At 65.1% G+C, this 56,994-nt stretch carries 52 protein-coding genes (2 of these 52 cut by a window edge); 42 read left to right on the top strand and 10 right to left on the bottom strand.

The window, feature by feature from the left end; all coding sequences use genetic code 11:
- On the bottom strand, positions 1 to 950 hold the 5' portion of the coding sequence (locus tag GGD66_RS27165; RefSeq protein WP_183259518.1) for an adenosine kinase. 52 nt of this gene lie to the left of the window's left edge; only the first 950 of its 1,002 coding nucleotides appear in the window; its start codon is at positions 948 to 950; its stop codon lies off the left edge, out of view.
- A gap of 125 nt (positions 951 to 1,075) precedes the next feature.
- Between GGD66_RS27165 and murJ the strand changes: the two genes are divergently transcribed.
- The 16 genes from murJ (at position 1,076) to trmB (ending at position 16,367) form a co-directional block, all read left to right on the top strand.
- Entirely contained in the window at positions 1,076 to 2,608 is a 1,533-nt protein-coding gene (murJ, locus tag GGD66_RS27160) for a murein biosynthesis integral membrane protein MurJ (protein ID WP_183259517.1), read from the top strand.
- An 82-nt stretch (positions 2,609 to 2,690) separates the two neighbouring features.
- Positions 2,691 to 3,743, top strand: coding sequence for a tryptophan--tRNA ligase (gene trpS / locus GGD66_RS27155; protein WP_018319435.1), 1,053 nt, complete (start codon positions 2,691 to 2,693; stop codon positions 3,741 to 3,743).
- 92 nt (positions 3,744 to 3,835) lie between these two features.
- Positions 3,836 to 4,330 carry a universal stress protein gene (locus GGD66_RS27150; RefSeq protein ID WP_026202179.1) on the top strand — a complete coding sequence of 165 codons (495 nt, stop codon included), beginning with the start codon at positions 3,836 to 3,838 and terminating at the stop codon, positions 4,328 to 4,330.
- A gap of 303 nt (positions 4,331 to 4,633) precedes the next feature.
- Positions 4,634 to 5,203 (top strand): NifU family protein, encoded by a 570-nt coding sequence (locus GGD66_RS27145; protein ID WP_183259516.1) that lies wholly within the window; start codon positions 4,634 to 4,636, stop codon positions 5,201 to 5,203.
- Positions 5,204 to 5,415: 212 nt separating this feature from the next.
- Positions 5,416 to 6,111 carry a tRNA (adenosine(37)-N6)-threonylcarbamoyltransferase complex dimerization subunit type 1 TsaB gene (gene tsaB, locus GGD66_RS27140; RefSeq protein WP_183259621.1) on the top strand — a complete coding sequence of 232 codons (696 nt, stop codon included), beginning with the start codon at positions 5,416 to 5,418 and terminating at the stop codon, positions 6,109 to 6,111.
- The gene (rimI, locus tag GGD66_RS27135) at positions 6,108 to 6,593 is read left to right on the top strand and encodes a ribosomal protein S18-alanine N-acetyltransferase (protein ID WP_018319431.1); all 486 of its coding nucleotides are present in this window, start codon (positions 6,108 to 6,110) and stop codon (positions 6,591 to 6,593) included. Before tsaB ends, rimI begins: the two co-directional genes overlap by 4 nt.
- Positions 6,594 to 6,632: 39 nt before the next feature.
- Complete coding sequence (locus tag GGD66_RS27130; protein ID WP_018319430.1) at positions 6,633 to 7,088, top strand: Fur family transcriptional regulator; 456 nt, start codon at positions 6,633 to 6,635, stop codon at positions 7,086 to 7,088.
- Between the two features lie 79 nt (positions 7,089 to 7,167).
- Positions 7,168 to 7,848: an HAD family hydrolase gene (locus GGD66_RS27125; protein ID WP_092251493.1), complete on the top strand. Its 681-nt coding sequence runs from the start codon at positions 7,168 to 7,170 to the stop codon at positions 7,846 to 7,848.
- A 189-nt stretch (positions 7,849 to 8,037) separates the two neighbouring features.
- Positions 8,038 to 9,432 carry a tRNA (N6-isopentenyl adenosine(37)-C2)-methylthiotransferase MiaB gene (miaB, locus tag GGD66_RS27120; protein WP_183232241.1) on the top strand — a complete coding sequence of 465 codons (1,395 nt, stop codon included), beginning with the start codon at positions 8,038 to 8,040 and terminating at the stop codon, positions 9,430 to 9,432.
- 64 nt (positions 9,433 to 9,496) lie between these two features.
- Positions 9,497 to 10,495: a PhoH family protein gene (locus tag GGD66_RS27115; protein WP_018319427.1), complete on the top strand. Its 999-nt coding sequence runs from the start codon at positions 9,497 to 9,499 to the stop codon at positions 10,493 to 10,495.
- An 83-nt stretch (positions 10,496 to 10,578) separates the two neighbouring features.
- On the top strand, positions 10,579 to 11,067 hold the full coding sequence (gene ybeY / locus GGD66_RS27110) for an rRNA maturation RNase YbeY (RefSeq protein WP_246786149.1): 489 nt from the start codon (positions 10,579 to 10,581) through the stop codon (positions 11,065 to 11,067).
- Between the two features lies 1 nt (position 11,068).
- Positions 11,069 to 12,187, top strand: a complete 1,119-nt coding sequence (locus tag GGD66_RS27105) for a hemolysin family protein (protein WP_246786148.1) — start codon at positions 11,069 to 11,071, stop codon at positions 12,185 to 12,187.
- Positions 12,184 to 13,782, top strand: coding sequence for an apolipoprotein N-acyltransferase (gene lnt / locus GGD66_RS27100; protein ID WP_183259515.1), 1,599 nt, complete (start codon positions 12,184 to 12,186; stop codon positions 13,780 to 13,782). Before GGD66_RS27105 ends, lnt begins: the two co-directional genes overlap by 4 nt.
- 221 nt (positions 13,783 to 14,003) lie before the next feature.
- Positions 14,004 to 14,417, top strand: a complete 414-nt coding sequence (locus GGD66_RS27095) for a helix-turn-helix domain-containing protein (protein WP_018319423.1) — start codon at positions 14,004 to 14,006, stop codon at positions 14,415 to 14,417.
- An 85-nt stretch (positions 14,418 to 14,502) separates the two neighbouring features.
- Complete coding sequence (locus GGD66_RS27090) at positions 14,503 to 15,660, top strand: M20 family metallopeptidase (RefSeq protein WP_183259514.1); 1,158 nt, start codon at positions 14,503 to 14,505, stop codon at positions 15,658 to 15,660.
- Entirely contained in the window at positions 15,657 to 16,367 is a 711-nt protein-coding gene (trmB, locus tag GGD66_RS27085) for a tRNA (guanosine(46)-N7)-methyltransferase TrmB (RefSeq protein WP_183259513.1), read from the top strand. Before GGD66_RS27090 ends, trmB begins: the two co-directional genes overlap by 4 nt.
- Here trmB and GGD66_RS27080 read toward each other — a convergent pair.
- Positions 16,364 to 17,446 (bottom strand): DUF2336 domain-containing protein, encoded by a 1,083-nt coding sequence (locus GGD66_RS27080; RefSeq protein ID WP_092251480.1) that lies wholly within the window; start codon positions 17,444 to 17,446, stop codon positions 16,364 to 16,366. The two genes, trmB and GGD66_RS27080, sit on opposite strands and share 4 nt — an antisense overlap.
- A gap of 362 nt (positions 17,447 to 17,808) precedes the next feature.
- On the opposite strand from GGD66_RS27080, the gene rimP reads away from it, so the two are divergent.
- The 8 genes from rimP to pnp all read left to right on the top strand — a co-directional run bounded on the left by rimP (position 17,809) and on the right by pnp (position 28,208).
- Entirely contained in the window at positions 17,809 to 18,564 is a 756-nt protein-coding gene (gene rimP / locus GGD66_RS27075) for a ribosome maturation factor RimP (protein WP_018319419.1), read from the top strand.
- Between the two features lie 2 nt (positions 18,565 to 18,566).
- Positions 18,567 to 20,177, top strand: coding sequence for a transcription termination factor NusA (nusA, locus tag GGD66_RS27070; RefSeq protein ID WP_018319418.1), 1,611 nt, complete (start codon positions 18,567 to 18,569; stop codon positions 20,175 to 20,177).
- 23 nt (positions 20,178 to 20,200) lie between these two features.
- On the top strand, positions 20,201 to 20,884 hold the full coding sequence (locus GGD66_RS27065; protein ID WP_018319417.1) for an RNA-binding protein: 684 nt from the start codon (positions 20,201 to 20,203) through the stop codon (positions 20,882 to 20,884).
- 69 nt (positions 20,885 to 20,953) lie between these two features.
- Positions 20,954 to 23,662: a translation initiation factor IF-2 gene (infB, locus tag GGD66_RS27060; RefSeq protein ID WP_183259512.1), complete on the top strand. Its 2,709-nt coding sequence runs from the start codon at positions 20,954 to 20,956 to the stop codon at positions 23,660 to 23,662.
- Positions 23,663 to 23,817: 155 nt separating this feature from the next.
- Entirely contained in the window at positions 23,818 to 24,264 is a 447-nt protein-coding gene (gene rbfA / locus GGD66_RS27055; protein ID WP_018319415.1) for a 30S ribosome-binding factor RbfA, read from the top strand.
- Positions 24,261 to 25,397, top strand: coding sequence for a tRNA pseudouridine(55) synthase TruB (truB, locus tag GGD66_RS27050; protein ID WP_183259511.1), 1,137 nt, complete (start codon positions 24,261 to 24,263; stop codon positions 25,395 to 25,397). Before rbfA ends, truB begins: the two co-directional genes overlap by 4 nt.
- Positions 25,398 to 25,399: 2 nt before the next feature.
- On the top strand, positions 25,400 to 25,669 hold the full coding sequence (rpsO, locus tag GGD66_RS27045; RefSeq protein ID WP_008131787.1) for a 30S ribosomal protein S15: 270 nt from the start codon (positions 25,400 to 25,402) through the stop codon (positions 25,667 to 25,669).
- A 376-nt stretch (positions 25,670 to 26,045) separates the two neighbouring features.
- Positions 26,046 to 28,208 carry a polyribonucleotide nucleotidyltransferase gene (pnp, locus tag GGD66_RS27040; RefSeq protein WP_018319413.1) on the top strand — a complete coding sequence of 721 codons (2,163 nt, stop codon included), beginning with the start codon at positions 26,046 to 26,048 and terminating at the stop codon, positions 28,206 to 28,208.
- 226 nt (positions 28,209 to 28,434) lie between these two features.
- On the opposite strand, the gene katG is transcribed toward pnp, so the two are convergent.
- The gene (gene katG, locus GGD66_RS27035; RefSeq protein ID WP_183259510.1) at positions 28,435 to 30,600 is read right to left on the bottom strand and encodes a catalase/peroxidase HPI; all 2,166 of its coding nucleotides are present in this window, start codon (positions 30,598 to 30,600) and stop codon (positions 28,435 to 28,437) included.
- A gap of 114 nt (positions 30,601 to 30,714) precedes the next feature.
- Here katG and GGD66_RS27030 point away from each other — a divergent pair, with 114 nt between their 5' ends.
- From GGD66_RS27030 to GGD66_RS27015, 4 genes are all read left to right on the top strand, one after another.
- Complete coding sequence (locus GGD66_RS27030) at positions 30,715 to 31,641, top strand: hydrogen peroxide-inducible genes activator (RefSeq protein ID WP_179732622.1); 927 nt, start codon at positions 30,715 to 30,717, stop codon at positions 31,639 to 31,641.
- Between the two features lie 7 nt (positions 31,642 to 31,648).
- Positions 31,649 to 32,104: a GNAT family N-acetyltransferase gene (locus GGD66_RS27025; RefSeq protein WP_183259509.1), complete on the top strand. Its 456-nt coding sequence runs from the start codon at positions 31,649 to 31,651 to the stop codon at positions 32,102 to 32,104.
- Positions 32,105 to 32,175: 71 nt separating this feature from the next.
- A complete protein-coding gene (locus GGD66_RS27020; RefSeq protein ID WP_246788986.1) occupies positions 32,176 to 33,015 on the top strand; it encodes a hypothetical protein in 840 nt (279 codons plus the stop codon).
- A 134-nt stretch (positions 33,016 to 33,149) separates the two neighbouring features.
- Complete coding sequence (locus tag GGD66_RS27015; RefSeq protein WP_183259508.1) at positions 33,150 to 33,746, top strand: glutathione S-transferase family protein; 597 nt, start codon at positions 33,150 to 33,152, stop codon at positions 33,744 to 33,746.
- Between the two features lie 117 nt (positions 33,747 to 33,863).
- On the opposite strand, the gene fabI is transcribed toward GGD66_RS27015, so the two are convergent.
- The 3 genes from fabI to fabA all read right to left on the bottom strand — a co-directional run bounded on the left by fabI (position 33,864) and on the right by fabA (position 36,578).
- Positions 33,864 to 34,661 (bottom strand): enoyl-ACP reductase FabI, encoded by a 798-nt coding sequence (gene fabI / locus GGD66_RS27010; protein ID WP_183259507.1) that lies wholly within the window; start codon positions 34,659 to 34,661, stop codon positions 33,864 to 33,866.
- Positions 34,662 to 34,793: 132 nt separating this feature from the next.
- A complete protein-coding gene (gene fabB / locus GGD66_RS27005) occupies positions 34,794 to 36,017 on the bottom strand; it encodes a beta-ketoacyl-ACP synthase I (RefSeq protein ID WP_018323401.1) in 1,224 nt (407 codons plus the stop codon).
- A gap of 39 nt (positions 36,018 to 36,056) precedes the next feature.
- Complete coding sequence (gene fabA, locus GGD66_RS27000) at positions 36,057 to 36,578, bottom strand: bifunctional 3-hydroxydecanoyl-ACP dehydratase/trans-2-decenoyl-ACP isomerase (RefSeq protein WP_018323402.1); 522 nt, start codon at positions 36,576 to 36,578, stop codon at positions 36,057 to 36,059.
- Positions 36,579 to 36,929: 351 nt separating this feature from the next.
- Here fabA and irrA point away from each other — a divergent pair, with 351 nt between their 5' ends.
- Positions 36,930 to 37,421 carry an iron response transcriptional regulator IrrA gene (irrA, locus tag GGD66_RS26995; protein ID WP_014490952.1) on the top strand — a complete coding sequence of 164 codons (492 nt, stop codon included), beginning with the start codon at positions 36,930 to 36,932 and terminating at the stop codon, positions 37,419 to 37,421.
- 170 nt (positions 37,422 to 37,591) lie between these two features.
- On the opposite strand, the gene GGD66_RS26990 is transcribed toward irrA, so the two are convergent.
- Positions 37,592 to 38,122, bottom strand: a complete 531-nt coding sequence (locus tag GGD66_RS26990) for an SH3 domain-containing protein (protein ID WP_018323403.1) — start codon at positions 38,120 to 38,122, stop codon at positions 37,592 to 37,594.
- Between the two features lie 341 nt (positions 38,123 to 38,463).
- On the opposite strand from GGD66_RS26990, the gene GGD66_RS26985 reads away from it, so the two are divergent.
- A complete protein-coding gene (locus GGD66_RS26985) occupies positions 38,464 to 39,465 on the top strand; it encodes a D-glycerate dehydrogenase (protein ID WP_018323404.1) in 1,002 nt (333 codons plus the stop codon).
- 3 nt (positions 39,466 to 39,468) lie between these two features.
- Here GGD66_RS26985 and GGD66_RS26980 read toward each other — a convergent pair whose 3' ends face one another.
- A complete protein-coding gene (locus tag GGD66_RS26980) occupies positions 39,469 to 40,380 on the bottom strand; it encodes a LysR family transcriptional regulator (protein WP_183259506.1) in 912 nt (303 codons plus the stop codon).
- Between the two features lie 118 nt (positions 40,381 to 40,498).
- Between GGD66_RS26980 and GGD66_RS26975 the strand changes: the two genes are divergently transcribed.
- Positions 40,499 to 41,506 carry an aldo/keto reductase gene (locus tag GGD66_RS26975; protein WP_183259505.1) on the top strand — a complete coding sequence of 336 codons (1,008 nt, stop codon included), beginning with the start codon at positions 40,499 to 40,501 and terminating at the stop codon, positions 41,504 to 41,506.
- 9 nt (positions 41,507 to 41,515) lie between these two features.
- On the opposite strand, the gene GGD66_RS26970 is transcribed toward GGD66_RS26975, so the two are convergent.
- On the bottom strand, positions 41,516 to 42,319 hold the full coding sequence (locus tag GGD66_RS26970; RefSeq protein ID WP_183259504.1) for a molybdopterin-synthase adenylyltransferase MoeB: 804 nt from the start codon (positions 42,317 to 42,319) through the stop codon (positions 41,516 to 41,518).
- Between the two features lie 248 nt (positions 42,320 to 42,567).
- Between GGD66_RS26970 and GGD66_RS26965 the strand changes: the two genes are divergently transcribed.
- Together GGD66_RS26965 and GGD66_RS26960 are read left to right on the top strand one after the other, a co-directional pair.
- Positions 42,568 to 43,926 carry a peptidoglycan-binding protein gene (locus tag GGD66_RS26965; RefSeq protein ID WP_183259503.1) on the top strand — a complete coding sequence of 453 codons (1,359 nt, stop codon included), beginning with the start codon at positions 42,568 to 42,570 and terminating at the stop codon, positions 43,924 to 43,926.
- 280 nt (positions 43,927 to 44,206) lie between these two features.
- Complete coding sequence (locus tag GGD66_RS26960; RefSeq protein WP_183259502.1) at positions 44,207 to 44,950, top strand: ParA family protein; 744 nt, start codon at positions 44,207 to 44,209, stop codon at positions 44,948 to 44,950.
- A gap of 222 nt (positions 44,951 to 45,172) precedes the next feature.
- Here GGD66_RS26960 and mutM read toward each other — a convergent pair whose 3' ends face one another.
- Positions 45,173 to 46,072: a bifunctional DNA-formamidopyrimidine glycosylase/DNA-(apurinic or apyrimidinic site) lyase gene (gene mutM / locus GGD66_RS26955; RefSeq protein WP_092251459.1), complete on the bottom strand. Its 900-nt coding sequence runs from the start codon at positions 46,070 to 46,072 to the stop codon at positions 45,173 to 45,175.
- A gap of 81 nt (positions 46,073 to 46,153) precedes the next feature.
- Here mutM and ubiE point away from each other — a divergent pair, with 81 nt between their 5' ends.
- The 9 genes from ubiE to addB all read left to right on the top strand — a co-directional run.
- On the top strand, positions 46,154 to 46,915 hold the full coding sequence (gene ubiE / locus GGD66_RS26950; RefSeq protein WP_092251457.1) for a bifunctional demethylmenaquinone methyltransferase/2-methoxy-6-polyprenyl-1,4-benzoquinol methylase UbiE: 762 nt from the start codon (positions 46,154 to 46,156) through the stop codon (positions 46,913 to 46,915).
- Positions 46,912 to 48,486, top strand: a complete 1,575-nt coding sequence (ubiB, locus tag GGD66_RS26945; RefSeq protein WP_183259501.1) for a 2-polyprenylphenol 6-hydroxylase — start codon at positions 46,912 to 46,914, stop codon at positions 48,484 to 48,486. The genes ubiE and ubiB overlap by 4 nt, the downstream gene beginning before the upstream one ends.
- A gap of 72 nt (positions 48,487 to 48,558) precedes the next feature.
- Complete coding sequence (coaBC, locus tag GGD66_RS26940) at positions 48,559 to 50,010, top strand: bifunctional phosphopantothenoylcysteine decarboxylase/phosphopantothenate--cysteine ligase CoaBC (RefSeq protein ID WP_183259500.1); 1,452 nt, start codon at positions 48,559 to 48,561, stop codon at positions 50,008 to 50,010.
- Positions 50,007 to 50,465, top strand: a complete 459-nt coding sequence (dut, locus tag GGD66_RS26935; RefSeq protein ID WP_104465202.1) for a dUTP diphosphatase — start codon at positions 50,007 to 50,009, stop codon at positions 50,463 to 50,465. The genes coaBC and dut overlap by 4 nt, the downstream gene beginning before the upstream one ends.
- A gap of 435 nt (positions 50,466 to 50,900) precedes the next feature.
- Positions 50,901 to 53,405: a PAS domain-containing sensor histidine kinase gene (locus tag GGD66_RS26930; RefSeq protein WP_183259499.1), complete on the top strand. Its 2,505-nt coding sequence runs from the start codon at positions 50,901 to 50,903 to the stop codon at positions 53,403 to 53,405.
- Positions 53,402 to 54,934, top strand: a complete 1,533-nt coding sequence (gene tsaE, locus GGD66_RS26925; RefSeq protein ID WP_183259498.1) for a tRNA (adenosine(37)-N6)-threonylcarbamoyltransferase complex ATPase subunit type 1 TsaE — start codon at positions 53,402 to 53,404, stop codon at positions 54,932 to 54,934. The genes GGD66_RS26930 and tsaE overlap by 4 nt, the downstream gene beginning before the upstream one ends.
- An 86-nt stretch (positions 54,935 to 55,020) precedes the next feature.
- Complete coding sequence (locus GGD66_RS26920) at positions 55,021 to 55,338, top strand: PilZ domain-containing protein (protein WP_018323417.1); 318 nt, start codon at positions 55,021 to 55,023, stop codon at positions 55,336 to 55,338.
- A 118-nt stretch (positions 55,339 to 55,456) separates the two neighbouring features.
- Complete coding sequence (locus GGD66_RS26915) at positions 55,457 to 56,179, top strand: nucleotidyltransferase family protein (RefSeq protein ID WP_092251437.1); 723 nt, start codon at positions 55,457 to 55,459, stop codon at positions 56,177 to 56,179.
- A gap of 215 nt (positions 56,180 to 56,394) precedes the next feature.
- Positions 56,395 to 56,994, top strand: partial view of a double-strand break repair protein AddB gene (addB, locus tag GGD66_RS26910; RefSeq protein ID WP_183259497.1) — the 5' end (the start) only. Its footprint extends 2,547 nt past the window's final position; the window shows 600 of its 3,147 coding nt (coding positions 1-600); the start codon lies at positions 56,395 to 56,397; its stop codon lies beyond the right edge, outside the window.

Genomic DNA, 56,994 nt, shown 5'->3' with positions numbered 1-56,994 from the left:
CGCGCACCGATGTGCTGGATCACTTCGGCGGCCGCGAGCGCGCCGAGCTCGCCGCACTGCTTGTGCGCGAGGTTACGTGAAAGGCCGTAGAGGAAGCCCGCTGCGAAGAGATCGCCGGCGCCGGTCGTGTCCACCAGTTTCGTGACCGGCGAGGCCGGGGCTGCGACAGCGTCGGTCGGTGTCACCACGACGCAGCCCTTCTCGCTGCGGGTGACCACGCCGAGACTGACGTCGTTGCGCAGCTGCTTCAGGGCGGTGTCGAAATCCGAGGTCATGTAGAGCGAATGCAGCTCGGATTCGTTGGCAAAGACGATGTCGACGGTGCCGTTGCGCATCAGCGCGAGAAACTCGTCGCGATAGCGATCGACGCAGAAGGAATCCGACAGCGTCAGCGCCACCTTGCGCTTGGCATCATGGGCGATCTTGGCCGCCTTGACGAAGGCGTCCTTGGCGTTCTTGGGGTCCCAGAGATAACCCTCGAGATAGACGATGCCGGCAGCGGCGATCTCGGCCGGATCGATGTCGGCGGGCGAAAGGTCCTGCGCGGCGCCGAGATAGGTGTTCATGGTGCGCTCGCCGTCACCGGTGACCAGGATGTAGGAGCAGCCGGTGGCGGGGCCGTCCTGCGCGGCGGGCGTGTTGAAGGCGACGCCGGCAGCGCGGATGTCATGGACATAGAGCTTGCCGATCTGGTCATCCTTGACCTTGCCGACATAGGCGGCGCGTGCCCCCAGGCTGCCGATGCCGACGATGGTGTTGGCGGCAGATCCCCCCGAGACTTCCGTGGCCGGCCCCATGTCCTTGTAGATGGCGGCCGCCCGCGCCTCGTCGATCAGGGACATGCTGCCCTTGGTCATGCCATGCTTGCCCAAAAAGGCCTCGTCGGTCCTGACCAGCACGTCGAACAGCGCGTTGCCGATGCCGAGAACGTCATATTTTACGTCAGCCATTCACCTTGATCCTGTTTGGCGGATTGCGAACCCTGCGGAAATCCGCTTCCTGTCATCCCGAAATCTGGCTCGCGGCCTATCACGACCGAGCCTGCGCGAGCAAGCAACGGTATGATAACGAGCCGATGATCCGCTCCTTCCTGACCGTCTCGACGGGAACACTGGCCTCGCGGCTGCTGGGCTTTGCCCGCGATTCCCTGATCGCGGCGCTGCTTGGCACCGGCGCCGTGGCGGATGCATTCCTGGCCGCCTTCCAGCTGGTCAATGTGGTGCGCCGCCTGCTCAGCGAAGGCGCGCTGAACGCGGCGCTGGTCCCGGCCTGGCTGCGCATCCGTGACCGCGACGGCCCGGCGGCTGCGGCGGCGTTCGCCGGACGCGTGCTCGGCACGGTCAGTGCGGCGCTGATTGCGATCTCGCTCGGCATTGCCCTGCTGATGCCGCTGATCATGACGGTCATCGCGCCCGGCTTTCTCGGTACCGGCACGCTCGATCTCGCGGTCCAGAACGCGCGGCTGATGCTGCCTTATCTCGCCTTCGCCGGTCCCGTCACCGTGCTGATGGGCCTGCTGAATGCGCAAGGGCGATTTGCGCTCACCGCGTTCTCGCCGCTGCTGTTCAACATCGCGCTGATCGCCGCGATCGCTTTGCTCCTGGTCTGGCACGCCGACGCCGGCTTCGCCGCGTGGCTGCTGGCGGCCACCGTTGGCATCGCCGGCTTGCTGCAACTCCTGATGCTGCTGTCGCAGCGCAGTGCGCGCCTTGCCACGCCTCTGCGCGTCAGTTTCGACAAGGAGATGCGCAGCTTCTTCGCCAAGGCGATCCCCGGCATGATCGCAAGCTCGGGACCGCAATGGCTGATGGTCGCGGGCGCGATCATCGCATCGGCGACGCCGTCCGCGGTGTCCTGGCTCTATTTCGCCAACCGCCTGATCGAGCTGCCGCTCGGCATTGTCGGCGTCGCCATGGGCACCGTGCTGGTGCCGGAACTGACGCGCGCGGTGAGTGGCGGCGACCGTGATACGGTGGCGCATGCACAATCGCGCGCGCTGGAGCTTGCGACGGGGCTGGCACTCCCCGCCACGCTCGGCCTGATCGTGCTGGCCGAGCCGATCGTGCGGCTGTTGTTCGAGCATGGCGCTTTCGGCGCCGAGGACAGCATGGCGACCGCGCACGCGCTGATGTGGCTGGCACTGGGTCTGCCGGCCCATGTGCTGATCAAGGCGCTGTCGCCGGCCTTCTATGCCCGCAGCGACACGATGACGCCGCTCAGGGCCACCGCCATAGGCATTGTGGTCGCTGTCGTGCTTGCCGTGCTGCTCGGCCATTTCTTTGGCGCCAGCGGGATCGCGGCGAGCATCGCGGCCGGCGCCTGGAGCGGCGCGCTCTCGCTGCTTCGGAAGGGCACCAGGGAGTTCGGCTTCTCGGTCGACACTGCTGCCCGCAACCGGCTGCCGCGGATCGTGCTCGCCGCAGCCGCCATGGGCGCCCTGCTCTGGCTGACCACGGGCCTTGTGCCTTCAGACGCGCATGGCTTCATCCGCTTCGTCGTGCTGGGCCTGCAGATCGGGGCCGGCATCGCGGTCTATGGCCTGCTGCTGCAGATCCTGGGCGCGGCCTCGTGGCGCGAGGCGGCTGCCGCCTTGAAGCGGCCCGCCTGAACGGGCTGCGCTTGCGAATTGCCCTTGACGGGGCAGCGCCGCTGTTGGAAACGACGGCCGAATACCTATGGGAAGGCTTACCATGCCATTCGTTGAACGGGTCTTTTCGGGCGTCCAGCCGACGGGCAATCTGCATCTCGGCAATTACCTCGGCGCCATCGTCAACTTCGTGAAGATGCAGGAAACCCACAACTGCATCTATTGCGTCGTGGATATGCACGCGATCACGCAAGGGGTGGACGTCTGGGGCGGGCCGGCCGAGCTCGCGCGCAACACCCGCGAAGTGACTGCGGCGTTCATCGCGAGCGGCATCGATCCCAAGAAGCACATCGTGTTCAACCAGAGCCAGGTCTCCGGCCATGCCGAGCTCGCCTGGATCTTCAACTGCGTCGCGCGCATGGGCTGGCTCGGCCGCATGACCCAGTTCAAGGAAAAGGCCGGCAAGGACCGCGAGAATGCCTCCGTCGGCCTGTTCGACTATCCCGTGCTGATGGCGGCCGACATCCTGCTCTATCGCGCCACCCATGTGCCGGTCGGCGAGGACCAGAAGCAGCATCTCGAGCTCTCGCGCGACATCGCGCAGAAGTTCAACAACGACTTTGGCGACTCGATCCGCAACCTCGGGGCCAATGACGGGCTGTTCTTCCCGCTGCCGGAGCCCCTGATCACGGGCCCCGCGACGCGGGTGATGAGCCTGCGCGACGGCACCAAGAAGATGTCGAAGTCCGATGCGTCAGACAATTCGCGCATCAATCTGACCGACGACGCCGACACCATCGCGCAGAAGATCCGCAAGGCGAAGACCGATCCGGAGCCGTTGCCGTCAGAGGAGAAGGGCCTGGAAGCCCGTCCCGAGGCCGACAACCTCGTCGGCATCTTCGCCGCGCTCTCCGGCCGCCCCAAGGCGGACGTGCTGCGCGAATTCGGCGGCGGCCAGTTCTCCAGCTTCAAGAACGCGCTGGCGGAGCTGTGCGTCACCAAGCTGGCGCCGATCGCCGGCGAGATGAAGCGCCTCGTCGCCGACCCCGGCCATATCGATTCGATCCTGAATGAAGGTTCCGACCGGGCCCGCGCCATCGCCGACGAGACGATGAAGCTCTCCAAGGACATCGTCGGCTTCATCCGCCGACGATAGAGACGGTCGGCGCCAGCGCGCCGGCCGCATCTCCTCTCCCCAACCCTGCGGGAGTGTGGCAGCATGCCGGCCGTGCACATGCCGGGAGATGCATGACCAGCAAGCGCCTTTGCTTCGAGCCGGGTCACAAGCCCAAATGCCTCGTCGTCGTCGACGACACCGCCGAATGGGATCGCGCGGTCTACTATGCCAGCCGCTGGGCGATCCGCGCCGGCGGCGGCGTAGTGATGCTGCGCATCATCGAACCCGAACAGCAGAGCCAGGAATGGCTGGGGGTCGCCGACATCATGCGCGCCGAAGCGCAGGAAGCGGCGGAGGCCGCGCTCGACCGTGCCGCCGGCCGCGCCAACGGCATCGCCGCAATCACCCCGGAGCGGGTGATCCGCGAGGGTGTGCCGATGGAGCAACTGCTGGCAGTGATCGACGAGGACCCTGATATCGCCATGCTGGTGCTCGCCGCCAATCCGGGCGCGGAAGGGCCTGGCCCCCTGGTCGCGCTGCTGGCCCACGCGGTCGGAACCTTCCCGATTCCCGTGACCATCATTTCCGGCGCGCTCAGCGACCAGAGCGTGGATTCGCTATCGTAGGCTGCTGCTCTTCTTGCCCTCCCCTGGAGGGGGAAGGTCGCTACGCATGCAGCGAAGCGGAATGCATAGCGGGGTGGGGTGACGGTCTGTCCACCTCGCACACTGCCCGTGTTGAGAGATCACCCCACCCCGCTCGCGCTGCGCGCGATCGACCCTCCCCCTCCAGGGGAGGGTAAAGCGAAGCCAACTCTCTGAAATTCATAGACTAATATCTCACATCCCCTTGATCGTGCGTTCTCCGTCGCCATCTGCTAGTGGATAAAGCACGCGCCGGCCTTGAACCGGCGACGTCTGGAGAAAACCATGTTCATTCAAACCGAAGCCACCCCCAATCCCGCCACGCTGAAGTTCATTCCGGGCCGCGTCGTGGTCGACGGCAGCCCGATGGAATTTGCGAGTCGCGAAGCCGCCGCCCGCTCGCCGCTGGCCGAAAAGCTGTTCGAGGTGCCCGGCGTCACCGGCGTGTTCTACGGATCGGACTTCATCACCGTGACCAAGGCGAACGGTGAATGGCAGCAGCTCAAGCCCGCGATCCTCGGCGCCATCATGGAGCACTACATGTCCGGCGCGCCGCTGCTCGCCGGAGGCGAAGCGCACAGCGATGCCGATCTCGACGACGATGACGAGTTCTTCGACGAGGCCGATGCCGAAACGGTCGACATGATCAAGGACCTGATCGAGACCCGCGTGCGGCCGGCGGTGGCCAATGACGGCGGCGACATCACCTTCCGCGGCTTCAAGGACGGCATCGTCTATCTCAACATGAAGGGCGCCTGCTCCGGCTGCCCGTCATCGACCGCGACCCTCCAGCACGGCATCCAGAACCTGCTGAAGCACTTCGTGCCCGACGTGGTCGAAGTCCGGCCGATGTAAGCGCGGCATCGTAGGTGCCGTAGGGTGGGCAAAGCGAAGCGTGCCCACCTTTTCTGCCATAAGATACAGGTGGTCGGCACGGCGCAAGTGCGCCTTTGCCCACCCTACGAAGTAAGTCATATCGGAGGCCTGCAAATCGTGCGTGACGAATGGCGTATCGGCGACTGGTTCGCTAGACTGTTCGCCATTCACCACTCGCCATTCGCTTGTCCATGCTGATCCTCGCCATCGATACCGCGCTCGACGCCTGCTCCGTCGCCGTACTCCACACCGAAACGGCCGAGCTCGTTGCGCAGGAGCAGCTTCTGATGAAGCGCGGTCACGCTGAGGCGCTGATGCCGATGATCGCGCGCGTCATGCAATCGGCCAATCTCGCCTTCACCTCGCTCGACCGCATCGCGGTCACTATCGGCCCCGGAAGCTTCACCGGCCTGCGCGTCGGCATTTCGGCGGCGCGCGGCCTTGCGCTTGCGGCCGAGCGGCCGGCGATCGGCCTGACCACCTTGTCGGCCTATGCCGCCGCCATCGTCGGCCAGAGCAAATCGGCACCCGTGATCTCTGCAATCGACGCGCGGCACGACCATGTCTATTTCCAGATCGTCGCCGGCGACGGCAGCCAGCTGGTGCGGCCGAGCGTTGCTCCCATCGACGAGGCGATCGCGGCCTCGCAATTCGGCGCGCCGCATCTGGTCGGCAATGCAGCAAACATCCTCGCCGACCGCTGGCCGAAGGATGTCCCGCAGCCGGTCGCGGTCGACGCGCAGCCCGCGCCCGATATCGGCTGGGTCGCATGGCTCGGCGCTGCCGCCGATCCCGCGACGAATCCGGCGCGGCCGTTCTATCTGAAGGCGCCCGATGCCAAGCCGGCGGCACAGCCGCCATTTGCAGCACAAGCCGCGACCCCATGATGAGATGGCTGTCGGAATGGTGGCGCGGCGGCACCGCCGCCGTCGAGCCCGCATCCGTGCGTGACGCCGCTCAGCTGGCGCAGCTTCATGGCGCCTCCTTCGCGCGCGGCTGGGGCGAGGGCGAATTCGAGAGCATGCTCAGTGAGCGCAACACGCTGGTGCACCGGTTGCGCCTCGGCCGCAGGACCGTCGGATTCGCGGTGTCGCGGATCGGGGCGGATGAAGCGGAAATCCTCTCGATCGCGGTGGACGAGGCCTATCGCGGCCGCGGTCTCTCCCGCACGCTGCTGATGACCCATCTCGGCCACCTCGCGGGGCGCGGCGTGCGCACAATATTTCTCGAAGTTGAGGAAAATAACCAGCCGGCGCGGCGGCTCTACGAGAGGGCCGGATTCGTGGTGGTCGGGCGCCGCGAACGCTACTATAAGCAGCCGAACGGGGAACAATTGAACGCCCTTCTGATGCGACGTGACTTGTCGTAACATTGGTGGCAGAAAGCGCCCCCGCCAGGCAGACAAACTATGACCGCACTGAAACCTTCTTCCGCGTCCAAGGCGTCCGGCATCGAGGCGCGCTGTGCCGCCACCGGCATGCGCATGACCGAGCAGCGCCGTGTCATCGCCCGCGTGCTCGCGGAGGCGATCGATCATCCCGATGTTGAGGAACTGTACCGGCGCTGCGTTGCCGTCGACGACAAGATCTCGATCTCGACCGTGTATCGCACCGTCAAGCTGTTCGAGGATGCCGGCATCATCGAGCGCCATGATTTCCGCGAGGGCCGCGCGCGCTACGAGCAGATGCGCGACAGCCATCACGATCACCTCATCAATCTGCGCGACGGCAAGGTGATCGAGTTCACCTCCGAGGAGATCGAGAAGCTGCAGGCGGAAATCGCCCGCAAGCTCGGCTACCGGCTGGTCGATCACCGGCTCGAGCTCTATTGCGTCCCGCTCGACGACGACAAGCCGACGTCTTGAGTGGCATGATCTCCGCGCAAACGCGTTTCGCGTTTGTCGCGCGGGAAAACCGCTACACACTTTTCCGGATCATGCCTTAGTGCCGATAGACCTCATCATCTTCGATTGCGACGGTGTACTCGTGGACAGCGAGGTGATCTCCTGTCGCGCCCATGCCGACGTGCTGACGCGGCACGGCTATCCGATCACCTCGGAGCAGGTGTTCGAACGTTTCCTCGGCCGCTCAACGCGGCAGGCCAATCTGGAGATCGAGACCGAGCTTGGCCGCAAGCTGCCCGAGGCCTATCACGGCGATCTGCAGGACGAGCTGTTCCGCTCGTTCGAGGCCGACCTCGAGGCGATCCGCGGCATTCGCGATGTGCTTGATGTCGTCACGCAAGCCGTCTGCGTCGCCTCTAGCGGCTCGCACCAGCGCATGCGCGTCAGCCTGGGAAGCACCGGCCTCTACGAACGTCTCGCGCCAAATATCTTCTCGGCCTCGCAGGTGAAGAACGGCAAGCCGGCGCCGGACCTGTTCCTGTTCGCGGCGAACGAAATGGGCCTGCCGCCCGAACGGTGTGTCGTGATCGAGGACAGCCTGGCCGGAATTGCCGGCGCCCGGGCCGCCGGCATGACGGTGTTCGGCTTTTACGGGGGCAGCCACTGCGGGGAGGGCCATGCCGAGACCCTGCGTCAGGCCGGCGCTGACTTGACCTTTGCCGACATGCATCAATTGCCGGAGTTGGTCCGGCGGGTCGGCGCGGATGTCCTGGCGGGCTGAGGGGCTTCTTCCCGGTCATTCCGGAGCACGCGCGGAGGCGTGAACCCGGAATCTCGCCCAAAACCTCCCGGATTCCGGGTTCGCGACTGCGTCGCGCCCCGGAATGACGGCTCAAGAGGCTCCATTCGCTGGATTTTCGTCCCTCCAACCTATATTTGAAGGCCGTTCTCCACCGCCATTCCAGGTTCCATGACGCCGCCGCGCAAGCTGCACATCAAATCATATGGCTGCCAGATGAACGTCTACGATGCCCAGCGCATGGTGGACACGCTGGCTCCGGAAGGATTCGTGGAGACGGCCAGCGCTGAAGACGCCGACCTCGTCATCCTCAACACCTGCCACATCCGCGAGAAGGCGTCCGAAAAGGTCTATTCGGAGCTGGGCCGATTGCGTGTCGCCAAGGACGAGGCTGCGCGCGGCGGGCGAGCCATGCAGATCGCGGTCGCGGGCTGCGTCGCGCAGGCCGAGGGCGAGGAGATCGTGCGCCGCGCGCCTGTCGTGGATGTCGTGGTCGGACCGCAGAGCTATCATCACCTGCCGGAGCTGCTGAAGCGCGCCGGCAACGAAGGCCGCGCGATCGAGACCGAGTTTCCGGCCCAGGACAAGTTCGGCTTCCTGGCTCAACCCAAGCCCGACGCGATCCGGGCGCGCGGCATTTCCGCTTTCGTCACGGTGCAGGAAGGTTGCGACAAGTTCTGCACCTTCTGCGTCGTGCCCTACACGCGCGGCTCGGAAGTCTCGCGCCCTGTCGCCAAGATCGTCGACGATGTGAAGCGGCTCGCCGACAACGGCGTGCGCGAGCTGACGCTGATCGGGCAGAACGTCAACGCCTATCATGGCGAGGGACCAGACGGGAAAACCTGGCCGCTCGGCAGGCTGCTCGAGCATCTGGCGACAATTCCCGGCATCGCGCGGCTGCGCTATTCGACCAGCCACCCCCGCGACGTCGACGACAGCCTGATTGCCGCCCATCGCGATCTCGGTGCCCTGATGCCGTTCGTGCACCTGCCGGTGCAATCGGGTTCGGACCGCATTCTGGCGGCCATGAACCGGAAACATACCGCCGATGATTATCGGCGGGTCATCGACCGTTTCCGCGCCGCGCGCCAAGACATTGCTTTTTCATCAGATTTTATCGTGGGTTTCCCCGGCGAGGACGAGCAAGATTTTCTCGCCACCCTCGCGCTTGTCACGCAAATCGGCTACGCTGCGGCTTATTCGTTCAAATACTCCGCCCGGCCGGGAACGCCGGCCGCGGACATGCAGGAGACGGTGTCCCCCGCCGAGATGGACCAGCGATTGGAGCGGCTCCAGGAACTGATCGACAGCCAGCAATCGGCCTTCAACAAGGCCGCGATTGGCTCAACGGTCGACGTGCTGTTCGAGCGTCCGGCGCGCAAGGACGGCCAGATCGTCGGCCGCACCGCATTCCTGCAGCCCGCCCATGTGATGGCCTCGCCCGACATCATCGGACACATCCTGCCTGTCAGGATCGACAGCCTCGAACGCTACAGCTTTCTCGGTGAGCTCGTGACGCCGCGTGGGGCGCGCGAGCCCGCTTTATCGCCAGCCATCGGAGCCTGAACCCTTGCCAAAAAGCGCATCGGATTCGTCTTCTCTCGCTCCCAGCCGTAAATTTGACCGCGACATGCAAGTTCCGCCCGAGACCCAGGTCGTCATCGACTTCGACGACAACCGCGCCGCTTCCGCGCTGGTCGGCCCCTACGGCCAGCATCTGGCGCAGATCGAGCGGCGGCTCGGCGTCGTCGTCGATTCCAAGGGCAACCACATCACGATCGGCGGCACGCGCGACGGCTGCGACGCCGCACGCCGCGTGCTGGAGATGCTCTACGCGCAGGCCGTGAAGGGGCAGGATCTGGACCAGGGCGAGGTCGAGGGCGCGATCCGCGCGGTCATCGCCCAAGGCTCGCTGTTCGAGTTCGACGCCAAATCGGCCAAAGGGGCGACCTTCGACAGCATCAATCTGCGCAAGCGTCCGGTGCGCGCGCGCACCGCCGCCCAGGACTCCTATATCCGCGCGCTGAAGCGCCACGAGCTCGTGTTCGGCATCGGCCCGGCCGGCACCGGCAAGACCTGGCTCGCGGTCGCACATGCCGCGCAGCTGTTCGAGCGCAAGGAGGTCGACAAGATCATCCTGTCGCGGCCGGCGGTGGAAGCCGGCGAGCGGCTCGGCTTCCTGCCCGGTGATCTCCGCGAGAAGGTCGATCCTTATCTCCGCCCGATCTACGACGCGCTCTACGACCTCATGGATGCGCGCATCGTCGAGCGCGCACTCCAGACCGGCGAGATCGAGATCGCGCCGCTCGCCTTCATGCGCGGCCGCACCCTCACCAACGCCGCCATCATCCTGGACGAGGCGCAGAACACCACGTCGATGCAGATGAAGATGTTTTTGACGCGCCTCGGCGAGAACAGCCGCATGATCGTGACCGGCGATCCCTCGCAGATCGACCTGCCGAACGGCCAGACCTCGGGCCTGGCCGAAGCGACCCGCCTCCTGGGCGGCGTCGAGGGCATTGCCCAGGTTCATTTCAAAGCCGAGGACGTGATCCGCCACGAACTCGTGGCGCGAATCGTTGCCGCTTACGAAGGCTCGCCGCAGCGGCCGGCCGCCGGCAAATCCTGACGAGGCAACAGCCGGACCCAGAGGACGCGGATGAAGGCGCCTCATCGTTCCGAACAAAGACAATGTCACATCCGAACCTTCCCATGACCGAGGTCCTCGTCGTCGCCGATTGCTGGCAGCGCGAGCCCGATTCCGAAGCCGTGATCCAGCGCGCGGTTGCGGCCGCCGCCGAGAGTGTCGACGAAGACGTCGCCGACGCGGAAGTGGCGGTGATGCTGACCGATGATGCCGGCATCCGCACCCTCAACAGCAACTGGCGCGGCATCGACAAGCCGACCAACGTGCTGTCGTTTCCCGCACTCCAGCCGGAGGGCGAGTGGAAGCCGGGCGATGCGCCGCGCATGCTCGGCGATATCGCGATCGCCTACGAGACCATGCGGCGCGAGGCGGACGAGGAACACAAGCCGTTCGACCACCATTTGAGCCATCTCGCGGTGCACGGCTTCCTGCACCTGATCGGCTACGATCACGAGAACGACAGCGACGCCGCGGAGATGGAAGCCCTGGAGACGCAGATCCTGGCTCACCTTGGAATTCCCGATCCCTATGCAGACCGCGCAGGGACGCACTGAGATGCCGGACTCCGACCCGATTCAGGACAATCCACGCCACACGGCCAATCTGCCGGCCGTGGTGACCCAGGGCGAGGTGATGCGCCCGACCGCCGATGGCTGGCTCCTGCGCGCCATCCGCACGCTGTTCGGCTGGAAGGCGGGATCGGTGCGCGACGACCTCCAGGTCGTGCTCGATGCGACCACGCCCGACGACACCGGCTTCTCGGCGGTCGAGCGCACCATGCTGCGCAACATCCTCGGTCTGCACGAGCGCCGCATCGCCGACGTCATGGTCCATCGCGCCGACGTCGTCGCGGTGAAGCGCGACATCCCGCTCGGCGAGTTGATGGACCGCTTCGAGAGCGCCGGCCATTCGCGCCTCGTGGTCTACAACGAGACGCTGGACGATCCCGTCGGCATCGTCCACATCCGCGACTTGCTCGCCTTTATGACCGCGCGTGCGCGCGTGCCGGAAGCCACCAAGACCAAGCGCAAGAAGCCGCTGCCGGCCGGGCTCGACCTCCGCGCCGTCGATCTCGCGCTGCCACTCGAGGAAGCGCGCATCATCCGCAAGCTGCTCTACGTGCCGCCGTCGATGCGGGCGATCGACCTGCTCGCGCAGATGCAGGCCACGCGCATTCACCTCGCGCTGGTGGTCGACGAATATGGCGGCAGCGACGGGCTGGTTTCGCTCGAGGACATCGTCGAGCAGATCGTCGGCGAGATCGACGACGAGCACGACAGCGACGAGCCGCCCTCGATCGTGCGGCTGCCCGACAATGCCTTCATCGCCGACGCCCGCGCCAGCCTCGACGACGTCCGCTCGGTGATCGGCGAGGATTTCGTCACCGGCGAGGCCGGCGAGGAAGTGGAGACGCTGGGCGGCTATCTCGTCAGCTTCGTCGGGCGCCTGCCGGTGCGCGGCGAGGTAATCTCGGGTCCCGGCAATTACGAGATCGAGGTGCTCGATGCCGATCCGCGCCGCGTCAAGCGGCTGCGCATCTCGACGCGGAAGGAGCGTCCCGCGCCGCGCACCCAGCGCGAGAGCCGGCGCCGCGAGGCTGCGCCGGACAGCGGTCCATCGCCGGCCAATGACACGCCCAGCCCGCCGCCAAGCGACGGGACCGGCCAACAGTGAGCCCGTTCCAGCGACTTCGGCAGATTGCGCTTGCCATCATTCTCGCCTGGGGATGGAAACGCGCCGTCATCGCCATGGGGTGCGGAGCGCTGTCCGTGCTGGCGCTGGCGCCGTTCAACCTCTTCCCGGTGCTGTTCATCACCTTCCCGGTGCTGGTCTGGCTGATCGACGGCGCCGGCGCCGGACGCTATCGCGGCGTCCCCGCCGCGGCGCTGACCGGCTACTGGTTCGGACTCGGCTATTTCGTCCCCGGCCTCTACTGGATCGGCTACGCCTTCTTCGTCGAGGCCGACGTATTCGCCTGGCTGACGCCGTTCGCCGTGCTCGGCCTACCGGCCTATCTGTCCATCTTCACGGCGATCGGCTTTGCGCTGGCGCGCCTGCTCTGGACCAAGAACGCGACGCGCGTGCTTGCACTTGCGGCAAGCCTCACCGTCAGCGAATGGCTGCGCGGCCACCTGCTGACCGGCTTTCCCTGGAACGCGTTCGGCTATGCGCTGTCCGAGCCGCTGCCGCTAGCGCAGACGGCCTCGCTGGTCGGCCTGTGGGGCATGACGTTCCTGACGGTTGCGATCTTCGCGAGCCCCGCGACGCTGATCGACCGCACGCCCGATCGCCGCCTGGCGTGGCGGGCGCCGGCGGCTGCAATCGCGCTCCTGCTTGTCATGAGCATCTTCGGCGCGATCCGCCTGTCGCTGCATCCGACCACGATGGTCTCAGGCGCCAAGCTGCGCCTGATGCAGCCGAACCTGCAGCAGGACGCCAAATTCAATTACGCCGCCAAGTCGGAGGTGATGAAAAAATATTTGGCGCTGTCGGACCGCGCCTCCGGCCCGCAATCGACCGGCGTGCGCGATGCCACCATCCTGATCTGGCCGGAATCCGCATTTCCGTTCTTCCTGACCCGGGAAGCCGACGCGATGGCACAGATCGCCGATCTTCTGCCCAAGGGCACGGTGCTGATCACGGGGTCGGTCCGCGCGCCCGACCTGCCGCGCGGCACGCCGATCACGCGTGCCTATAATTCGATCTACGTCATCGATCACGACGGCAGCGTGCTCGCAGTGTACGACAAGTTGCATTTGGTGCCGTTCGGAGAATTTCTTCCCTACCAGGCACTGATGGAGAAGCTCGGTTTCGAGCAACTGACGCGTGTGCGCGGCGGCTTCATTCCCGGCACGGTGCGGCATGCGCTGCAGGTGCCCGGCGCGCCGCCCGCGCTACCGCTGATCTGTTACGAGGCAATCTTTCCCGGCGAGGTGGCTGGACGCTGGATCGTGAACCTCACCAATGACGGTTGGTTCGGCATCTCGACCGGCCCCTATCAGCATCTGGAGCAGTCGCGCATGCGCGCGATCGAGCTGGGATTGCCGCTGGTCCGCTCTGCCAATACCGGTATCTCTGCGGTGATCGATCCAATGGGCCGCACCGTCGCCAGCCTCGGTCTCGGCATCGAAGGCATTTTGGATGCAAGCCTGCCTGCCGCGATATCACCGACCGTCTATGCGCGGGTTGGCGATGTGCCGGCCGCCATGCTCGTCGCGCTGGCCGTGATTCTAGCGGTCCGCCGACGTGTCACCAAGCGGAAGGCCTGATCGCGCCGTCGCCGCGGAGGCGGCCGGAAACTTTTGACAACCGTAGTCCCACGGTTGACAGACTGCACATGGGCTCCCCATTCTGCACCGGCTGCAAAAGACAGTGGGCATTGCTAAATTTCTCCGCAATGTTTCCCAATAAGAGGGTCTGATTTGACGATGCTTGCACCTGAGGCACTCCAGTTGATTGCGCTGAAGGTGGTGTTTGGAGGGCTGAGGAAATGTCGAAAGCGCCCAACCCTGTTGACAAATATGTCGGCAGTCGCGTGCGTATGCGCCGCATCATGTTGGGCATGAGCCAGGAAAAGCTCGGTGAAGCTTTGGGCCTGACTTTCCAGCAGATCCAGAAATACGAGAAGGGCACGAACCGGGTCGGTGCGAGCCGCATCCAGCAGATCGCCGAAATTCTCCAGGTGCCGGTGTCGTTCCTGTTCGAGGGCGGCCCGAGCGGCGTGCCGGGTCCGGATGGCTTCAGCGAAGGCGCCTCGCCTTCCTATGTGTCGGACTTTCTCGCGACGTCCGAAGGACTTGCACTGACCAAGGCGTTCACGCGAATTACCGATTCGAAGATGCGCCGCTCGATCGTCGATCTCGTCGAGCAGATTGCGGCTCGCGAAGGTCCCGACAAGCGCTGATCGCCAGCTCAATGGCGATTTGAGACGGCGTCAAATCTGGCCTATGTCGTCATTTGTGGCCGCGCTTTGATGCGCGTCCGCTTCGATGATGCGATTCAAAGGCACAGATGCGTCCATGGCCAGCTCCAATTGGTTCGATTCCCAAACTATTCTCGATGGCATCCGCCGCTGGGTGGAGGTCGAGACGCCGACGGAAGCGCCCGAACAGGTCAACAGGCTGATCTCAATGGTCGCGGAGCAGTACCGCGATCTGCCTGTCACGCTCGAACGCGTCGCCGGCGTCGATGGTTGCGGCGATCATCTCATGGCGCGCTCGAATTGGGGGCAGGACCGGCCGGGCATCCTGGTGCTGAGCCACCTCGATACCGTCCATCCCATGGGATTCATCGAACGTCTGCCGTTCAAGGTCGAAGGCGACGTCGCGTACGGTCCCGGCATCTACGACATGAAGGGCGGCGCCTACATCGCCCATCACGCGTTTGCCGCGCTGTGTGCCACAGCCGATCGCTCGCCGCTCGGCATCACGCATTTGTTCACCTCCGACGAGGAGATCGGAAGTCCCACCTCGCGCGCACTCATCGAGACAGAAGGGCGCAGGGCCAAATACGTGCTGGTGACGGAGCCGGCGCGCGACGGCGGCAAGATCGTCACCGGGCGCAAGGGCGTCGGACGCTTCAAGGTTTTCATCAAGGGCATGCCCGCGCATGCCGGCTCGCGGCCGGAAGACGGCCGCAGCGCCGTGCGCGAGCTTGGCAATGTCATCCTCGCCCTGGAAGGGATGAACGACCTGACACGCGGCGTGAGCGTCAATGTCGGCGTGGTACGTGGCGGCACGCGCCCCAACGTCACGCCGGAAGCGGCCTATGCCGAGGTCGATCTGCGCGTGCTGAGCCTCAAGGACGCAGAGGAGTTCGTCGGCAAGATTCTTGGGCTGACGTCCAAGACCGACGGCGTCACCGTCACGGTCACCGGCGAGCTCAACCGTCCGCCCTACGAAAAGAGCAACGCAGGCGCCTCGCTGTACGAGCACGCGAAGACACTCGCCGGCGAGATCGGCTTCGATCTGGTCGACACCCACACCGGCGGCGGCTCGGACGGCAATTTCACCGCGGCCCATACCGCAACGCTCGACGGCCTCGGCGTCGACGGCAAGGGCGCGCACACTCATTATGAGCAGCTCTACATCTCGTCGCTCGCGCCGCGCGCGCGGCTGCTCCACCGCCTGTACCAGACGCTGCGATGAGCGAGCGCAAATCAGAGCCCGGTCGCGATGACAGCGAGCGCGCGTTCTTCGGACGCCGCAAGGGGCACAAGCTCAGGCAGCATCAGGCCGAGCTGATCGGTCAACTGCTGCCGCATCTGGCGCTCGACATCGACGGCGAGGCGCCGGCGGATGCAAGCGAGATCTTCGGCTCCGTGACCGAAGACGTGCGGCTCGAGATCGGCTTCGGCGGCGGCGAGCATCTCGCGGCCGAGGCCCAGAGCTTCGCCACGACAGGCTTCATCGGCTGCGAGCCCTATGTCAACGGCATGGCCAAGATCCTCGCGCAGATCGAGGCCGCCAACATCGGCAACATTCGCCTGTTCGCGGGCGATGCCGCCGAGCTGCTGGCCTGGCTGCCCAAGGCATCGCTGTCGCGGATCGACCTGATCCATCCCGATCCCTGGCCGAAGCGGCGGCACTGGAAACGGCGCTTCGTCCAGGACAGGACGATCGCCGCGATGGCGCGCGTGCTGAAGCCGAACGGCGAATTCCGCTTCGTCTGCGACATCGACGATTACTGCGCCTGGACGCTGTCGCATCTTGCGCGTTCGCAGGATTTCGTCTGGCTGGCCGAACGCGCCGACGATTTCAGGCAGCCATGGGCGGGCTACACCATGACGCGCTACGGCCGGAAGGCCGCGCGCGAAGGACGGAAGGCTGCGTATTTGCGGTTCAGACGACTCTAGATCGTCTGCCGGTTGCGCCAGAAATTGACGACGCGCTCGGCGGTCGTCGGCATCAGGCGCGTGAAGTTCACGCGCGCGGCCTCGATATCGGCATCGGCCGGCGTGCGGTGCGGACCGTACCAGAGCAGGATGAGCGCGCGCACCGTGGGCCAGCCGAGATTCAGCACGCGGCCGAGAATGAGGATCGGGTCGTAGCGGTCGCCTGCGATCAGGCGGTCGAGCACAGAGAGGCGAACGCCGGACATCGCCGAAAGCGAGGCGATCGATTCCTCGTATTTGTTCGCCTTGGCGAAGCCGAGCAGTGCGCTCTCGCCGAGATGGCCCTCGCGATGCAGGTTGAGCACCGTGCGCTGGGCTGCGGAGAAATCGCGCCGCGGTCCCGGCGGCAGCGCGGCCTCCTCGATGGCCACCATCGCGCGCTTGATCTCGACCTGGCGCGCGGGATTGACCACGCTGGAGAGCCGGCGGCGGATGACGTCGAGCGTGCCGTCGAGAAGCTGTTTCAGGTTCTCGCCCGAGAGATCACGACGCTGGCCGATCTTGAGCGTCAGCACACCGTCCTGCGCCGCACGCTTGATCAGCTCGGAATAGCTGCCAGGCGAGAACACCGCACCGGCATTGCCCGCGGCGCGGCGCACCACGTCGCGATCGCCGCGCTCCACCAGCACGTCGGTGATGACGGGAGACAAAGCCGGGCGCTCCGTCATCGCAAGCAAATGTCCCTGGCCCTTCAACCGCGCAATCTCGACGAGCGCGGCATCATCGAGCACGGGCGAGCGGCGCAGCACGGGGCCGGCCACCATGATCTCGTTCTCGCGCGCGAGTTGATTGACCAGATGCGGCGGCGCGTTGTTCAGGTGCGAGAAGCGCTCGGCGAGGTCGACGCGCGAGGCAAGCTCCGCATGCGGGACGAGATCGATCAGGAGGTTGTCGAAGAGATCGATGAGCTCGGGCCGAAGATTGGCGGAATCCTGGAAGAACAGCTCGGAGATGGCGCGCGCGATTTCGCCGCGTCGCCGCGGATCGCCGCGTTTGACGATATCGTCCAGTCCGGGAATGAGCGACGTGGCAACGGTCATGAAAACGCTACTCGAACAGGGCACGCCGCGGGTGCGCCCTTGGTCCAAGCCGCCCCACAATCAGGGAATTTAGCCCCCCGAGGTGAAGGAAGCGTTAGGCCCGGAGCGCCGCGAATCGGGCGCAAAAAGCCTCGTCTGGCCCGCGATGGGCCTTGTCCGGGGGGACAGAAAGCGCTATATCAGCGCCAATTCATCTTCTCATACGATCCGCGTAGTGAGAGTGGGCCCGAAAGGACCCGCTCTTTTTTATTACCCGAACGCGGCTTGGCGGAAGATGCGGCCCGACGCGCTGTCGGGAAGTTCCGAAGCGGGCTTTGAAAATCGTAACCAAGCCTTAACCATCGAGCGCCTTGACCCCTGATATGACCGAACCGAACACTGGTTCCACGGATGCCGAGTTGCTGGCCGAGCCGAGGCTCGTTGTCGAGCCGGGCGTGGCGGCACGTGTGTCCGCGGTCGCAGCGCCGGTGCTCGAGGGCATGGGCTACCGTCTGGTGCGGATCCGCATTTCCGGGGAAGCCGGCTGCACCGTGCAGATCATGGCCGAGCGACCGGACGGCTCGATGCAGCTCGAGGATTGCGAGGCGATCTCGCGGGCGCTGTCGCCCGTGCTCGATGTTGCCGACCCCATCGATCGCGCCTACCGGCTGGAAATCTCCTCGCCGGGAATCGACCGGCCGCTGGTCCGCCGTTCCGATTTCGAGCGCTATTCCGGCCATCTGGTGAAGATCGAGATGGCGGTTGCCCATGAGGGGCGCAAGCGGTTCCGCGGCATGATCGGTCCGGTCGAAGGCGATCGCGTGCATCTGCGTCGCGACGACGTCAAGGCGGGCGATGATCCCGACGTGCTCCTGACGATGGAGGATATCGGCGAGGCCCGCTTGGTGCTGACCGACGAGCTGATCGCCGAATCGATGCGCCGCGGCAAGGCCGAGGAGCGCCAGATGCGCCGGGATCTCGGCCTGGAGCCGCCGCAGGCGCCGCACGCCAAGATCAGCGAAAAGACCACCAAGAACACCAGGCCGAAGAAGAAGCCGGCCCCGACCAATACGAAGAAGCATCGCCTGGCCGCCGAACGCGCGCGACGGGGCGAGATCGAGCCTGACGAAGGAGACTAGCCATGGCAGTCAGCGCCAATCGACTTGAGTTGCTCCAGATCGCCGATGCCGTTGCGCGCGAGAAATCGATCGACCGCGGCATCGTCATCGCGGCGATGGAGGACGCCATCGCCAAGGCGGCGCGCGCCCGTTACGGCAGCGAAACTGACGTTCACGCCGAGATCGACCCGAAGAAGGGCGAGCTGCGGCTGTCGCGCCACATGCTGGTGGTCGAGAAGGTCGAAAACCATTCCAACCAGATCTCGCTGGTGGACGCGCAACGCGCCAATCCCGGTGCCCAGGTCGGCGACACCATCGCCGACACCCTGCCTCCGCTGGAATATGGCCGCATCGCCGCGCAATCGGCCAAGCAGGTCATCGTGCAGAAGGTGCGCGAGGCCGAGCGCGACCGGCAATATCAGGAATTCAAGGATCGCATCGGCGACATCGTCAACGGCGTCGTCAAGCGCGTCGAATATGGCAGCGTGATCGTCGACCTCGGCCGCGGCGAAGCCATCATCCGCCGCGACGAGATGCTGCCGCGCGAAGTCTTCCGCAACGGCGACCGCGTCCGTGCCTACATCTTCGACGTCCGCCGCGAGACGAGAGGTCCGCAGATCTTCCTCTCCCGCACCCATCCGCAGTTCATGGCGAAGCTGTTCGCGCAGGAAGTGCCGGAAATCTATGACGGCATCGTCGAGATCAAGGCGGTTGCCCGCGATCCGGGCTCGCGCGCGAAAATCGGCGTGATTTCCCGCGATTCCTCGGTCGATCCGGTCGGCGCCTGCGTCGGTATGCGCGGCTCGCGCGTGCAGGCCGTGGTGAACGAATTGCAGGGCGAGAAGATCGACATCATTCCGTGGTCGCCCGACATCGCGACCTTCGTGGTCAACGCGCTGGCGCCGGCCGAAGTCTCCAAGGTCGTCATCGACGAAGACCGCGAGCGCATCGAGGTGGTCGTGCCCGACACCAACAACCAGCTTTCGCTGGCGATCGGCCGCCGCGGCCAGAACGTGCGTCTGGCCTCGCAGCTCACCGGCTGGGACATCGACATCCTGACCGAGCAGGAAGAATCGGAGCGCCGCCAGGCAGACTTCGAGAACTCCACCCGCGTCTTCATGGAATCGCTCAACGTCGACGAAGTGGTCGGCCAGCTGCTGGCGTCCGAAGGCTTCACCTCGGTCGAAGAACTCGCCATGGTGGATCTCAAGGAACTCGCCGGCATCGAAGGTTTTGACGAGGAGACCGCGCAGGAACTGCAGAGCCGTGCCCGCGAATATCTCGAGCAGCAGGAAGCGGAGATCGAGGCCAGGCGCAAGGAGCTCGGTGTCGAGGACGCGGTCAAGGACGTGCCCGGCGTCACCTCGAAGATGCTGGTGAAGTTCGGCGAGAACGACATCAAGACGGTCGACGACCTCGCCGGCTGCGCCACCGACGATCTGGTCGGCTGGACCGAACGCAAGGAAGGCGGCGAGCAGACCAAGTTCCCCGGCGCGCTCGACGGTATCGACATCTCCCGTGACGATGCCGAGGCGATGATCATGCAGGCCCGCGTCAAGGCCGGCTGGATCACCGAGGCCGATCTGGCCAAGCCCGCCGAGGAGGCTGAAGCGACCGAAGATCAGCCGGCTTAAGGGCAAAGGAGAATGTCGCCCGGATGCTCACCGATACTGACCCCGAACTCGACCATGGCCCGCGGACCGAAAGGTCCGCGACCATGCGGATGTGCGCGGTCAGTCGGCAGGTCCGGCCGATCGACGAGCTGATCCGCTTCGTCATTTCGCCGCAGGGCGACGTAGTTCCAGATCTCAAGCGCAAGCTGCCCGGACGCGGCATGTGGCTCACCGCCTCACGCGGGGTGGTTGCGGAAGCCGTCCGGCGTCACCAATTTAGCAAGGCCTTCAAGCGCGAGCTGCGCATCCCTCAGACGCTTCCTGCCGATATCGAGGCGCTCCTGGTTCGGAGCGTGACGGAAGCCCTTGGGATCGCCGCCAAAGCGGGTCAGGTCGTGGCCGGCTTCGGCAAGGTCGAAAGCGCCCTTCGGGAAGGCACGGCCGGGGTCCTGATCCACGCCAGCGACGGGGCCGCGGACGGAATCCGCAAATTGGACATGCTGGCGCGTCAAAATGCCGGAAATCGCGGCGCCAAGCCGCAGATTCCCGTCGTTACCGCGCTGAAATCGTTAGAATTGGATTTGGCACTGACCCGGTCAAATGTGATACATGCTGCCCTGCTCGCGGGCCCGGCGAGCAAGTCATTCCTGTCACGTAGCCAGATGCTGGTCCGATACCGGATGGCGGACGCTGACAAGACTGCCGAAAAGCCCGGCCAGGATTTCTGAGAGATACGACGACCCGATAGGACGGTGCGGCAACGCACAACACTGATAAATCAGGATTAGGACTGCTGAATGGTTGATACCAAGACCCCTGACGACAAGAAGCTGAGCGTTCCGAGCAAGACGCTATCGCTCAAGCCGCGCGTCGAAACGGGCACTGTCCGCCAGAGCTTCAGCCATGGCCGCAGCAAGCAGGTCGTGGTCGAGAAGCGCGGCAAGCGCCGCATCGACGGCAGTGCCGAACCGCAGGCTCCCACGGTCGTCGCGAAGCCGGCGCCGGCCGCGCCAACTCCGACGCCCGCTCCGTCGCGCCCCGCGCCGCCGCGCAACGCCGGATCCGGCGTGGTGCTGCGCACGCTGACCGAGGACGAACGTTCCGCCCGCGCCAGCGCGCTGGCCGATGCCAAGGTGCGCGAAGTCGAAGAGCGCCGCCAGGCCGAGGAAGAGGCCCAGCGCCGCGCTGTTCGCGAAGCCGCTGAACGCGTCGAGCGCGAAGCTGCCGAATCCCGCCGCAAGGCCGAGGAAGAGCGTCACCGTCACGAGGACGAAGCCAAGCGCAAGGCAGAGACCGAGGCCAAGAAGCGTTTTGGCGAAGGCGAGCAGCCGGCATCCGCGCCGCGCCCCGCAGCCGCCGCCCCGGCCGCTCCGGCGCCGCGCCCCGGCGCCCCCGCAGCGCGCCCTGGTACCACCACGGCACGCCCGGGAACATCGACCGCGCGCCCGGGAACGACCACAGCGAGACCGGCAGGTGGCCCGTTGGGCCGCGCTCCCGCGGTTGCTGCCGGCCCGGACGAGGACGATGGTCCGCGCCAGATCCGCCGCGGTCCCGGCGGTGCCGCGCGTCCCGTGGTAGCCCCGAAGCCCACCCACAAGCCCGGCCCGCAGAAGGAGCGCGGCCGCCTGACCGTCGTCACCGCGCTCAATGCCGACGAAGTCCGCGAGCGCTCGATCGCCTCGTTCCGCCGGCGCACCCAGCGCCTGAAGGGCCACGCCTCGAACGAGCCGAAGGAAAAGCTCATCCGCGAGGTGGTCATTCCGGAAGCGATCACGATCCAGGAACTCGCCAACCGCATGGCCGAGCGCGCGGTCGACGTCATCCGCATGCTGATGAAGCAGGGCGCGATGCACAAGATCACCGACGTGATCGACGCCGACACCGCGCAGCTCATTGCCGAAGAGCTCGGCCACACCGTCAAGCGCGTTGCTGCGTCCGACGTTGAAGAGGGTCTGTTCGACGCCACCGACGATTCGACCGACACCGAGACCCGTTCGCCCGTGGTGACCGTCATGGGTCACGTCGACCACGGCAAGACCTCGCTGCTCGACGCGCTCCGTCATGCCAACGTCGTCTCCGGCGAAGCCGGCGGCATCACCCAGCATATTGGCGCCTATCAGGTGCTGTCGCCCGAAAGCGGCAAGAAGATCACCTTCATCGACACGCCCGGCCACGCCGCGTTCACCGCGATGCGCGCCCGCGGCGCCAAGGTGACCGACATCGTCGTGCTGGTGGTTGCGGCCGATGACGGCGTCATGCCGCAGACGATCGAAGCCATCAACCACGCCAAGGCGGCGCGGGTGCCGATCATCGTTGCCATCAACAAGATCGACAAGCCCGATGCCAAGCCCGAGCGCGTGCGCACCGAGCTGCTCCAGCACGAGGTGCAGGTGGAATCCTTCGGCGGCGAAGTCGTCGACGTCGAAGTGTCCGCCAAGAACAAGACCAATCTCGACAAGCTGCTCGAGATGATCGCGCTCCAGGCCGATATCCTCGACCTCAAGACCAATTCGGAACGGCCGGCCGAGGGCACCGTGATCGAGGCCAAGCTCGATCGCGGCCGCGGTCCGGTCGCGACCGTGCTGGTCCAGCGCGGCACGCTCCGGGTCGGCGACATCATCGTCGCAGGCGCCGAGATGGGCCGCGTCCGCGCGCTGATCTCGGATCAGGGCGAGACCGTGCAGGAAGCAGGTCCGTCGGTGCCGGTCGAAGTGCTCGGCTTCAACGGTCCGCCGGAAGCCGGCGATCGTCTCGCCGTGGTCGAGAACGAAGCCCGCGCCCGCCAGGTCACCAGCTACCGTGCGCACCAGAAGCGCGAGAACGCGGCTGCCTCGATCTCCGGCATGCGCGGCTCGCTCGAGCAGATGATGTCGCAATTGAAGACCGCGGGCCGCAAGGAATTCCCGCTGATCATCAAGGCCGACGTGCAGGGCTCGCTGGAAGCGATCCTCGGCTCGCTGGAGAAGCTCGGCACCGACGAAGTCGCAGCCCGCATCCTGCATGCCGGCGTCGGCGGCATCTCGGAATCCGACGTGACGCTGGCCGAAGGCTTCAACGCCGCGATCATCGGCTTCTCGGTTCGTGCCAACAAGGAGGCCGCTGCGGCGGCCAAGCGCAACGGCATCGAGATCCGCTACTACAACATCATCTACGACCTCGTGGACGACGTGAAGAAGGCGATGAGCGGCCTGCTCGCGCCGACTTTGCGCGAAACCATGCTCGGCAATGCCTCCATCCTGGAGATATTCAACATCTCCAAGGTCGGCAAGGTCGCCGGCTGCCGCGTCACCGACGGCACCGTGGAACGCGGCGCCAATGTGCGCCTGATCCGCGACAACGTCGTCGTGCACGAAGGCAAGCTGTCGACGCTGAAGCGCTTCAAGGACGAAGTGAAGGAAGTCCAGTCCGGTCAGGAATGCGGCATGGCCTTCGAGAACTACCACGACATGCGCGCAGGCGATGTCATCGAGTGTTATCGCGTGGAGACGATCCAGCGCTCCCTGTAAGTCCAAATCTTACCGAAGCGACTGGATCTTTTTGAGCTGAAATTGCGGGAGTGCGATGGCCGGATTTATTCCGGCCATCGCACCGCATTCGTTTCAACAGGACAAATGACAATGCTCGTGTCCCAAACGCGGGCATGACGAGGTGATTTTCGAGAATGCCACGCCATCATCAGAAAAAAAATTCCGCACCCGGCGGAGGCTCGCAACGTCAGTTGCGCGTCGGCGAGCAGGTTCGCCACGCGATGGCCGATATTCTGGCGCAAGGCAATGTGCATGATGCGGATCTCGAAGGTCACATCATCACCGTGCCGGAGGTGCGGATGTCGCCCGACCTGAAGCTCGCGACAGTCTACGTGATGCCGCTCGGTGGCCACGACACCGCGGTCGTCATTGCTGCGCTCGAACGCAACAAGAAGTTTCTGCGCGGCGAGGTCGCGCGGCGCGTTAACCTGAAATTTGCACCTGATCTTCGTTTCCGCGTCGACGAACGATTCGACGAAGCGGAACGGATCGAGAAGCTTTTGCGAACACCTGCGGTTCAGAAGGACCTCGAACAGGATTTGGAACAGGATCCGGAGACGGATCGGGAAGAAGAACGATGACCATGGACCCGGCTCACGACACGATCAGCGGCGAACAGGCCGATCAGCGCGACGTGCAGAAAAATAATTTTACGGACGACAATCTTGCGGGCCTCGGCGGCAATTCCCGGCCGCATCAGGAGCCGCGCCGCGTCAACAACGATCCGCGCGCCAATGCCAAGCAGAAGGGCAACCAGGTTCGCCGCGACCGGCGCGACGTCCATGGCTGGGTCGTGCTCGACAAGCCGATCGGCATGACCTCGACGCAGGCGGTCGCGGTGCTCAAGCGCCTGTTCAACGCCAAGCGCGCCGGACACGCCGGCACGCTCGATCCGCTCGCCTCGGGCGGGCTGCCGATCGCGCTCGGGGAAGCCACCAAGACCGTTCCCTTCGTCATGGACGGCCGCAAGCGCTACCAGTTCACGGTGTGCTGGGGCGAGGAGCGCGACACCGACGACATCGAGGGCCGGGTGACCGCGACCTCGGACCAGCGTCCGACCCGCGAGGCCATCCTGGCCCTGTTGCCCCGCTTCACCGGGGTGATCGAGCAGATCCCGCCGCGTTATTCCGCGATCAAGGTCCAGGGCGAGCGCGCCTACGACCTCGCCCGCGACGGCGAGGTCGTGGAGCTGGCCCCCCGTCCGGTCGAGATTCACCAATTAACCCTTGTGGATCAACCGGATAGAGATCGGGCCGTATTCGAGGCCGAATGCGGCAAGGGCACCTATGTCCGGGCACTGGCCCGCGATATGGGCCGGATTCTCGGCACTTACGGCCATATCTGCGCGCTCAGGCGGACCCTGGTCGGCCCATTTGGCGAAAACGACATGATTCCGCTGGATCAGCTGGAGGCTTTGTGCGATAGAGCCGCGTCCGGCGAGGGTAGCCTCGCCGACGCGCTTATGCCCGTTGAGACCGCGCTGGACGACATCCCGGCACTGGCCGTCACTCGGGCTGATGCGGCAAGGCTCCATCGGGGCCAGGCCGTTTTGTTGCGCGGACGGGATGCGCCCACTTGTAGCGGCACAGTCTATGTCACGGTGGCAGGCCGTCTTCTCGCGCTTGCTGAAGTCGGCAATGGCGAAATCATCCCCAAGCGTGTGTTCAACCTGACCGGCCTGACTGCCAGCCCCGGTCGCAACGAGAGAAATTGACGATGTCGATTGCCGCAGAACGCAAAGCGGAAGTCATCAAGACGAATGCCAACAAGGCCGGCGACACCGGCTCGCCCGAGGTTCAGGTCGCGATCCTGTCGGAACGCATCAACAACCTCACCAACCATTTCAAGACCCACGTGAAGGACAACCATTCGCGTCGCGGCCTCTTGAAGCTGGTCTCGACCCGCCGCTCGCTGCTCGACTACCTCAAGAAGCGGGACGAGGCGCGTTACAAGGCGCTGCTCGAGAAGCACAACATTCGCCGTTAAGAGTTCTTGCGCGCGCCAACGGCGCGCGTTTTCGCACGTGGTTTCGAACGAAAGCGCTTATTTTAAGCTTTTTGATCGAGGTTGCGCGCACGTCGGAGACGGATCGTTGATGATTCGCATCCGGGGCACGATCAGCGAAGACCGCGGTTCGGTGTTCGCATTCGTGCCGACTGACAGTCCAGCAGCAATCCGGCGGCTGGGCACAACGGGCAAGGCGCCCGTATGACCCGAAAGGATGGACGCCATCCGAAATCCAAAAACCATGGCAGGATCGCAGGACGCTGATCACCCGCTTCGATCAGCGCCCTGCAATCTTGCGCATGGTTTTTGTTTTTCGAGCCGTCCTTCTTTCGAGAACCCATGAAAGAAGACATCTATGTTCAATAAGCATTCGGTCGAGATCGACTGGGGTGGACGCACTCTCAAGCTGGAAACCGGCAAGATCGCCCGTCAGGCCGACGGCGCCGTCGTCGCCACCTATGGCGAGACCGTGGTGCTCGCCACCGTCGTCGCGGCGAAGGCGCCGCGCGAAGGCGTCGACTTCCTGCCTCTGACCGTCGACTACCAGGAGAAGACCTACGCTGCGGGCCGCATTCCCGGCGGCTATTTCAAGCGCGAGGGACGTCCGACCGAGAAGGAGACGCTGGTCTCCCGCCTGATCGACCGTCCGATCCGTCCGCTGTTCGTCGACGGCTGGCGCAACGAGACCCAGGTGATCGCCACCGTGCTGTCGCACGACATGGAGAACGATCCTGACATCGTCGCGCTGGTGGCTTCGTCCGCTGCGCTGACGCTGTCCGGCGCGCCCTTCAAGGGCCCGATCGGCGCCGCTCGCGTCGGCTTCGCCAATGACGAATTCATCCTCAACCCGACGCTCGACGAGATGGTCGACACCCAGCTCGACCTCGTCGTCGCCGGCACCGCCGACGCCGTGCTGATGGTGGAATCGGAAGCCAAGGAACTGAACGAAGACATCATGCTCGGCGCCGTGATGTTCGGTCACCGCCACTTCCAGCCGGTGATCAACGCGATCATCGAGCTCGCCGAGAAGGCGGCCAAGGAGCCGCGCGAAGTCACCGTCATCGACAATTCGGCGCTCGAGAAGGAAATGCTCGGCCTGGTCGAGCAGGAGCTGCGCGCCGCCTACGCCATTCCGGTCAAGCAGGATCGCTACGCTGCGGTCGGCAAGGTCAAGGAAAAGGTGATCGCCCACTACTTCCCGGAAGGGCAGGAGCCGAAATACGACAAGCTGCGCATCGCCGGCGTGTTCAAGGAGCTCGAAGCCAAGATCGTTCGCTGGAACATCCTCGACACCGGCAAGCGCATCGACGGTCGCGACAGCAAGACCGTGCGCAATATCGTCGCCGAAGTCGGCGTGCTGCCCCGCGCTCACGGTTCGGCGCTGTTCACCCGCGGCGAGACCCAGGCGATGGTCGTGACCACGCTCGGCACCGGCGAGGACGAGCAGTACATCGACGCGCTGTCGGGAACGTACAAAGAGACGTTCCTGCTGCACTACAACTTCCCTCCCTACTCGGTCGGTGAGACCGGTCGCCTCGGCGGCACCAAGCGTCGCGAGATCGGCCACGGCAAGCTGGCCTGGCGCGCGATCCACCCGGTGCTGCCGCCGCACCACGAATTCCCCTACACCACGCGCGTGGTGTCGGAGATCACCGAGTCGAACGGCTCGTCCTCGATGGCTTCGGTCTGCGGCGCCTCGCTCGCGCTGATGGATGCCGGCGTGCCGTTGAAGCGGCCGACCGCGGGCATCGCGATGGGCCTGATCCTCGAAGACAAGCGCTTCGCGGTTCTCTCGGACATCCTCGGTGACGAGGATCACCTCGGCGACATGGACTTCAAGGTCGCCGGTACCGAGCAGGGCATCACCTCGCTCCAGATGGACATCAAGATCGAGGGCATCACCGAAGAGATCATGAAGGTCGCGCTCGCCCAGGCCAAGGATGGACGTATCCACATCCTCGGCGAGATGGCCAAGGCGCTCACCAACGCCCGTGCCGAGCTCGGCGAATACGCGCCGCGCATCGAGACCTTCAAGATCGCCACCGACAAGATCCGCGAAGTGATCGGCACCGGCGGCAAGGTGATCCGCGAGATCGTCGAGAAGACCGGCGCCAAGGTCAACATCGAGGACGACGGCACCGTGAAGGTCGCCTCTAGCGACGGCGAGGCGATGAAGGCTGCGATCAAGTGGATCAAGTCGATCGCCTCCGATCCGGAAGTCGGCCAGATCTATGACGGCACCGTCGTCAAGGTGATGGAGTTCGGCGCCTTCGTGAACTTCTTCGGCTCCAAGGACGGTCTCGTCCACATCAGCCAGCTCGCGTCGGCCCGCGTGCAGAAGACCTCCGACGTCGTCAAGGAAGGCGACAAGGTCAAGGTCAAGCTGCTCGGCTTCGACGATCGCGGCAAGACCCGCCTGTCGATGAAGGTGGTCGATCAGACCACCGGCGAAGACCTCGAAGGCAAGGACAAGGGCGGCGAGGGCGAGAAGGCCCCGCGCGAAGCAGCCGGCGAGTAAGCCTCGCTACACTGCAGAAAACGAAAGGGCGGCCGAAAGGCCGCCCTTTTTGTTTGTGCCGCTCCGGGCGAGATGCGCCCCCTCTCCCGCTTGCGGGGGAGGGTTGGGTGGCAGTGCTTCCGCAAGGAGACTCCCAACGACGAGAGAGCCCCCACCCGCGCCTCCGGCGCGACCTCCCCCGCAAGCGGGAGAGGTTGCACCGAGCCCGAGGTGAGATCAGCCGACCTCAGCCCACGATGTCGTAGCGGTCGAGGTTCATCACCTTGGTCCAGGCCTTGGCGAAGTCCTTTACGAACTTCTCCTTGGAGTCCGAGGTGGCATAGACCTCGGCGAAGGCGCGGAGCTGGGAGTGCGCACCGAAGATCAGATCGACGCGCGTGCCAGTCCACTTCACCGCGTTGGTCTTGCGGTCGCGGGCCTCGTAGCTGCCGTCGGCCGCCGGCGTCCACTGCGCACTCATGTCGAGCAGATTGACGAAGAAGTCGTTGCTGAGCGTGCCCACCTTCGAAGTGAGAACGCCATGCTTCGAACCGTTCGCGTTGGCGCCGAGCACGCGCAGACCACCGAGCAGGACCGTCATTTCCGGACCGGTGAGCCTGAGCAGCTGGGCGCGATCGACGAGGGCTTCTTCCTGCTGCAGGAACTGATGCTTCTTGCCGACATAGTTGCGGAAGCCATCGGCCCGCGGCTCGAGCGGCGCAAAGGACTCAGCATCGGTCTGTTCCTGCGAGGCATCCATGCGGCCCGGCGTGAAGCCGACCTTCACGTCGACGCCGGCATCCTTGGCGGCCTTCTCGACCGCGGCGGTACCGCCGAGCACGATGAGGTCCGCGAGCGAGACCTTCTTCGCGCCTGAAGACGCGTTGAAGTCCTTCTGGATCGCTTCGAGCTTGCCGAGAACCTTGGAGAGCTGAGCCGGCTGGTTCACCTCCCAATCCTTCTGCGGGGCAAGACGGATGCGTGCACCGTTGGCACCGCCGCGCTTGTCCGAGCCGCGGAACGTCGAGGCCGACGCCCAGGCGGTCGAGACCAGCTCGGAGACCGACAGACCCGACGCCAGGATCTTGGTCTTCAGCGCAGCGATGTCCTGCTCGCTGGCCAGCTCGTGATTCACGGCCGGAATCGGATCCTGCCAGATCAGCGTCTCCTTCGGCACCAGCGGGCCGAGATAGCGCTGGATCGGCCCCATGTCGCGATGGGTGAGCTTGAACCAGGCGCGGGCAAAGGCGTCCGCGAACTGATCCGGGTTCTCCAGGAAGCGACGCGAGATCTTCTCGTAGGCCGGATCGAAGCGCAGCGAGAGGTCGGTGGTCAGCATGGTCGGCCGATGCTTCTTCGACTTGTCGAAGGCATCGGGAATGATCGCGTCGGCGCCCTTGGCCGTCCACTGGTTCGCACCGCCCGGGCTCTTCGTCAGCTCCCATTCGAAGTTGAAGAGGTTCTCGAAGAAGTTGTTGCTCCACTTGGTCGGCGTCGCCGTCCAGATCACTTCGAGACCGCTGGTGATGGAATCACCGGCGAGGCCCGAAGCGTGCTTGCTCTTCCAGCCGAGGCCTTGATCCTCGAGCGCGCCCGCTTCCGGCTCCGGACCGACCAGCGAAGGATCGCCGGCGCCGTGTGTCTTGCCGAAGGAATGGCCGCCGGCGATCAGTGCGACGGTCTCTTCGTCGTTCATCGCCATGCGGGCGAACGTCTCGCGGATGTCCTTGGCCGCAGCGACCGGATCCGGCTTGCCGTTCGGACCTTCCGGATTGACGTAGATGAGGCCCATCTGCACCGCGCCGAGCGGCTCGGCGAGCTGGCGTTCGCCGCTGTAGCGCTCATCACCAAGCCACGTGCCTTCGGGACCCCAATAGAGCTCTTCCGGCTCCCAGACGTCGGCGCGGCCGCCGGCGAAGCCGAAGGTCTTGAAGCCCATCGATTCCAGCGCGACGTTGCCGGCGAGAACCATCAGGTCGGCCCAGGAGAGCTTGCGGCCGTATTTCTGCTTGATCGGCCACAGCAGCCGGCGCGCCTTGTCGAGGTTGGCGTTGTCGGGCCAGCTGTTGAGCGGCGCGAAACGCTGCTGGCCGGCACCGGCGCCGCCACGGCCGTCGGTGATGCGGTAGGTGCCAGCGCTGTGCCAGGCCATGCGGATCATGAGACCGCCATAGTGACCGAAATCGGCGGGCCACCACTCCTGCGAGTCCGTCATCAGCGCGGTCAGGTCCTTGACGACCGCCTTAAGGTCGAGCGTCTTGAATTCCTTGGCATAGTCGAATTCGTCGCCCATCGGATCGGATAGGCCGGAATTCTTGTGCAGCATCTCGATGCTGAGCTGAGTTGGCCACCAATCGCGGTTCGCTGGCACGCGTTTTCCACCCGAAAACGGGCACTTCGAAGTGTCGTCCATGAATACCTCCTCTGGTGGCGTCGAACTCGCGCCTTTGACCAGGTAGAACCACTCTAAGCGTCGCGTCCTATCAGGTAAAGTTGACTTTAATGATCGCTGCGATAGGATTTTCTGATGATAAACCTGACGCTGCGCCAGCTCCGGTATTTCGACGCCCTGGCGCGTCACGGCCATTTCGGCCGCGCGGCCGAGTCCTGCTCCATCTCGCAACCGGCCTTGTCGATGCAGATCAAGGAGTTGGAGGAGACGCTCGGCGGCCTGCTGCTGGAGCGCAGCGCCCGGCAGGTGGCGTTGACGCGGTTCGGCGAGGAGCTCGCGCAACGCGTCCGCGACATTTTGCGCTCGGTCGATGAGCTCGGCGATTTCGCCCGCGCCTCGCAGGACCGCTTCGCCGGCCGCCTGCGCATCGGCATGATCCCGACGATCGCGCCGTATCTGCTGCCCACGATCACCAAGAATCTCACCCGCATGCATCCGGAGCTCGACATCCGTGTGCGCGAGACCATGACGCCGCGATTGATCCAGGAGTTGGTGGAAGGGCGGCTCGACACCGCCATCGTGGCGCTGCCGGTGTCCGAGCCTTCGCTCACCGAGGTCGCCCTGTTCGAGGAGAAATTCCTGCTGGTCCGGCCGAGCGCGGATGAGGGGACCCCGGCACCGTCGCGCGAGATGATGCGCGAGATGCGGCTGTTGCTGCTCGAAGAGGGACACTGCTTCCGCGATCAGGCGCTGTCGTTTTGCAACATGCAGTCGGCGCCGCCGCGCGAAATGCTGGATGCCAATTCGCTGTCGACGCTGGTCCAGATGGTCAGCGCCGGCATCGGGGTCACATTGATCCCGGAGATGGCGGTGCCGGTGGAAACGCGATCGGCGTCGGTCTCGCTCGCGCGCTTCCGCGACCCGCAGCCATCCCGCACCATCGGCATGGTCTGGCGCAAGACCAGCCCGCTGGCGCGGCAGCTGCTGCAGATCTCCGAAGTGGTGTGCCTGTCGGCCGGCAAGGTGCGCGCACGCCCACCTGTACGCAGCCAGCGGGCCTGAGGCTCCAATGTCGCAACCGATCATCCGCCTTGCCCGCGCCGACGAATATGACGAGGTCGGCTGCGTCTGGATGGAGAGCTGGGTCTCGACCGGGCTCGGCGAGGCCAGCGACTTTCTGCTCGCCAATCTCCGCGCCCGCATCCGACGCGAGATCGAGAACGGCTGGAGCCTGTTCGTCGCCGATGATCGCGGCACGATCGCCGCCATGCTGGCGCTGCATGTGCCAAAACTCTATCTGGATATGCTTTTCGTTGGACCCGCCTATCAGGGGCAGTCGCTCGGGCGAAAGCTGCTCGCCTTCACCCGCACGCAAATGCCGGATGAGATGTATCTGCGCTGCGTCCGCGAGAACGAAAAGGCCTGGCGCTGGTACGAGCGCGAAGGTTTTAAGTTCGAGAAAGAGGAGATCGAGCCGTCGAACGGGTTCATGATGAAATATTACCGGTGGCAGAAGACGTCATAGGTTCTGCTTGCGGAGGCGCTCCGCACGCTCTAGTTTGCGGATCACATCTCAGCAACTTCCGCTACCGATTCATGTTACGCAATCTCGCCGTCGCCGCCCTGTTCGCGTCGCTTTGTGCATCGACCGGATGGGCCCAATCTCCCTCCGCTCCACCAACTGCCACACCCCCGGCAACAGCCAAGCCTGTTGTGAAAAAGGCTGCGCCGAAGGCCAAGCAGCCGGCAGCGAACAAACCGCAAGCGGTGGACGTCGGCGCCTGTAAGCTCGGCGTAATCTCCGTGATCGGGGAGCGCTACTCCGTCCAGAAGTTCGGGCTGACCATCTTCGAGAACGAGGAGGCCGAAGTTCCTATCGACTGGGGTCTCGACGATCTCGTGTTTGCGCGCGTGAAAGCGGCAACAGGCGGCGATCCCGGTGTTCGCAGGATCGCCTACCCCAAGGGTGCCTTCGAACCGTTCTATCATCCGAAATCGCGATTCATTCCCGATCCCAACGAACGCCTGCCAGCGATCGTGCGTGGCATCACGCCGAACGTGAGCTGCGATCGCTATCTGGTTGCGACGACGTACAAGGGAGAATTGCCGGGCAGCCGCATGATGTTGAACGGAATCGGCACATTCAATCAAGGGCTCGGAAATCTGATCCGGCATTCGCATTTGTTCGCGAACATCTCGATCAACCTGATCGACGGCCGGAGCTACGAGGAGATCAAGCGCCCCTTTGTAAATTTCGGCGCGAGCTTCGCCGCAAGTATGCGACTGACCGAAGACCCGCTTAACAAGCTCGACAATGACCAGTTCCCCAACCCGCCCGCGACCGCTTCGAGCAGCGCGATCCTGCGCGAGAGAACGCGGGCGCTCATCACCGACAGGCTCGATCGGGGGCTTCCCGGTTATCTGAAGCAAGACTGACACGCACTCATTCGCGTCGACCAAGATGTTGACCACCGAACGCTGCATCGGACCAACCGTAGTGCGTTGCGATTTCGAAGTAGACACGCGATGAATAGCCTCGCCCGCCTCACGCCGATGGAAGGTTCCGCACCATGATCAAGCTCTATTGGTCGCCCCGCTCGCGCTCGTTCACGACGCTCTGGCTGATGGAAGAGAGCGGCCTTGCCTATGAACGCGTGCTGACCGACATCTCGACCGGCGCGCAGAAGGCGCCGGACTATCTAAAGATCAATCCGATGGGCAAGGTTCCCGCGCTCTGCGACGGCGACGCCGCACTCGGCGAGGCCGCCGCGATCTGCGCCTACATTGCCGACCGCTATCCCGAGACCAAGCTGGCGCCTGCCGTAACCGATCCGCGCCGCGCGCGCTATCTGCAATGGCTGTTCTTCTCACCGAGCTGCATCGAGCCGGCCATCATCCAGATCTTCACCAAGATCGAGATCCCGACCTCGACCGCCGCCTGGGGCAGCGCGACGCAGGTGTTCGACGTGCTGGAAGCTGCGCTTGCCAAGGGGCCGTGGATTCTCGGCGAGGAGTTTTCGGCCGCCGACATCACGATCGGCTCGGGCCTGAATTACGCGGTGCGCCTGTTCAAGATGGTGCCGTCGCGCCCCGCCTTCGATGCCTATATCGCGCGCTGCATGGCGCGTCCCGCGTTCCAGCGGGCGGAGAAGATCGCGGCGGGTTAGCCGAACTATCGTAGGGTGGGCAAAGCGTAGCGTGCCCACGTCTTCTATCTATGGCGACCGCTGAGAGATCGTGGGCACGTCGCTTGCGCTCCTTTGCCCACCCTACGGCAGCGTCGTCTATTCCGTCTTCAAATCGTCAGGCCTCGGCATCAGCACGATGTTGTAACCGGAATCGACGTAGTGGATCTCGCCGGTCACGCCGCCGGAGAGATCCGACAGCAGGTACAGCGCCGAGCCGCCGAGCTCGTCGAGCGTGACGCCGCGGCGGAGCGGCGAATGCTTTTGCATGAAGGCGAACATCGCGCGCGCCTCGCCGATGCCGGAGCCCGCGAGCGTGCGGATGGGGCCCGCGGAGATCGCGTTGACGCGGATGCCGCGCGGTCCGAAATCGGAGGCGAGATAGCGCACGGAGGCTTCCAGCGCCGCCTTGGCCACGCCCATCACATTGTAGTTCGGCATCGCGCGCTCGGAGGCGCCGAAGGTCAGCGTGATCATGCTGCCGCCCTCGGTCATCAGCTCGGCGGCGCGCTTTGCGACCTCCGTGAACGAGAAGCAGGAGATCACCATGGTGCGTGAAAAGTTCTCGCGGCTGGTGTCGGCGTAGCGGCCCTTCAGCTCGTTCTTGTCGGCAAAACCGATCGCGTGAATGACGAAATCGAGCTTGCCCCATTTTTCACGGAGCGCATCGAAGGTCGCATCGACGCTGGCGATGTCCTCGACGTCGCACGGCAGCACCAGATCAACCCCGAGCGATTCCGCCAGCGGCTTGACGCGCTTGCCCAAGGCTTCGCCCTGAAAGGTGAAGGCAAGCTCGGCGCCGTGCGCGTGCAGCGTCTTCGCCATGCCCCAGGCGATCGAATGATCATTGGCGATGCCCATGATCAGACCGCGCTTGCCTTTCATCAGACCTTCCATTGTCGTTCCCATTATCCCGAGGTCATCGCCCGCGCAGGCGGGCGATCCAGTATTCCAGTGACGGTCATGATCGATCGAGAAGCCGCGGCGTACTGGATGCCCCGCTTTCGCGGGGCATGACAGGGTCGGTGATCACACATCCAGCCGGCTGAACACCAGCGTGGCATTGGTGCCGCCGAAGCCGAAGGAGTTCGACAGCACGGTGCCGATCTTGGCGTTGTCGATGCGCTTGCGCACGATCGGCATGTCGGCGAACACGGGATCGAGCTCCTGGATATGTGCGCTCTCGCAGATGAAGCCGTTATTCATCATCAGCAGCGAGTAGATCGCCTCCTGCACGCCGGTGGCGCCCAGCGAGTGGCCGGTCAGCGCCTTGGTCGCCGAGATCGGCGGGCACTTCTCGCCACTTCCGAACACGCGGCGGAGCGCATCGATCTCCGGCGGATCGCCGGCCGGCGTCGAGGTCGCGTGCGGATTGATGTAGTCGACCTTGGTCTTCACCGTCGACATCGCCATGCGCATGCAGCGCTCGGCGCCTTCGCCCGAGGGCGCGACCATGTCGTAGCCGTCCGAGGTCGCGCCGTAGCCGACGATCTCGCCGTAGATGCGGGCGCCGCGCGCCTTGGCATGTTCGAGCTCTTCCAGCACCAGCACGCCGGCACCGCCGGCGATGACGAAGCCGTCTCGGTTGACGTCGTAGGGCCGCGAGGCGGTGGCGGGCGTGTCGTTGTATTTCGAGGACATCGCGCCCATGGCGTCGAACAGCACGGAGAGCGACCAGTCCAGCTCCTCGCAGCCGCCGGCGAAGATGACGTCCTGCTTGCCGATCTGGATCGTCTCATAGGCATTGCCGACGCAATGGTTCGACGTCGCGCAGGCCGACGAGATCGAATAGTTCACGCCCTTGATCTTGAACCAGGTCGCAAGCGTCGCGGAGGCCGTGGACGACATCGCCTTCGGCACTGCGAAAGGTCCGACGCGCTTCGGTCCCTTGGTGCGGGTGATGTCGGCGGATTCGACGATGGTGCGGGCGGAGGGGCCGCCGGAGCCCATGATGATGCCGGTGCGGATGTTGGAGACTTCGTCAGGCGACAGACCGGAGTCCTGGATCGCCTGCTCCATCGCGACGTGATTCCACGCCGCGCCCTGACCGAGGAAACGCATCGCGCGGCGGTCGACCACCGTCGCGGGATCGAGCGACGGCGCGCCCGCTACCTGCGAACGGAAGCCGAGCTCGGCATATTTCTCAGCCCGCGAAATGCCCGACTTCGCCTCGTGAAGGCTCGCAAGCACTTCCTGGGTGTTGTTTCCGATCGACGAGACGATGCCCATCCCGGTGACCACAACCCGCCTCATGACAGCCTCGCCTCAATCGTTGTTGTCTTGGTGATGCGCTCAGCCCAGGCTCGTGCCCTGCTTGAACAGGCCGACCTTCAAGTCCTTGGCGCGATAAATAATCTGGTCATCGACCGAAAGCCACCCGTCGGCGATACCGAGCACCAGCTTTGAACGCATCACGCGTTTGATATCGACGTTGTACACAACCTTGCGGGCCTCGGGCAGCACCTGGCCGCTGAACTTCAGCTCGTTCAGGCCAAGCGCGCGACCACGACCTTCGCCCCCGGTCCAGCCCAGGTAAAAGCCGACCATTTGCCAAAGCGCGTCGAGGCCGAGGCAGCCGGGCATCACCGGATCGTTCTTGAAGTGGCAGCCGAAGAACCAGAGGTCGGGCTTCACGTCGAGCTCGGCGCGCACCAGCCCCTTGCCGAACTCGCCGCCATTGTCGTTGATGTCAGTGATGCGGTCGAACATCAGCATCGGCGGCAACGGCAGCTGGGCATTGCCCGGGCCGAACATCTCGCCGCGGCCACAGGCCAGCAGATCTTCGTATTCGTAACCGTTGCGCCTGTTCAGCATGCAGAGCCTCTGTTTGAATTCCGATTGAGCGGCGCTTTTTGGCGAAAATGGGCCCCGTCTCGGTCGGAGAGCAACGCCAATTGCCACTGTCAGGCGCTGCGCCCGCATGCCCGGATGGACTGCGGACCGGGCCTCGATGCCCGGCTGCGCCAAAATCGGCTAAGCGGAACCGCGCGCTCTCTAACACAGGCCATTTCGGGTAGCAAAGTGCATCCATGAAGGTAAAATGACGCGATACCGGGCCGGTTCCAAGCCTTATTAGAACCTCTCTAGTTGCGAGAAACTTGCATCTGCATCTTTCTGTTCTTATATTGCTGAGAGATATTGTTCACGCGTGCCCGAAATCTGGAAATGAGCGAGAATACTGCGCCCCATCACGACGACGACGTCCACTCCGCGGCCCTGCTGTCCGGCCGCCAGCCGGCTCTCACCGGCTGCCCCTGGCACGACGTCAACGAAATGCTCCAGTCCGCCGGGCTCCGTCCGACGCGTCAGCGCATGGCACTGGGCTGGCTGTTGTTCGGCAAAGGTGCTCGCCACCTCACGGCTGAAATGCTCTACGAGGAAGCGACGCTCGCCAAGGTTCCGGTGTCGCTGGCGACGGTCTACAACACGCTGAACCAGCTCACCGATGCCGGCCTGCTCCGCCAGGTCAGCGTCGACGGCACCAAGACCTATTTCGACACCAACGTCACCACCCACCATCACTACTACCTCGAGAACAGCCATGAGCTGGTCGACATCGAGGATCCGCATCTGGCGCTGTCCAAGATGCCGGAAGTGCCGGAGGGTTACGAGATCGCGCGCATCGACATGGTCGTGCGCCTGCGCAAGAAGCGCTGAACTAATTCTAGATTGCTGATGCGATCGTCATGGCCGGCTCGTCCCGGCCATTGTCGTTTTAGGCCGTCATTCCGGGATGGTGCGCAGCACCAGACCTCAGGCGCGCAATTGCGCACCGGGGAATCTCGAAATCCTCGATGCTGCGCATCGCCCCGGGATGACCCTTCGGGTCAGTTGACCTGCTCGTCCGAATACACGCCCCAGAGGCGCTCCTGCTGGATCCAGCCGTCAAAACCGTTGCCGGTGACGCGGCACCAGTTTGCAGCGCACTTCTTTACCTGCGTGACGACGCCGGCCTGGAGTCTTGCTGCAACCGCGCTGTCGAGATCGGCGCGATCGTAGATCGGGGCGAGGTCGTCCTTGTGCTTCATGGTGACGACCGCGGTGCGGCGGCCCGACAGCAGCGAGTGATAGACCCAGCCCTCGGCGCCTTCGGAATCGCGCACCCGGCGCCAATTCTCAAATTCGGCGGTGATTTCCACCGGCAGGCCCGAACGGGTGTAGACCCAGGCCACGTCATTGTCCTTGGTCGGGCCGGCACGGACGTTCACGTGATCCGATTTGAGGCTGACATAGCGCGGCACCGGCAGGCCGCTGGCGGTCTGGGGCGTGGTGTCCTTGGCCGAATGCGAGGGGCCGACCGAAGCGCTCAACCAGGTGCAAACGAGCGCCATTACCGAACAAAAACGCCCCAACGCCATCAACCCGTCTCCTGTCGAAGACCCGGCCCGAGCCCGGTCCTCACCCCAAATTCCAAAACCTGCCGCGCAATCCCCTGACCCGCCCCACGCGGGTGTTCCCCAAACCGGGCTCCTTGAAGCCTTGACCCGTGGTTCTTGTCTTGGCCCGGCCTTCTGCTAGAGAGGACGGGCACTTGAACAACCAGTTTGCCCCGATTTTCCGGCCGGAAATATCGGGAGAGCTTGAAGGAAACGCCGGGGACGGACACGGCAAGGGCAGTGTCGAACAACCGGGTTAATGAGACCTCAACGACCGGCCTTTGGCGACAGAGGCGGCTTGCGACGCCTCATGAGAGCAGGACATGTCGGTGAAGAAAAAGCCCCTCGTCGTGGTGACGCGCAAGCTGCCGGATTCGATCGAGACGCGGATGCGCGAATTGTTCGACGCGCGGATCAATCTCGAGGACACGCCGATGTCCGCCGACCAGATCGCGGAAGCCGCACGCACCGCCGACGTGCTGGTTCCGACGGTCACCGACCATATCAGCGCCGACATCATCAACCAGCCCGACTGCAAGCTGCGGCTGATCGCCAATTTCGGCAACGGCGTCGATAATATCGACGTCGAGGCCGCGCATGCCCGCGGCATCACCGTCACCAACACGCCCAAGGTCCTGACCGAGGACACCGCCGACATGACCATGGCGCTGATCCTCGCCGTGCCCAGGCGGATGATCGAAGGCGCCTCGATCCTGACCGAAGGAAAACCCTGGCCGGGCTGGTCGCCGACCTGGATGCTCGGCCACCGTATCGGCGGTAAGCGGCTCGGCATCATCGGCATGGGTCGCATCGGCCAAGCGGTGGCGCGCCGCGCCCGCGCCTTCGGGCTGCAGATCCACTATCACAACCGCCGTCCCGTGGCGCCGAAGATCGCCGAGGAGCTTGGCGCGACCTATTGGGAAAGCCTCGACCAGATGCTGGCGCGGATGGACATCATCTCGGTGAACTGCCCGCACACGCCGGCGACCTATCATCTGCTCTCGGCGCGGCGGCTGAAGCTGATCCGCAAGGACGCCTACATCGTCAATACCGCGCGCGGCGAGGTGACCGACGAGGACACGCTGATCAAGCTGATCGAAGGCGGCGAGATCGGCGGCGCCGGGCTCGACGTCTACGAGCACGAGCCTGCAGTCAACCCCAAGCTGGTGCGGCTTGCCAAGGCCGGCAAGGTGACGCTGCTGCCGCATATGGGCTCGGCCACGATCGAAGGCCGCGTCGAGATGGGCGAGAAGGTGATCATCAACATCCGCACCTTCCTCGACGCGCACAAGCCGCCGGATCGCGTGCTGCCGAGCATGCTCTGAGGTTTATTTCCCGCGCGTCTCGCGCTTGCGCCAGTCGGCGACGAAATCGATGAAGGCGCGCAGCGCGGGCGGCGTCTGGCGCCGGCTCGGGTAATACAGGAACGGGCCAAGAAACGGCTCGCACCAATCTTCCATCAGGCTGACCAGCGCGCCGGACTTCACGGCATCGCCGACATAACCGTCGATCGTTGCCCAGACGCCCACACCATCGAGCGCGGCTCGCAGGGCAAGGGTCATGTTCGTGGAGATCAGCTTTGCCGGCGGATCGACCTTCACGATCTGGCCGGCCTTCTCGAACTCCCAATCGTGCATGACGCCGCTCGAATAACGGGCGCGGATGCAATCATGCTCGAGCAGATCCTTGGGATGCTTCGGCTCGCCGCGGCGCGCGACATAATCGGGCGAGGCGACGACGACATAGTGCTGCGGACCGCCCAGCGGGATCGCCACCATGTCCTGCGCGAGATGCTCACCATAACGCACGCCGGCATCGTAGCCCCCGCTCACGATATCGACGAAACCGCTTTCGGACACGACGTCGAGATCGACCTGGGGATGGACGCTAAGAAACGGCCCGACCATCGGCGCCAGCACGAGATCGACCGCCGGGGGCGGCGCGTTGATGCGCAGGCGACCGGAAGCTACCTCGCGCAGGCTCCGCACCTCCGCCAGGGCATCGCCGACGTCGCGTAGCGCAGGTGCCACCCGCGACAGCAGCAGCTCGCCCGCCTCGGTCAAGGCGACACTGCGGGTGGTGCGGTTCATCAGGCGGACGCCAAGGCGCTCCTCGAGGTCGCGTAGGCGCTGGCTAAGACTCGACACCGACACGCGAATTTCGACCGCCGCCCGCCGGAAATTGCGGGTGCGGGCGACCGCCACGAAGACGTCGAGATCGCGCAGATCAGGCTCAGTCATTGTTCGTTATAATGAACAAGCCATTCGGCATTGTCCAGCTTATCGGCGCAATGGACCAGGTGCATATCCAGCCCGTCGCGCGGCGCAATCAGCCTGCCGCCTTTCGAGGAGAGCCATCATGGAACAGCACAAACTCGGTTCAACCGGCCCCCGCGTCTCTGCCCTTGGTCTCGGCTGCATGGCCATGTCGGACGCCTATGGCCCGGCCGATCGCGGCGAGAGCATCGCCACGGTCCACGCGGCGCTCGACGCCGGCATCACGCTGCTCGACACCGGCGATTTCTACGCCATGGGTCACAATGAAATGCTGATCCGCGATGCGCTGAAGGATGTGGCGCGCGACAAGGTGCAGATCAGCGTCAAGTTCGGCGCGCTACGCGGCCCCGCCGGCGAATTCACTGGCATGGATTGCCGCCCGGCCGCGACCAAGAATTTCCTCGCCTATTCGCTGCAGCGGCTCGGCACCGACTATATCGACATCTACCGCCCGGCGCGGCTCGACCCCAACGTTCCCATTGAAGAGACCGTCGGCGGCCTCGCCGATCTCGTGAAGGCCGGTTACATCAGGCATATCGGCCTGTCCGAGGTCGGCTCCGACACCATCCGCCGCGCGCATGCCGTGCATCCGATCGTCGATCTCCAGATCGAATATTCGCTGATCGAGCGCGGCATCGAGCGCGACATTCTCAAGACCTGCCGCGAACTCGGCATTGGCATCACCGCCTATGGCGTCCTGGCGCGCGGCCTGATCAGCGGCCATTGGTCGAAGGATTCGGGCACGGCCGGCAAGGACTACCGGCTGATGACGCCGCGCTTCCAGGGCGCAAATCTCGACGCCAATCTCGCGCTGGTGGAGTCCCTGCGTGCCATCGCCGGCGAAATCGGCGCAACGCCGGCGCAGGTCGCAATCGCCTGGGTGGCGGCGCAGGGAAAAGAGATCGTGCCGCTGGTCGGCGCCAAGACCCGCACCCGTCTCGTCGAAGCGCTTGGCGCGACCAGGGTCACGCTGACACCGGCGCATCTTGCGGCGCTGGCCAAGGCGTTTCCGCCGGATGTCGCCTCGGGCACGCGTTACACCGCCGAGCAGATGGCCCATCTCGATAGCGAGAAGCCGGCCACGGCGTAACGCAGCCCATCACGTGCGATGGGCGCTGAGGTCGGTGATCACAGGCCCGTCGCCGTTGAGCGGATTGGCCGGATCGCGCGAATAGCGCAGCGTCTCGAAGCGCATCGCGCGCGCATCGATCATCAGGAGGCGGCCAACGAGGCCGTCGCCGAAACCGACGATCTCGCGGATCGCTTCCATCGCCATCATCGACCCCAGCACGCCCGCCAACGCACCCATGACGCCGGCTTCCGCGCAGGCAGGAACGGTACCCGGCGGCGGCGCCTCCGGAAACAGGCAGCGATAGGTCGGATTGAATTCGCCCTGCTCGTTGGTCTCGTGCGCGCGGATGGTAGTGAGCGAGCCGTCGAAGGTGCCGAGCGCGGCCGTGATCAACGGCCGCTTCGCGAAGAAGCAGGCGTCCGAGACCAGATAGCGTGTCGAGAAATTATCGGAGCCGTCGAGCACGAGGTCGTAGTCGCCGATCAGGCTGAGCGCATTGTCCGCATTCAGCCAGGTGGCGTGGCCGACGAAGCGAACATGCGGGTTGAGCGCTGCAATCCGCTCGGCGGCGCTCTCGACCTTGTGCCGGCCAATATCGGGCGTGGTGTGGATCACTTGGCGCTGCAGATTGGACAGCGACACCACGTCGTCATCGACCACGCCGAGCGTGCCGATGCCGGCGGCGGCCAGATACATCAGCGCCGGCGCGCCGAGCCCGCCGGCACCGACCACCAGCGCGGAGGCGCGCTTCAGCGCCGCCTGGCCCGGTCCGCCGACGTCGCGCAGCACGATATGGCGGGCATAGCGTTCCAGTTCGTCCGGGCTCAGCATCGTCGTACGCCTCTCCTACCAAGCCGTCGCTCTCACTCCTCATGGGGAGGAAGCGCAAAGCGCCGTCTCGAACCATGCAGGCCCCGATCTCGCCGCGGCCATCCTTCGAGACGCGGCCTTGAGGCCGCTCCTCAGGATGAGGACCTGTGTACGCGGCTCGAGCTTAGACCTGAACCACCGCAACATTGTTCGCGACCAACGAGATGTGCTTCAATGGCTTTGCGTTCAATGGGCTGGTTGGATTTGTCATGAGATCGATGCTTGCGGCAACCTTGATGTTTGCGGCTGCCACAGGCGCGCACGCCCAGATGACGACGCCGCAGATCCCCGGTACCAAGCCGAAGCTGGTCCAGACCGTGCCGATCCGGCCTCCGGCAACGCAGACGCCATCGGCGACGGCGGATGTGATGGCAAAAGCCGAGCGGCTGGCGCTGCAATCCGACCTCGCCTGGGTCGGCCAGTACAACGGCGCCATCACCGGCGACGTCAGTGAGCGCATGGTCAACGCCATCAAGGAATACCAGAAGGCCAAGGGCGGCAAGCCGACCGGGGTGCTCAATCCGCAGGAGCGCGCCGCGCTGGCCGAGACGGCGCGAAAGAAGCAGGACGGCGTCGGCTGGAAGATCGTGACGGAGCCGACCAGCGGCGCCCGGCTCGGCATCCCCTCGAAACTGGTGCCGCAGCAGGCGAGCGACGCCAACGGCTCGAAATGGACCTCGCCGACCGGAACCGTGCAGGTGCTGCTCAGCCGCCGCAAGGAGGCGAACCCGACCGCGGCAAAACTCGCGGAGCTGGAGAAGGAGCCGTCCGGGCGCAAGGTCGATTACACCGTGGTGAAGCCCGATTTCTTCGTGCTCTCGGGATTGCAGGGCCTGAAGAAGTTTTACGTCCGCGGCACCTTTAGAGGTGACGAGGTCCGCACCATGACGATCCTCTACGACCAGGCGACCGAGAACACGGTCGAGCCGGTCGTGATCGCGATGTCGAGCGCGTTCAACGCGTTTCCGTCCGGACCGCAAGCCGGGCCGCCGCCGCGCAAGACCGTCGAATACGGCACCGGCCTCGTCGTCAGCGATGACGGCGCGATCGTCACCGACCGGCTCGTCACCGACGGCTGCCTCGCGATCACGATCGCCGGCTATGGCAGCGCCGATCGCCTCACCGAGGACAAGGAGCGCGGTCTCGCACTGCTGCATATCTACGGCGCACGCGGCCTGAAGCCGCTCAGCCTTACTGGCGGCGCGGCCAAGACGAACGTGGATGTCGTCGGCATCGCGGATCCGCAGAGCCAGGGCGGCGCGGCGGGTGTCTCGACCGTCAAGGGCGCACTCGCACCGGTCACGAGCAGCGAGTCCGCACTGTCGCCTCCGCCGGCGGTGGGATTTTCCGGTGGTCCGGCGATCGATGGCGACGGCAAGTTCGCCGGCATTGCGTTGTTGAAGCCGACCATGGTGGCAGGACCCGCGACATCGGTGCCGGCCTCGCAGGCCGTGATGGTGTCCGCGGACGCCGTGCGCGATTTCCTGAAGGCCAAACAGGTCACGGTGAACGGTACGTCGACGGACGCAAAGGCCGCCGTCGTGCGCGTGATCTGCGTGCGGAAGTAGGTTTAACGCCAACTCTCGTGTCCCGGACGCGGTGCGGCGCGTAGTGGACACGAGTTCAACTGAGCCGCGAGCATCATCACACGTACGACTACTGGTCCAGTAATGGTACGGATTAGCTGGCCATCCCCATTCCGCCATCATCGTTACTGTTGATTCGGACCTCCGCGATCCCCCTTTGGATCGGGCCGGCACGTCCTGAGCGAGAAGGCTCAGCATCGAGATCGATGCACGTTCGCGTGGCGTATTCCTGACCCAAGCATTCCAAAGGATTGATCTTCAAATGCACACGATCGTACTGGCCACCCAAAAGGGTGGCAGCGGCAAGAGCACGCTCGCCATCGGCCTCGCGCTCGCGGCCAAGCAGGCCGGCTTCACCGTCCGCCTGATCGAGACCGACCCGCAGGGCACTCTGTCGAACTGGCGGCGCCGCCGCACCACCGATGGTCTCGTCGTCGAGCCGATCTATCATGCCGCCGACATCGAGCCGCGCCTGAAGATGCTGGCTGACAGCGGCCTGCAGCTGGCGATCGTCGACACCGCCGCCGGCCTCAGCGCCGCGACCACCGCTGCGATCCGCCATTCCGACCTCTGCCTGATCCCGGCCCGCCCAAGCGTCGCCGACATCGAGGCGACCGTCTCGACGCTGAGCATCGCGCGCGCCTGGAAGCGGCCCTACAGCTTCGTGCTGAACCAGACGCCGATCCGCGGCCAGCGCATCGACAACGCCGCCAACACGCTCGCCGAGGAAGCCGCGCTCGATCTTTCGGACGTGCTCGCGCGCCCGCTGATCGTGATGCGTAACGACCACCAGGATTCGCTCGCGAGCGGCCTTGCCGTGAGCGAATTCGCGCCGAACGGGAAGTCGGCGAACGAGATCCGCGGCCTGTGGCGCTGGATCGAAACCCGGCTCGAGCTCGAAGCCACGACCAATGTCCTGATCAACCAGGTGATGTCGCCTGCGGACGGCATGCTGCATGTCGCGGCCGATCTTTCAGCGGACGAGACCACGACACTGGCGTCCTGAGCGGGGCATCGCTCTGACGGCAGTCGGCCCTTCATCATCCGGAAGGGCCCCAGCGACGAAGCGATCCGGCCACCAGCCCGGCCGGATTGCTTCGCTTCGCGGTTTTGTCGACGCTCTATTTTCGTGTCGTAGCCCGGATGGAGCGCAGCGCAATCCGGGAAGTCTCTCCGCGGTCACGCTCGCCCCGGATTTCGCCGCGCTCCATCCGGGCTACGGGCTAGGTCACTTCTGACACTTCTGACACCAGAAGGTGGAGCGTCCGTTCTGCGTGAACCGCTTGACGGTGCCACCGCAGCCCGGCGTCGTGCATTTCTCGCCTTCGCGGTCGTAGACCTTGAACGAATGCTGGAAATAGCCGAGCTCGCCCGAGGTCTGGCGATGATCGCGCAAGGACGAGCCGCCGGCCTTGATGGCGTCGTTCAGCACCGTGTGGATCGCACTCACCAATCGCTTCGCATGATCGGTCGGCTCGCCGCCGCCAACGCCCTTGCGGCCCTTGGTCGCGAGCGTCGCCGCGATCCGGCGCGGCGACAGATGCGAGCGATGCAGGGCTTCGCAGACATAGATGTTGCCGAGCCCCGCCACCACGCGCTGGTCGAGCAGCGCGGCCTTCAGGCTGGTGGTCTTGCCTTCGCAGGACCGCGCCAGCATCGCGGCGTCGAATTCGTTGCCGAGCGGCTCGGGGCCGAGGTCGCGCAGCAGCGGCTCCTCGTCGAGTGCGTTACGCGCGATCACTTTCATGTAACCGAAGCGGCGCGGGTCGTTGAAGACGACGTCGGCTCCGGAAGACATCCGAAACAGCACATGGTCGTGCGTGGAGTCCTTACCCCTCGGATAGTGAAACTCGCCGGGAGCTGCCTCGTTGTCCGGCTTGATGACGCGGAACGAGCCCGACATGCCCAGATGCATCAAGAGCACATCGCCGGAGGCGAGATCGGCCATGAGATATTTTGCACGGCGGCCGAGCCCCGTGACGACCTGCCCCTGGAGCCGGGCCACGAAATCCGGCTGGAACGGAAAGCGCAGGTCCGGCCGGCGGGCTTCCGCCACCAGGATTTTCGCACCCTCCATCACAGGCTGAAGGCCGCGGCGGACGGTCTCGACTTCGGGCAATTCAGGCATGGTCAGGCATTCACCTTATGAGGGCGGTGTGATAGCGCCATTGCGGCGGGCGCGCTATGGTTCGCCCAGTGGAGTAGAGTAATGGATCGGCCGGGCGAAACCACGCATTTTGGCTTCAGGGACGTCCCCCTGGGGGACAAGCAGACGCTGGTGAACGATGTGTTTCACAGCGTGGCGTCGCGCTATGATTTGATGAACGATTTGATGTCCGGTGGCCTGCACCGGGTCTGGAAGGACATCATGATTACCGCGCTCGACCCGCCGAGGAGCGACCGGTCGTTCGCGTTGCTCGACGTAGCCGGCGGCACCGGCGACATCTCGTTCCGTGCCGCCAAGGCCGCGGGGCCCGGCTTCCATGCCACCGTCTGCGACATCAACACCGACATGCTGGCGGTGGGCCGCGAGCGCGCCGCGAAGCGCCATCTCGACACCCGGGTCGATTTCGTCGAAGGCAATGCCGAAGCACTCGCCTTCGCCGATCGCAGCTTCGACGCATATACGATCGCTTTCGGCATTCGCAACGTACCCCGGATCGATCTGGCGCTGCGCGAAGCCCATCGCGTGCTGAGGCCCGGCAGCCGCTTCCTGTGCCTGGAATTCTCCACCGTCGAGATGCCCGGGCTCGACCGGATCTACGACCTGTTCTCGTTCAAGGTGATCCCGCCGCTCGGCCGGATGATCACGGGCGACGCCGAGTCCTACCAATATCTCGTCGAGTCCATCCGCAAGTTTCCGAAACCCAACGCCTTCGCCGACATGATCCGCGACGCCGGCTTCGCCCGCGTCAGCTGGCAGACCCTGTCCGGCGGCATCGTCGCACTGCATTCGGGCTGGCGTTTGTGATCTCTGCCTTCACCCACATTGCGCGCCTGATCCGCGCCGCGTTCGTGTTTGCGCGCGAGGGCGTGTTCGGCTCGGTCGATCCGAGCCTGGTGCCGCCGCCGGGACAGCTCGCTCTGAAGCTGGCGCGCCTCGTCGAACGACGTGGCGTCAAGCATGGCCCGCGGATATCGCGCGCGCTGACGCGGATGGGCCCCGCCTATCTCAAGCTCGGACAATTCCTGGCCACACGCCCCGACGTCGTCGGCGTCATCATGGCGCGCGACCTCGAAAGTCTCCAGGACCGCCTGCCGCCGTTTCCGCAGGACGAAGCCGAAGCCGCGATCGCGACCTCGCTGGAGCGGCCGCTGAAGGACGTGTTTGTGAGCTTCGGCCCTCCCGTGGCAGCCGCCTCGATCGCGCAGGTGCATCGCGGCGAGGTCTTGCAAGACGGCATCCGCAAGTCGGTCGCGGTCAAGGTGCTCCGGCCCAACGTCGCTACGCGCTTCCGCCGCGACCTCTCCGATTTCTTCTTCGTCGCGCACAAGGCCGAGGCTTATTCGGCCGAAGCGCGGCGCCTGCGCCTCATCGAGGTCATCAACACCATGTCGCGCTCGGTCGCGATGGAGATGGATCTGCGGCTGGAAGCTGCGGCGCTGTCGGAGATGGCGGAGAACACGCAGGGCGATCCTGATTTCCGCGTGCCGGCCGTGGACTGGGACCGCACCACGCACAACGTGCTGACGATGGAGTGGATCGACGGCATCGCGCTGAACGATCACAAGCGTCTGGCAGAATCGCAGGTCGACCTGCCCGATCTCGGCCGCAAGGTGATCCAGAGCTTCCTGCGGCACGCGCTGCGCGACGGCTTCTTCCACGCCGACATGCATCCGGGCAACCTGTTCCTGGATGACGCGGGGCGGCTCGTCGCGGTCGATTTCGGCATCATGGGCCGGCTCGGCATGAAGGAGCGGCGCTTCCTCGCCGAAATCCTGCTCGGCTTCATCACCCGCGATTATCGCCGCGTCGCCGAGGTGCATTTCGAGGCGGGCTACGTGCCCGCACATCACTCGGTCGAGAACTTCGCACAAGCGATTCGCGCCATCGGCGAGCCGATCCACAACCGCACGGCGGAAGAGATCTCGATGGCGCGGCTCTTGACGCTGCTGCTCGAGGTCACCGGCCTGTTCGACATGACCACGCGCCCCGAGCTGATCCTGCTCCAGAAGACCATGGTCGTGGTCGAAGGCGTGGCGCGCGGCTTCGATCCCAGGCTCGACATCTGGAAGGTCGCCGACCCCGTGGTACGCGAATGGATCGAGCGCAATCTCGGTCCGATCGGCCGGGTGCAAGGCGCGCTCGCCGGGACCGGAGACATCGCGCGCGTGCTGATGCGCATGCCGGAGATCGCCGAGCGGTCCGTGAAGGTGCTCGAGCAGCTCGAGACCATGACGCGGGAGGGCATCAGGCTGTCGCCCGAGAGCATCGCCGCGATGGGCCGCACCGAGGGCCGCAAGAATCGCTGGCGCACCGTCGCGCTCTGGATCATCGCCGCGACCTTCATCGGGATCCTGATCGCCGTCCGGAATCTGTGATTGCCAAAAGCTTGATTGCATTGAAATCACACAAGTGATAGCATCGCTATCATTCCGTGCTGGAGGGGCGTCATGGCAAGCCTGACCATCCGCAAGCTCGACGACGCCGTCAAAACCTATTTGCGGCTGCGCTCGGCCAAGAACCGCAGGTCGGTCGAGGAAGAGGTCCGGGTCATCCTGCGCGAGCTGATCGAGGGCCGCGAGGAGCCGCTGACGCCGTTTGCGGTACCGCCCGCGGCATCCGCCGCCCCCGCACTCCAGCGCACCGGCGCCGTTCCCGAGGCCAGCGTCACCCTGATCATCGGCGGTGGCATCGCGGCCTACAAATCGCTCGACCTGATCCGAAGGCTGAAGGAGCGCCGCGTCGAGGTCCGCTGCGTCCTGACCAAGGCGGCCCAGCAATTCGTCACGCCGCTGGCGGTCAGCGCCCTCTCCCATGAGCGCGTCTATACCGACCTGTTCGACCCGCAGAGCGAGTTCGACGCCGGCCATATCAGGCTCGCGCGCGACTGCGACCTGATCGTGGTGGCGCCCGCGACCGCCGACCTGATGGCCAAGATGGCCAACGGCCACGCCGACGATCTCGCCAGCGCCATCCTGCTCGCGACCAACCGCAAGGTGCTGCTGGCACCGGCAATGAACCCGCTGATGTGGAACAATGCGGCCACGCGCCGCAACCTCACGCAGCTGCAGCGCGACGGCGCGGTGCTGATCGGACCCAATTCCGGCGAGATGGCGGAGGCGGGCGAAGCCGGTGTCGGCCGCATGTCGGAAGCGATCGAGATCGCCGCGGCTGCCGAGCGCCTGCTGCGGCCGCCGGCGCCAAAGCCACTTGCCGGCAAGCGCGTACTGATCACCGCAGGTCCTACCCACGAGCCGATCGATCCGGTGCGCTACATCGCCAATCGCTCCTCGGGCAAGCAGGGCTTTGCCATTGCCGCGGCCGCGCAGGCCGCCGGCGCCGAGGTGATTTTGGTCAGCGGTCCGGTCGACCTCAGCGATCCCCAGGGCGTCACCGTCAAGCACGTCGAATCGGCGCGGCAGATGCTGGAGCAGGTGCAGGCCTCGCTTCCCGCCGACATCGCGATCTTTGCCGCCGCGGTCGCCGACTGGCGCGTTGCCAACGAGGGCGAGCAGAAGCTGAAGAAGACTTCGGCCGGCATGCCGCCGCTTCAGCTGATCGAGAACCCCGATATCCTCGCCACGATCTCGAAGCTGACCGACAAGCGCCCGCCGCTGGTGATCGGCTTTGCCGCCGAGACCGAGCACCTGATCGACAACGCCAAGTCAAAACTGGCCCGCAAGGGCTGCGACTGGATCGTCGCCAACGACGTCTCGCCCGCCACCGGTGTGATGGGCGGCGACCGCAACACCGTGCATCTGATTAGCCGCAAGAATGGTGAGAAGGACGGCGAGATTGCAGTTGATTCCTGGCCGGTGATGACCAAGGAACAGGTCGCCATCGAACTGGTCGCGCATGTCGCACGAAGCGTGACCGACAAATCCCTGGAGCCGGCATCTTGAGCACGAAGGTCACTGTCGAACTGCAACGCCTGGCCCATGCGGAAGGCCTGCCAATGCCGGCCTATCAAACCACCGAGGCTGCCGGCCTCGATCTGATGGCGGCGGTGCCGGACAGCGAGCCGATGACGCTCGCCCCCGGCCAATACGCGCTGGTGCCGACGGGCCTTGCGATCGCATTGCCGGCCGGGCACGAGGCGCAGGTGCGACCGCGCTCGGGGCTTGCCGCCAAGCACGGCGTCACCGTGCTGAACTCGCCGGGCACGATCGACGCGGACTATCGCGGCGAGATCAAGGTGATCCTGATCAACCATGGCGCCGCGCCGTTCGTGATCAAGCGCGGCGAGCGCATCGCCCAGATGGTGATCGCCCCCGTGGTGCAGGCCGCGCTGGTTCCGGTGGCCACATTGTCGGCCACCGATCGCGGCGCCGGCGGCTTCGGCTCGACCGGCCGCTAGTCGTGGTGGGTTGAACTCGAACAGAGTCCGATCAATCGGGCGCTCTCTCCGTTCCCTCCCCCCTTGTGGGGGAGGGGCAGGGAGGGGGTCCACACGGGGACTCTTTCAATCGCGCACCGTTTCTCTTTGCATCGTCAACAATTGGCACTTCTTCCTGGGCTACCCCTTTCCCTAACCCTCCCCCACAAGGGGGGGGGGAACGCACCTCCGTCGGAGCGCCCGTGGTGTCTCATCTCAGGCGCTAACGCACGGCAGTTCCAGCCGAATCATCCGAAGAATTACGTGAGGTGGAACATTGAGCCCGGCATTTTTTTGGGGCCGCCTTTGCGTTCACGATCTGGACTCTTACCGCCGGAGTCGCGGTGAGGGTATTGTCGTTTGATTCGCGCGCGACGGGGGTCGCCGCGCGCAAATCTGTGCGATCTTGGGGCAACTATGTCAGGCGTGATCGTGTCGATGCGTCGGACGCTGCTGTCGTGCACATCGCTCGTGCGCAACGGCTTGTTGGGAGGCGCTCTTGCAGCGCTGCTGCCGGCTGCGCCGGCCGAGGCGGCCGACCTCATCGACACCCTCTCCATCATGCTGGATTTCAACCGGCAGGAACTCGCGGTGCTCGCCACCGCGCTGGCCTTGCTCGGCTTCTCGGTGGTGGCTGCGATTCTCTTGATGCGCACGCGCGTGCGCACGGCGAAGAACGAGGCGCGGCTGCGTGCCCGAATCGGGGAACTCCAGCTCCAGGCCGACCGTTTCGGCGCGCTGCTGTTCGCCGAGCCGCAGATCCTGATCTCCTGGCCGGCCGGCGACAATCGCGCGCAGATCTCGGGCGACATCTCCATGGTGTTGCCGCGCGACTCCTCGCCGCAACGCGTGCTCGCATTCGGAACCTGGCTGCCGCCGGAACCCGCGCTCCAGATGGATCATGCCGTCGATGCGCTGCGTGACCGCGGCGACGGGTTCCAGCTGACATTGACCACCTCGCATGGCCACACGCTCGAGGCCATCGGCCGCGCCATCGGCGGCCAGGCCATTGTCCGGATTCGCGAGCTCTCGGGGCTCCGCCGCGATCTGGCCGAGACCAATCTGCGCTACAACGCGCTCTCCGACGAGACCGAGATGCTGCGCGGCTTTGCCGCCAACGCCCCCTGGCCGATCTGGGCCAAGGGCGAGAACGGCGCGCTGACCTACGCCAACCCGGCCTATGTCCGCGCCACCGAGGCGAACAACGTCACCGACGCGCAGGAGCGCAAGCTCGAGCTGCTCGACAGCGCCGATCGCACCGCGATGGAACGGGGACTGAAGGACACCGCCAATTTCAACGCGCGGCTGCCGATCGTGATCAGCGGCGAGCGCCGCATCTACGACGTGCGCGCGGTCAATGTCGGCAGCGGCAGCGTCGGCGTCGCCATCGATGCCAGCGAGGCGGATGCGCTCAGCTCGGCGCTGGTGCGGATGGCGGAGGCGCATCGCCGCACGCTCGACCAGCTCTCCTCCGGCGTTGCCGTGTTCGACGGCCAGCGTCGGCTCGCCTTCTACAACGATTCCTACCGCCGGCTGTGGGACCTCGACCGCACCTTCCTCGACGCCAATCCCGATGATTCCAGCGTGCTCGACCAGCTCCGCGCCGCGCGCAAGCTGCCGGAGCAGCCGGACTTCCGTGCCTGGAAGTCCAAGCTGCACGAGGCCTATCGCGCGGTCGAGACCACCAAGGACACCTGGTACCTGCCCGACGGCCGCGCGCTCTCGGTCGTGACCACGCCGAACCCGGAAGGCGGCGTCACCTATCTGCTCGACGATGTCACCGAGAGCCTCGAGCTCGCCCGCCGCTTCGACGGCATGATCCGGGTCCAGCGCGAGACGCTGGACAGTCTCGCCGAGGGCGTCGCGGTGTTCGGCAGCAACGGCAAGGCGCAACTGTTCAACCCGGCCTTCGTCCGGATGTGGAAGCTGTCGAGCGATGCCATGCGCGACGAGCCGCACATCCAGACGGTGGAAGGCTGGTGCCATCAGCTGTTCGACGACCCCACGGTCTGGCGTCAGATCCGCGAGGCCGTCACCTCGATCGAGAGCCGCGCCGACGTGCCGCTGAAGCTGGAGCGCAAGGACGGTAGCGTGCTCGACGGCATGATCCGCCCGCTGCATGACGGCGCGACCATGCTGACGTTCCAGGACATCACCGACACCGAGAACGTCGAGCGCGCACTGCGCGAGCGCAACGAGGCGCTGGAGGCTGCCGACCAGATGAAGGTGGATTTCGTCCACCACGTTTCCTACGAGCTGCGCTCGCCGCTCACCACCATCATCGGCTTCGCGCATTTCCTCAGCGATCCCTCGACCGGGCCGCTGACGCCGAAGCAGGCCGAATATCTCGACTACGTCACCAAATCGACCAACGCGCTGCTGGCGCTGACCAACAACATCCTCGATCTCGCCACCATCGACGCCGGCGCCATGAAACTGGAACTCGGCCCGGTCGACGTCAGCAAGACCATCGAGCTCGCGGCCGAAGGCATCCAGGACCGGCTCGCCACCGACCGCATCCGCCTCAAGGTCGAGATCGCGCCCGATGTCGGAAGCTTCGTCGGCGACGAGAAACGCGTGGTGCAGGTGCTCTATAACCTCCTCGCCAACGCCGTCGGGTTTTCTCCACAGGATTCCACGGTCGGCATCAGCGCGCGCCGCACCGAACGCAGCGTGGTCTTCACTGTGACAGATTCCGGGCCTGGAATACCTGCCGACATGAAGGACAAGGTGTTCAACTGGTTCGAAAGCCGCTCGCAGGGCTCGCGTCACCGCGGCGCCGGGCTCGGCCTGTCGCTGGTGCGCTCCTTCGTCGAGCTGCATGGCGGCAAGGTGCGGGTGGATTCGATCGTCGGCCGGGGCACGGTCGTAATCTGCGACTTCCCGACCGACCAGGCGGCGCATCGCGACGCCGCCGAATGAGCGCGCCCACCACATTCTCCGTCGCGCTTCACAACGAGACGGCCACCGCACAATTGATGGCCGACCTCGCGCTGCTGGTCGGCCCTGGCGATGTCATTACGCTGACCGGCGATCTCGGCGCCGGCAAGACAGCTGCCGCCCGCGCGCTGATCCGCTACCTCGCCGGCGACGAGGAGCTGGAGGTGCCGAGCCCGACCTTCACCCTGGTGCAGGGCTATGAGCTGCCGCCGTTCCCGGTGATGCACGCCGATCTCTACCGCGTCGAGGACGAGAGCGAGCTCGAGGAGATCGGGCTGTCGCCGCTGCCCGATGCCACACTCGTCCTGATCGAATGGCCGGAGCGCGCGCCGTCGGCGATGCCACAGGATCGCATCGACATCGCGCTGACGCATCGCCCCGCATTGGGCTCGAACGCGCGCGCCGCCGACATCACCGGTCACGGCAAGAGCGCGGCCACGGTCGCGCGGCTGCAGGCATTGCGTGAATTCCTGGACGCAGCGGGCTACTTGGATGCGACGCGCAAGCGCATGGCGGGCGATGCCTCGACGCGCTCCTATGCGCGGCTGCTGCGCGACGGCGAGAGCGTCATCCTCATGAACTCTCCGCAGCGGCCAGATGGCGCCGCGATGTACAACGGGAAGTCCTACAGCGCCGCGGTGCATCTGGCGGAGAACATCAGGCCTTTCGTTGCCATGGACGAAGGCTTGCGCGTAGTCGGCGTCTCGGCACCCGCGATCCAGCATTACGATCTCGACCACGGCTTCCTGATCTCCGAGGATTTCGGTAGCGAAGGCGTGATCGAGGGCGACCCGCCACGCCCGATCGCCGAACGTTACGAAGCTGCGACCGACGTGCTGGCCGTGCTGCACGGCAAGACGCTGCCGGAAACATTGCCGCTGGCGGATCAGAGCTACGCCATTCCCCTCTTCGATACCGAGGCGCTGCTGATCGAGATCGGCTTGATGCCGGAATGGTACCTGCCCGATCGCAACGCGCCGCTAAGCGAAGAGAAGCGCGCCGAATTTTTCGCGATGTGGCGTGAGCTGCTGAAGAAGCCGCTGGCCGCAACGAAGACGTGGATCATCCGCGACTATCACTCGCCCAATCTGATCTGGCTTGGCGATCGCACCGGCATCGCGCGCGTCGGCGTGATCGATTTCCAGGACACCGTACTCGGTCCGCAATCCTACGACGTGGTGTCGCTGCTCCAGGACGCCCGCATCGACGTGCCCGAAAGCCTCGAGCTGACGCTGCTGTCGCGCTACATCAAGGCGCGGCGCGCTGGCGATGCCGGCTTTGATCCGGCCGGTTTCGCCGAGCTCTACGCGATCATGTCGGCACAGCGGAACACGCGGCTGCTCGGCACCTTCGCCCGCCTCAACCGCCGCGATGGCAAGCCGCATTATTTGCGTCACCAGCCGCGGATCTGGACCTATCTCCAGCGCTCGCTGGCGCATCCCGCGCTGAGCTCTTTGCGCGACTGGTATCTCGCCAACGTCCCGCCGCCCCAAAGGCCGCCAAAGGCTTGATTCGGGGCCCGATTTACCAGCTGTTAGCCAAGACGCCGGTATTCTGGCGGCCAGGCAGCCGGATCATTACGGGCTGGAGCGGGCAGATGGCGGTAAAGACGGACCAGCGCGGCAACAGCCGGGTCGTTTTCGAGCGCGGGATCTCGGCCCAGATGATGGGGATCGACGGCACCTGGCGGCGCGACTGCACCATGGAGGACGTCTCCGAGACCGGCGCCAAGCTGACCATCGACGGCTCGGTCGAGGGCCTCCATCTGAAGGAGTTCTTTCTGCTGCTGTCGTCCACCGGACTTGCGTACCGGCGTTGCGAGCTGGCCTGGGTCAATGGCGACCAGATCGGGGTCAATTTCCTCAAGCTCGGCGACAAGAAGAAAAAGGCGCGTTCCACAGCCGTCGGGGCATGATGGCAACACCCGTCGTACAACCGTCACGGCGGGTGGCTAAGGCGGTTGAGATGCGGTGCGGCTGATCGAACCTCGTGTTAGGATTGCTGCGAACGCGAAAGGTCTGAGAAAGCGAAGGATGTCCGTCAAACCGACCAAAGCCATGGTGCTCGCTGCAGGGTTTGGCCTGCGCATGCGTCCCCTGACGGACAGGATGCCGAAGCCGATGGTGCCGGTGGCCGGCCAGCCGCTGCTCGACCACGTGCTCGACAAGCTCGGCCAGGCGGGCGTGACCGAGGCCGTGGTCAACGTGCATTACCTGCCGGACCAGATCATCGATCATGTCGCATCGCGCCAGCTTCCGCGCGTGACGATTTCTGACGAGCGCGACCAGGTGCTCGGCACCGGCGGCGGCGTGGTCAAGGCGCTGCCGCTGCTCGGCGACGCGCCGTTCTTCCACGTCAATTCCGACACGCTGTGGATCGACGGCGTGCGCTCCAATTTGACGCGGCTTGCGGAAAACTTCGACCCCGCGCGCATGGACATCCTGCTGCTGATGGCGCCGACCGCAACCAGCATCGGCTATGGCGGTCGCGGCGATTACGGCATGCTGCCCGACGGCGCCCTGCGCAAGCGCAAGGAAAAGGAAGTCGTTCCGTTCGTCTATGCCGGCGCTGCGATCCTGTCGCCGTCGATCTTCGAAGGCGCGCCGCAGGGCGAGTTCTCGCTGACAAAAATGTTCGACCGCGCCAACGAGCAGGAGCGGCTGTTCGGCCTCCGCCTCGACGGCGTCTGGATGCATGTTGGCACGCCCGACGCCGTGCACGCCGCGGAAGAGGCGTTTCTGGAGAGCGTGGCGTAGGGCCGGTCCCGAACGCGGTGCCGTAGGGTGGGCAAAGGCGCCCTGGCGCCGTGCCCACCATCTCTCTCGATGGCAAAAAATGCGTGGGCACGCTTCGCTTTGCCCACCCTACAAGACCTGTCAGGTCTCGCGAACAGCGGGGACGATTTCGCCCCGCCCCATGACCATTTGACCCCGCCTCCCTATATTGCCTGATCCTTCGAATCAGGCAGCTCATGCGCGTCTTCAGCGTCCCCCTCTCAGTTCCATTCCTGCGCACGATCGTCGCGAGCCTGCTCGAGGGACGACTGGTCGAGGGATTCGAGGCGCGCAAGGAACCGGCGCGTCTGGCGGATGCGACGCTATACCTCCCGACACGGCGCGCGATGCGCGTGGTGCGCGAGATCTTCCTCGACGAGATGAAGGCCGATGCCGTGGTGCTGCCGCGCATCGTCGCGCTCGGCGACATCGACGAGGATGAGCTCGCCTTCGCCGACGAGGGCGAGCAGTTCTCCGGCGCGACGCCGCTCGACATACCGCCGCGGCTCGGCGAGCTCGAACGGCGGCTGACGCTGGCGCAACTGGTCGCGGCCTGGGCCAAGGGCCCGGTGCTGTCGCCACTGGTGGTCGGCGGGCCCGCTTCGACGCTGGCGCTCGCCGGCGACCTCGCGCGTCTGATCGACGACATGGTGACGCGCGGCGTCGACTGGAGCGCGCTCGACGGTCTCGTACCCGACAACCTCGACCGCTACTGGCAGCACTCGCTCGAATTTTTGCGGATCGCACGCATCGCCTGGCCCGGTCATCTCACCGAGATCAACCGGATTGAACCCGCA

This window comes from Bradyrhizobium sp. CIR48, from assembly GCF_014198315.1.
GTDB lineage: Bacteria > Pseudomonadota > Alphaproteobacteria > Rhizobiales > Xanthobacteraceae > Bradyrhizobium.
This window is presented reverse-complemented; position numbering and strand designations above follow the sequence as displayed.

Bases quoted from the DNA above. Each gene is read 5' to 3' on its own strand.
- pnp (WP_018319413.1), top strand. From the start codon at position 26,046: ATGTTCAATAAGCATTCGGTCGAGATCGACTGGGGTGGACGCACTCTC.
- GGD66_RS27025 (WP_183259509.1), top strand. From the start codon at position 31,649: ATGTCGCAACCGATCATCCGCCTTGCCCGCGCCGACGAATATGACGAG.
- GGD66_RS27145 (WP_183259516.1), top strand. From the start codon at position 4,634: ATGTTCATTCAAACCGAAGCCACCCCCAATCCCGCCACGCTGAAGTTC.
- ybeY (WP_246786149.1), top strand. From the start codon at position 10,579: ATGACCGAGGTCCTCGTCGTCGCCGATTGCTGGCAGCGCGAGCCCGAT.
- GGD66_RS27130 (WP_018319430.1), top strand. From the start codon at position 6,633: ATGACCGCACTGAAACCTTCTTCCGCGTCCAAGGCGTCCGGCATCGAG.
- tsaB (WP_183259621.1), top strand. From the start codon at position 5,416: ATGCTGATCCTCGCCATCGATACCGCGCTCGACGCCTGCTCCGTCGCC.
- GGD66_RS26920 (WP_018323417.1), top strand. From the start codon at position 55,021: ATGGCGGTAAAGACGGACCAGCGCGGCAACAGCCGGGTCGTTTTCGAG.
- GGD66_RS27065 (WP_018319417.1), top strand. From the start codon at position 20,201: ATGCTCACCGATACTGACCCCGAACTCGACCATGGCCCGCGGACCGAA.
- GGD66_RS27150 (WP_026202179.1), top strand. From the start codon at position 3,836: ATGACCAGCAAGCGCCTTTGCTTCGAGCCGGGTCACAAGCCCAAATGC.
- coaBC (WP_183259500.1), top strand. From the start codon at position 48,559: ATGGCAAGCCTGACCATCCGCAAGCTCGACGACGCCGTCAAAACCTAT.
- GGD66_RS26980 (WP_183259506.1), bottom strand. From the start codon at position 40,380: ATGACTGAGCCTGATCTGCGCGATCTCGACGTCTTCGTGGCGGTCGCC.
- GGD66_RS27105 (WP_246786148.1), top strand. From the start codon at position 11,069: ATGCCGGACTCCGACCCGATTCAGGACAATCCACGCCACACGGCCAAT.
- fabI (WP_183259507.1), bottom strand. From the start codon at position 34,661: ATGGAAGGTCTGATGAAAGGCAAGCGCGGTCTGATCATGGGCATCGCC.
- GGD66_RS26915 (WP_092251437.1), top strand. From the start codon at position 55,457: ATGTCCGTCAAACCGACCAAAGCCATGGTGCTCGCTGCAGGGTTTGGC.
- irrA (WP_014490952.1), top strand. From the start codon at position 36,930: ATGAGCGAGAATACTGCGCCCCATCACGACGACGACGTCCACTCCGCG.
- trpS (WP_018319435.1), top strand. From the start codon at position 2,691: ATGCCATTCGTTGAACGGGTCTTTTCGGGCGTCCAGCCGACGGGCAAT.
- GGD66_RS26970 (WP_183259504.1), bottom strand. From the start codon at position 42,319: ATGCTGAGCCCGGACGAACTGGAACGCTATGCCCGCCATATCGTGCTG.
- GGD66_RS27080 (WP_092251480.1), bottom strand. From the start codon at position 17,446: ATGACCGTTGCCACGTCGCTCATTCCCGGACTGGACGATATCGTCAAA.
- GGD66_RS26985 (WP_018323404.1), top strand. From the start codon at position 38,464: ATGTCGGTGAAGAAAAAGCCCCTCGTCGTGGTGACGCGCAAGCTGCCG.
- tsaE (WP_183259498.1), top strand. From the start codon at position 53,402: ATGAGCGCGCCCACCACATTCTCCGTCGCGCTTCACAACGAGACGGCC.
- GGD66_RS27015 (WP_183259508.1), top strand. From the start codon at position 33,150: ATGATCAAGCTCTATTGGTCGCCCCGCTCGCGCTCGTTCACGACGCTC.
- rbfA (WP_018319415.1), top strand. From the start codon at position 23,818: ATGCCACGCCATCATCAGAAAAAAAATTCCGCACCCGGCGGAGGCTCG.
- trmB (WP_183259513.1), top strand. From the start codon at position 15,657: ATGAGCGAGCGCAAATCAGAGCCCGGTCGCGATGACAGCGAGCGCGCG.
- GGD66_RS26990 (WP_018323403.1), bottom strand. From the start codon at position 38,122: ATGGCGTTGGGGCGTTTTTGTTCGGTAATGGCGCTCGTTTGCACCTGG.
- GGD66_RS26930 (WP_183259499.1), top strand. From the start codon at position 50,901: ATGTCAGGCGTGATCGTGTCGATGCGTCGGACGCTGCTGTCGTGCACA.
- fabA (WP_018323402.1), bottom strand. From the start codon at position 36,578: ATGCTGAACAGGCGCAACGGTTACGAATACGAAGATCTGCTGGCCTGT.
- infB (WP_183259512.1), top strand. From the start codon at position 20,954: ATGGTTGATACCAAGACCCCTGACGACAAGAAGCTGAGCGTTCCGAGC.
- GGD66_RS26960 (WP_183259502.1), top strand. From the start codon at position 44,207: ATGCACACGATCGTACTGGCCACCCAAAAGGGTGGCAGCGGCAAGAGC.
- GGD66_RS26965 (WP_183259503.1), top strand. From the start codon at position 42,568: ATGAGATCGATGCTTGCGGCAACCTTGATGTTTGCGGCTGCCACAGGC.
- katG (WP_183259510.1), bottom strand. From the start codon at position 30,600: ATGGACGACACTTCGAAGTGCCCGTTTTCGGGTGGAAAACGCGTGCCA.
- fabB (WP_018323401.1), bottom strand. From the start codon at position 36,017: ATGAGGCGGGTTGTGGTCACCGGGATGGGCATCGTCTCGTCGATCGGA.
- GGD66_RS27090 (WP_183259514.1), top strand. From the start codon at position 14,503: ATGATGCGATTCAAAGGCACAGATGCGTCCATGGCCAGCTCCAATTGG.
- truB (WP_183259511.1), top strand. From the start codon at position 24,261: ATGACCATGGACCCGGCTCACGACACGATCAGCGGCGAACAGGCCGAT.
- GGD66_RS27095 (WP_018319423.1), top strand. From the start codon at position 14,004: ATGTCGAAAGCGCCCAACCCTGTTGACAAATATGTCGGCAGTCGCGTG.
- mutM (WP_092251459.1), bottom strand. From the start codon at position 46,072: ATGCCTGAATTGCCCGAAGTCGAGACCGTCCGCCGCGGCCTTCAGCCT.
- ubiE (WP_092251457.1), top strand. From the start codon at position 46,154: ATGGATCGGCCGGGCGAAACCACGCATTTTGGCTTCAGGGACGTCCCC.
- murJ (WP_183259517.1), top strand. From the start codon at position 1,076: ATGATCCGCTCCTTCCTGACCGTCTCGACGGGAACACTGGCCTCGCGG.
- GGD66_RS26975 (WP_183259505.1), top strand. From the start codon at position 40,499: ATGGAACAGCACAAACTCGGTTCAACCGGCCCCCGCGTCTCTGCCCTT.
- nusA (WP_018319418.1), top strand. From the start codon at position 18,567: ATGGCAGTCAGCGCCAATCGACTTGAGTTGCTCCAGATCGCCGATGCC.
- rpsO (WP_008131787.1), top strand. From the start codon at position 25,400: ATGTCGATTGCCGCAGAACGCAAAGCGGAAGTCATCAAGACGAATGCC.
- GGD66_RS27115 (WP_018319427.1), top strand. From the start codon at position 9,497: ATGCAAGTTCCGCCCGAGACCCAGGTCGTCATCGACTTCGACGACAAC.
- rimI (WP_018319431.1), top strand. From the start codon at position 6,108: ATGATGAGATGGCTGTCGGAATGGTGGCGCGGCGGCACCGCCGCCGTC.
- rimP (WP_018319419.1), top strand. From the start codon at position 17,809: ATGACCGAACCGAACACTGGTTCCACGGATGCCGAGTTGCTGGCCGAG.
- GGD66_RS27030 (WP_179732622.1), top strand. From the start codon at position 30,715: ATGATAAACCTGACGCTGCGCCAGCTCCGGTATTTCGACGCCCTGGCG.
- GGD66_RS27020 (WP_246788986.1), top strand. From the start codon at position 32,176: ATGTTACGCAATCTCGCCGTCGCCGCCCTGTTCGCGTCGCTTTGTGCA.
- miaB (WP_183232241.1), top strand. From the start codon at position 8,038: ATGACGCCGCCGCGCAAGCTGCACATCAAATCATATGGCTGCCAGATG.